At 52.9% G+C, this 57,671-nt stretch carries 50 protein-coding genes and 1 riboswitch (1 of these 51 running past the window's edge); of the genes, 32 read left to right on the top strand and 18 right to left on the bottom strand.

The genetic code is table 11. The features are described 5' to 3' along the window. The 3 genes from thiP to sgrR form a co-directional block, all read right to left on the bottom strand. Positions 1-396: the 5' portion of a thiamine/thiamine pyrophosphate ABC transporter permease ThiP gene (gene thiP, locus TU92_RS18990; RefSeq protein WP_112168731.1), read on the bottom strand. 1,215 nt of this gene lie to the left of the window's left edge; 396 of the gene's 1,611 nt are visible here — the first part of the coding sequence; its start codon is at positions 394-396; the stop codon falls past the left edge of the window. Beyond that, positions 372-1,355 (bottom strand): thiamine ABC transporter substrate binding subunit, encoded by a 984-nt coding sequence (gene thiB, locus TU92_RS18985; protein WP_112168730.1) that lies wholly within the window; start codon positions 1,353-1,355, stop codon positions 372-374. Before thiB ends, thiP begins: the two co-directional genes overlap by 25 nt. A 43-nt stretch (positions 1,356-1,398) precedes the next feature. Continuing rightward, a riboswitch (TPP riboswitch) is annotated at positions 1,399-1,527 on the bottom strand. 40 nt (positions 1,528-1,567) lie between these two features. Continuing rightward, the gene (sgrR, locus tag TU92_RS18980) at positions 1,568-3,232 is read right to left on the bottom strand and encodes an HTH-type transcriptional regulator SgrR (RefSeq protein ID WP_112168729.1); all 1,665 of its coding nucleotides are present in this window, start codon (positions 3,230-3,232) and stop codon (positions 1,568-1,570) included. Between the two features lie 102 nt (positions 3,233-3,334). Between sgrR and sgrT the strand changes: the two genes are divergently transcribed. Then, positions 3,335-3,535, top strand: coding sequence for a glucose uptake inhibitor SgrT (gene sgrT / locus TU92_RS18975; RefSeq protein ID WP_112168728.1), 201 nt, complete (start codon positions 3,335-3,337; stop codon positions 3,533-3,535). Positions 3,536-3,713: 178 nt separating this feature from the next. Beyond that, positions 3,714-4,877 carry an MFS transporter gene (locus TU92_RS18970; RefSeq protein ID WP_112168727.1) on the top strand — a complete coding sequence of 388 codons (1,164 nt, stop codon included), beginning with the start codon at positions 3,714-3,716 and terminating at the stop codon, positions 4,875-4,877. 61 nt (positions 4,878-4,938) lie between these two features. Here the strand turns inward: TU92_RS18970 and leuD are convergent, their stop codons facing one another. From leuD to leuA, 4 genes are read right to left on the bottom strand one after another with little or no spacing between them, the layout of a single operon-like run. Next, the gene (leuD, locus tag TU92_RS18965; protein WP_112168726.1) at positions 4,939-5,541 is read right to left on the bottom strand and encodes a 3-isopropylmalate dehydratase small subunit; all 603 of its coding nucleotides are present in this window, start codon (positions 5,539-5,541) and stop codon (positions 4,939-4,941) included. Positions 5,542-5,551: 10 nt separating this feature from the next. Next, positions 5,552-6,952: a 3-isopropylmalate dehydratase large subunit gene (leuC, locus tag TU92_RS18960; protein WP_112168725.1), complete on the bottom strand. Its 1,401-nt coding sequence runs from the start codon at positions 6,950-6,952 to the stop codon at positions 5,552-5,554. A gap of 1 nt (position 6,953) precedes the next feature. After that, positions 6,954-8,045, bottom strand: a complete 1,092-nt coding sequence (gene leuB, locus TU92_RS18955) for a 3-isopropylmalate dehydrogenase (RefSeq protein WP_112168724.1) — start codon at positions 8,043-8,045, stop codon at positions 6,954-6,956. Between the two features lie 2 nt (positions 8,046-8,047). Further along, a complete protein-coding gene (leuA, locus tag TU92_RS18950; RefSeq protein ID WP_112168723.1) occupies positions 8,048-9,637 on the bottom strand; it encodes a 2-isopropylmalate synthase in 1,590 nt (529 codons plus the stop codon). Positions 9,638-10,389: 752 nt separating this feature from the next. Here leuA and leuO point away from each other — a divergent pair. The 21 genes from leuO (at position 10,390) to lpxC (ending at position 35,759) form a co-directional block, all read left to right on the top strand. Then, entirely contained in the window at positions 10,390-11,337 is a 948-nt protein-coding gene (leuO, locus tag TU92_RS18940; protein WP_112168721.1) for a transcriptional regulator LeuO, read from the top strand. A gap of 290 nt (positions 11,338-11,627) precedes the next feature. Beyond that, the gene (locus tag TU92_RS18935) at positions 11,628-13,424 is read left to right on the top strand and encodes an AMP-dependent synthetase/ligase (RefSeq protein WP_112168720.1); all 1,797 of its coding nucleotides are present in this window, start codon (positions 11,628-11,630) and stop codon (positions 13,422-13,424) included. Positions 13,425-13,833: 409 nt separating this feature from the next. After that, a complete protein-coding gene (ilvI, locus tag TU92_RS18930; RefSeq protein ID WP_112168719.1) occupies positions 13,834-15,552 on the top strand; it encodes an acetolactate synthase 3 large subunit in 1,719 nt (572 codons plus the stop codon). Between the two features lie 2 nt (positions 15,553-15,554). Further along, complete coding sequence (gene ilvN, locus TU92_RS18925; RefSeq protein ID WP_013577020.1) at positions 15,555-16,046, top strand: acetolactate synthase small subunit; 492 nt, start codon at positions 15,555-15,557, stop codon at positions 16,044-16,046. Between the two features lie 167 nt (positions 16,047-16,213). Further along, complete coding sequence (gene cra, locus TU92_RS18920) at positions 16,214-17,218, top strand: catabolite repressor/activator (RefSeq protein WP_112168718.1); 1,005 nt, start codon at positions 16,214-16,216, stop codon at positions 17,216-17,218. Positions 17,219-17,921: 703 nt separating this feature from the next. Further along, complete coding sequence (gene mraZ / locus TU92_RS18915) at positions 17,922-18,380, top strand: division/cell wall cluster transcriptional repressor MraZ (RefSeq protein ID WP_112168717.1); 459 nt, start codon at positions 17,922-17,924, stop codon at positions 18,378-18,380. Between the two features lie 2 nt (positions 18,381-18,382). Beyond that, positions 18,383-19,324 (top strand): 16S rRNA (cytosine(1402)-N(4))-methyltransferase RsmH, encoded by a 942-nt coding sequence (gene rsmH, locus TU92_RS18910; protein WP_112168716.1) that lies wholly within the window; start codon positions 18,383-18,385, stop codon positions 19,322-19,324. Beyond that, complete coding sequence (gene ftsL / locus TU92_RS18905) at positions 19,321-19,641, top strand: cell division protein FtsL (protein WP_112168715.1); 321 nt, start codon at positions 19,321-19,323, stop codon at positions 19,639-19,641. The genes rsmH and ftsL overlap by 4 nt, the downstream gene beginning before the upstream one ends. Before the next feature lie 27 nt (positions 19,642-19,668). After that, positions 19,669-21,432: a peptidoglycan glycosyltransferase FtsI gene (locus TU92_RS18900; RefSeq protein ID WP_112168714.1), complete on the top strand. Its 1,764-nt coding sequence runs from the start codon at positions 19,669-19,671 to the stop codon at positions 21,430-21,432. After that, complete coding sequence (gene murE, locus TU92_RS18895) at positions 21,419-22,906, top strand: UDP-N-acetylmuramoyl-L-alanyl-D-glutamate--2,6-diaminopimelate ligase (protein WP_112168713.1); 1,488 nt, start codon at positions 21,419-21,421, stop codon at positions 22,904-22,906. The genes TU92_RS18900 and murE overlap by 14 nt, the downstream gene beginning before the upstream one ends. Next, a complete protein-coding gene (gene murF / locus TU92_RS18890; protein ID WP_112168712.1) occupies positions 22,903-24,279 on the top strand; it encodes a UDP-N-acetylmuramoyl-tripeptide--D-alanyl-D-alanine ligase in 1,377 nt (458 codons plus the stop codon). The genes murE and murF overlap by 4 nt, the downstream gene beginning before the upstream one ends. Then, positions 24,273-25,355 (top strand): phospho-N-acetylmuramoyl-pentapeptide-transferase, encoded by a 1,083-nt coding sequence (mraY, locus tag TU92_RS18885; RefSeq protein ID WP_112168711.1) that lies wholly within the window; start codon positions 24,273-24,275, stop codon positions 25,353-25,355. Before murF ends, mraY begins: the two co-directional genes overlap by 7 nt. Positions 25,356-25,357: 2 nt before the next feature. Continuing rightward, complete coding sequence (gene murD, locus TU92_RS18880) at positions 25,358-26,674, top strand: UDP-N-acetylmuramoyl-L-alanine--D-glutamate ligase (protein WP_112168710.1); 1,317 nt, start codon at positions 25,358-25,360, stop codon at positions 26,672-26,674. A gap of 5 nt (positions 26,675-26,679) precedes the next feature. Further along, positions 26,680-27,882 (top strand): cell division protein FtsW, encoded by a 1,203-nt coding sequence (gene ftsW, locus TU92_RS18875; protein ID WP_413527961.1) that lies wholly within the window; start codon positions 26,680-26,682, stop codon positions 27,880-27,882. Then, complete coding sequence (murG, locus tag TU92_RS18870; RefSeq protein WP_112168708.1) at positions 27,879-28,946, top strand: undecaprenyldiphospho-muramoylpentapeptide beta-N-acetylglucosaminyltransferase; 1,068 nt, start codon at positions 27,879-27,881, stop codon at positions 28,944-28,946. The genes ftsW and murG overlap by 4 nt, the downstream gene beginning before the upstream one ends. A 78-nt stretch (positions 28,947-29,024) precedes the next feature. Continuing rightward, the gene (gene murC / locus TU92_RS18865) at positions 29,025-30,500 is read left to right on the top strand and encodes a UDP-N-acetylmuramate--L-alanine ligase (RefSeq protein ID WP_112168738.1); all 1,476 of its coding nucleotides are present in this window, start codon (positions 29,025-29,027) and stop codon (positions 30,498-30,500) included. Continuing rightward, entirely contained in the window at positions 30,493-31,413 is a 921-nt protein-coding gene (locus TU92_RS18860) for a D-alanine--D-alanine ligase (RefSeq protein ID WP_112168707.1), read from the top strand. The genes murC and TU92_RS18860 overlap by 8 nt, the downstream gene beginning before the upstream one ends. A gap of 1 nt (position 31,414) precedes the next feature. After that, entirely contained in the window at positions 31,415-32,257 is an 843-nt protein-coding gene (gene ftsQ, locus TU92_RS18855) for a cell division protein FtsQ (protein WP_112168706.1), read from the top strand. Beyond that, positions 32,254-33,510: a cell division protein FtsA gene (gene ftsA / locus TU92_RS18850; RefSeq protein WP_009634688.1), complete on the top strand. Its 1,257-nt coding sequence runs from the start codon at positions 32,254-32,256 to the stop codon at positions 33,508-33,510. The genes ftsQ and ftsA overlap by 4 nt, the downstream gene beginning before the upstream one ends. 71 nt (positions 33,511-33,581) lie before the next feature. Continuing rightward, positions 33,582-34,736: a cell division protein FtsZ gene (gene ftsZ / locus TU92_RS18845; protein WP_013577005.1), complete on the top strand. Its 1,155-nt coding sequence runs from the start codon at positions 33,582-33,584 to the stop codon at positions 34,734-34,736. 105 nt (positions 34,737-34,841) lie between these two features. After that, complete coding sequence (lpxC, locus tag TU92_RS18840; protein ID WP_112168705.1) at positions 34,842-35,759, top strand: UDP-3-O-acyl-N-acetylglucosamine deacetylase; 918 nt, start codon at positions 34,842-34,844, stop codon at positions 35,757-35,759. Positions 35,760-35,779: 20 nt separating this feature from the next. On the opposite strand, the gene TU92_RS18835 is transcribed toward lpxC, so the two are convergent. Then, positions 35,780-36,304, bottom strand: a complete 525-nt coding sequence (locus TU92_RS18835; protein ID WP_112168704.1) for a DUF721 domain-containing protein — start codon at positions 36,302-36,304, stop codon at positions 35,780-35,782. A gap of 26 nt (positions 36,305-36,330) precedes the next feature. Between TU92_RS18835 and secM the strand changes: the two genes are divergently transcribed. From secM to mutT, 3 genes are all read left to right on the top strand, one after another. Continuing rightward, positions 36,331-36,855: a secA translation cis-regulator SecM gene (gene secM / locus TU92_RS18830; RefSeq protein ID WP_112168703.1), complete on the top strand. Its 525-nt coding sequence runs from the start codon at positions 36,331-36,333 to the stop codon at positions 36,853-36,855. 80 nt (positions 36,856-36,935) lie between these two features. Continuing rightward, positions 36,936-39,653, top strand: a complete 2,718-nt coding sequence (secA, locus tag TU92_RS18825) for a preprotein translocase subunit SecA (RefSeq protein WP_112168702.1) — start codon at positions 36,936-36,938, stop codon at positions 39,651-39,653. Positions 39,654-39,773: 120 nt separating this feature from the next. Further along, positions 39,774-40,169 (top strand): 8-oxo-dGTP diphosphatase MutT, encoded by a 396-nt coding sequence (gene mutT, locus TU92_RS18820; RefSeq protein ID WP_112168737.1) that lies wholly within the window; start codon positions 39,774-39,776, stop codon positions 40,167-40,169. 76 nt (positions 40,170-40,245) lie between these two features. Here the strand turns inward: mutT and yacG are convergent, their stop codons facing one another. The 3 genes from yacG to coaE are packed head-to-tail and all read right to left on the bottom strand — an operon-like array spanning position 40,246 to position 41,862. After that, positions 40,246-40,443: a DNA gyrase inhibitor YacG gene (gene yacG / locus TU92_RS18815; RefSeq protein WP_056776990.1), complete on the bottom strand. Its 198-nt coding sequence runs from the start codon at positions 40,441-40,443 to the stop codon at positions 40,246-40,248. Positions 40,444-40,452: 9 nt separating this feature from the next. Then, the gene (zapD, locus tag TU92_RS18810; RefSeq protein ID WP_112168701.1) at positions 40,453-41,205 is read right to left on the bottom strand and encodes a cell division protein ZapD; all 753 of its coding nucleotides are present in this window, start codon (positions 41,203-41,205) and stop codon (positions 40,453-40,455) included. A gap of 48 nt (positions 41,206-41,253) precedes the next feature. Continuing rightward, positions 41,254-41,862: a dephospho-CoA kinase gene (gene coaE / locus TU92_RS18805; protein WP_112168700.1), complete on the bottom strand. Its 609-nt coding sequence runs from the start codon at positions 41,860-41,862 to the stop codon at positions 41,254-41,256. A 243-nt stretch (positions 41,863-42,105) separates the two neighbouring features. Here coaE and TU92_RS18800 point away from each other — a divergent pair, with 243 nt between their 5' ends. Continuing rightward, positions 42,106-43,149 carry a GMP reductase gene (locus tag TU92_RS18800; RefSeq protein WP_112168699.1) on the top strand — a complete coding sequence of 348 codons (1,044 nt, stop codon included), beginning with the start codon at positions 42,106-42,108 and terminating at the stop codon, positions 43,147-43,149. Between the two features lie 104 nt (positions 43,150-43,253). Here the strand turns inward: TU92_RS18800 and hofC are convergent, their stop codons facing one another. From hofC to nadC, 4 genes are all read right to left on the bottom strand, one after another. After that, a complete protein-coding gene (gene hofC, locus TU92_RS18795) occupies positions 43,254-44,474 on the bottom strand; it encodes a protein transport protein HofC (RefSeq protein WP_112168698.1) in 1,221 nt (406 codons plus the stop codon). After that, entirely contained in the window at positions 44,471-45,967 is a 1,497-nt protein-coding gene (gspE, locus tag TU92_RS18790) for a type II secretion system protein GspE (protein ID WP_112168697.1), read from the bottom strand. The genes hofC and gspE overlap by 4 nt, the downstream gene beginning before the upstream one ends. Further along, a complete protein-coding gene (gene ppdD / locus TU92_RS18785; RefSeq protein ID WP_112168736.1) occupies positions 45,964-46,413 on the bottom strand; it encodes a prepilin peptidase-dependent pilin in 450 nt (149 codons plus the stop codon). Before ppdD ends, gspE begins: the two co-directional genes overlap by 4 nt. A gap of 296 nt (positions 46,414-46,709) precedes the next feature. Further along, positions 46,710-47,603 carry a carboxylating nicotinate-nucleotide diphosphorylase gene (nadC, locus tag TU92_RS18780; protein WP_112168696.1) on the bottom strand — a complete coding sequence of 298 codons (894 nt, stop codon included), beginning with the start codon at positions 47,601-47,603 and terminating at the stop codon, positions 46,710-46,712. A 93-nt stretch (positions 47,604-47,696) separates the two neighbouring features. On the opposite strand from nadC, the gene ampD reads away from it, so the two are divergent. Then, a complete protein-coding gene (gene ampD / locus TU92_RS18775; RefSeq protein WP_112168695.1) occupies positions 47,697-48,266 on the top strand; it encodes a 1,6-anhydro-N-acetylmuramyl-L-alanine amidase AmpD in 570 nt (189 codons plus the stop codon). Between the two features lie 60 nt (positions 48,267-48,326). Then, positions 48,327-49,181, top strand: coding sequence for a beta-lactamase regulator AmpE (ampE, locus tag TU92_RS18770; protein WP_112168694.1), 855 nt, complete (start codon positions 48,327-48,329; stop codon positions 49,179-49,181). Positions 49,182-49,286: 105 nt separating this feature from the next. Here ampE and TU92_RS18765 read toward each other — a convergent pair whose 3' ends face one another. The 3 genes from TU92_RS18765 to aroP form a co-directional block, all read right to left on the bottom strand. After that, a complete protein-coding gene (locus TU92_RS18765; protein ID WP_112168693.1) occupies positions 49,287-50,261 on the bottom strand; it encodes a glycoside hydrolase family 43 protein in 975 nt (324 codons plus the stop codon). Continuing rightward, positions 50,254-51,690 carry a glycoside-pentoside-hexuronide (GPH):cation symporter gene (locus TU92_RS18760; RefSeq protein ID WP_112168692.1) on the bottom strand — a complete coding sequence of 479 codons (1,437 nt, stop codon included), beginning with the start codon at positions 51,688-51,690 and terminating at the stop codon, positions 50,254-50,256. Before TU92_RS18760 ends, TU92_RS18765 begins: the two co-directional genes overlap by 8 nt. Before the next feature lie 222 nt (positions 51,691-51,912). Continuing rightward, a complete protein-coding gene (aroP, locus tag TU92_RS18755) occupies positions 51,913-53,283 on the bottom strand; it encodes an aromatic amino acid transporter AroP (RefSeq protein WP_112168691.1) in 1,371 nt (456 codons plus the stop codon). A gap of 428 nt (positions 53,284-53,711) precedes the next feature. Here aroP and pdhR point away from each other — a divergent pair, with 428 nt between their 5' ends. The 3 genes from pdhR to TU92_RS18740 all read left to right on the top strand — a co-directional run. Next, a complete protein-coding gene (pdhR, locus tag TU92_RS18750) occupies positions 53,712-54,482 on the top strand; it encodes a pyruvate dehydrogenase complex transcriptional repressor PdhR (protein WP_112168690.1) in 771 nt (256 codons plus the stop codon). 162 nt (positions 54,483-54,644) lie between these two features. Next, positions 54,645-57,308 (top strand): pyruvate dehydrogenase (acetyl-transferring), homodimeric type, encoded by a 2,664-nt coding sequence (aceE, locus tag TU92_RS18745; protein ID WP_112168689.1) that lies wholly within the window; start codon positions 54,645-54,647, stop codon positions 57,306-57,308. A 13-nt stretch (positions 57,309-57,321) separates the two neighbouring features. Continuing rightward, the coding region (locus TU92_RS18740; RefSeq protein WP_345789228.1) for a biotin/lipoyl-containing protein at positions 57,322-57,671 on the top strand (350 nt) is incomplete at its 3' end.

Raw genomic sequence — 57,671 nt, 5'->3', positions numbered from 1 at the left:
ATAATCCATACCGAGCCAGCCGCACAGCTGCGCCAGCCAGCCTTGTCTGCCGTAGACGCTGAGAATGCCAAACACGGCCACCAGCACCGGCAGCACCAGCGTCATGGCGCATAAACGAAGTAGTAACTGACGGCCAGGAAAACGGCGGCGGAACAGCGCCCGCGACAGCAAAATTGCGGGCAGCACCGAGCAGAGCGCCGAAAGCAGCGCCTGCCAGAAAGTAAAACGGATTACATGCCAGAGATAGGGATCCTGCCACAGCGAGGCGCCGCTCATCTGCGGCGCGTGACGCCACAGAGAGCCTAACGCCAGCGCGGCAACCAGCAGCATCGCCAGCGATGCCACCGCGCCCGGCCACAGCCAGCGCGGGATCAACGGCTGACTGCGTTCTGCCATGCCTGGATCCATTCTGTGCGGTGAGTGGCGACGTCCTGCGCGCTGTATTGCAGGGATTTCGCCGGTACCGTTAGCTGATTAAAGGCATCGGGCAGCGGCGTGGCGATCACCGGATACATCCAGTTACCGGTCGGTATTACTTTCTGGAAACCGTCGGTAGTGACGAATTTCATAAACTGTTCAGCCAGCTTCGGTTGCTTGCTGTTCGCCAGCTGGCCCGCCACTTCCACCTGCATGTAATGACCTTCGGTGAAATTGGCCGCCGCGTAGTTATCCTTCTTCTCTTCGATGATGTGATACGCCGGAGAGGTGGTGTAACTCAGCACCAGATCGCTTTCGCCTTTGAGGAACAAACCGTAGGCCTCGCTCCAGCCTTTGGTGACGGTGACGGTTTTCTTCGCCAGCTTCTGCCATTCTTGTGGCGCTTTATCGCCATAGACTTTTTGCATCCACAGCATCAGACCCAGACCCGGCGTGCTGGTGCGCGGATCTTCGTAGATCACTTTCCAGTTCTGATCGCTGTTGATCAGTTCATCGAGACTTTTCGGCGGATTCTTCAGTTTGTTTTTGTCGTAGACGAACGCGAAATAGCCGTAGTCGTAAGGCACGAACGTACTGTTATCCCAGCCGCCGGGGACAGTCAGTTTGGCGTCGGTTTTCGGTGCTTTGGCGAAAAGCCCGGTTTGCTCCGCAGCTTGCAACAGGTTGTTATCCAGCCCAAGCACGACGTCCGCTTTGCTGTTCTTGCCTTCCATCCGCAGACGGTTGAGCAAAGACACGCCGTCTTCCAGCGCGACGTATTTCAGTTCGCAGCCGCATTGCGCTTCAAAGGCTTTTTTGATGGCAGGGCCAGGGCCCCAGTCGGCAGAGAAAGAGTCGTAGGTGTATACGGTCAGGACAGGTTTTGCAGCAAATGCAGGTGCAGAAAGTAACAGCAGGCAGGACAATAATTTTTTCAACTTTGCGCTCCAAAAAAATAAAGGGGCAAAGGATTTTGAGTGAGCAAGGCGCAGTCTCAAATCCCTCCGCCGGTATCAACCGGATCAGGTTCGACGGGTCTAAATCTCAGCCAAACTTGCTCGCGGCGTTTACATCGCTGCTTTAACAAGTTGGGCACCCCGTTGAGAACGAATGTCATTCTAGAGATTAACGGCGCGATGCGATAGTCCGATTAACTGTCGGGGGGCGCAAACCAGGCGGATTTGAAGTCAAACCACCCAAGAGTGTTCATGCGTACGCCGCGCATGCTGCGCTGGCCCTGCAACACTAACCAGTGATGGAACAGCGGATGAATATGATGGCTGGCAACCTGTTTCTGGCTCCATTCGGCCATGGAGAATTTACCCGCATGCCATAACGCAGCGTCCTCGCTCATGTCATTGCTGAAACAGTGCGCGGCCAACGGCAGCTCGAAGAATGTCGCGAACAGAGAGAATTCCAGCGGCAGGGTGAAGTTGGCGCTGCCGAGCCACAAGTCGCTTTTCGCCTCGCCGCGATGCCAGACGGCGTAATCCACAATCTGAATAATCAGCTCGATGCCTTCCGCTGCCAGCAGCGGGCGCAGTGCGTTGCAGATCGCGTGATGCTCCGAATGCTCGCTGTAAAACGTCAGCGTAATGTGCGTCAGCCCTTGCGGTTTTATCGGGCGCGCCTGCGAATCTTTATGATGCCAGCGTGGCAACAGGCCGTAGGCTGGCGACCAGTAGCGCTGGTAAATCGGTTCTGCGGCGTTAAGTAATGCAATCGGGCTGAGCAGTTCACAGAGCCATTCGCGGATTTCATCCTGCTGACCGACCGGCGAACGCTGATCGAACAGCAAGAAATAGCAGCCTTCTTCCAGACGGCTTTCCAGCTCGCTATTACCTGATTCATCCGCCTGTAACTGGACACCGGAATGGACCAGATCTTCGGTCAGCTCCGGCAGCACCCAGATATTCACTTCATCTATCAGCGCGCGAAAACCGAAATACTCGTCAAACGCGCGGATACGCAGCTGCGTTTTCTGATTGCGCACCACGGCGTAAGGACCGGTGCCGACCGGATGCCGGGCAAAGTCCGGCAGCGACTGCCACTCCTGCGGCAGGATCATGGCGTGAACATGGCCAAACAGCCACGGCAGCCAGCGGTCGGGGGTCAGCAGATGGATATCGATCACATTGGGTGTGGGTGAGGAAACTGACGAGAGATTGCTAAATAACCGGTGAGCCTGTTGCAGGCGGGTAAATGTAGCGATGATATCCGCCATCTCGAGTTCGCGGCCATGATGGAAATGGATCGCCGGACGCAGATAAAACCGCCAATGCAGCGGTGTGATTTCCTGCCAGTGATGAGCTAAATCGGCTTCAACTTCCCCTTTTTCCTCATTTATGCGCGTCAGGCCGCTGAAGATTTGCCGGGCGATATGCGTTTCAGAACGACGCAACATGGTGCCGGGCAACAGGTTAAACAGTGGGCGGTAATACAGCACGCGCAGAATATGTTTGCCCTGACGGAAGCTGCGTCCAAGTTGCGACAGCAACATCTGACGCACTTGTGTTTTATCGCCCACCAGTTGAACCAGTTGATCGACTTTATCCTGCTCAACAAGCTCTTCGGCGCGCTGCTGCTGTAGCGCCAGGCCGGTATACAGGAATGTCAGTCTGGAACGTTTGCCGCGTCCGGCTTCGGCATCCCACGCCAGCCAGCCCAGTTCCTGCATGGCGTTGAGCAATGAACGCATGTGCCGCCGTGAACAGTTCAGGATCTCGGACAGTGCCTGCAAGGTCGTTTCGGTTTCTTCGCCATGACAGGACTGCCACAACCGGATGAACTGCTGCTGCAAACGCGGTGAGGTCATAAAAGGGGAACTCCAAGGGCGATCTTCATCAATTTATCTTTCCCCATATTACTCCGATACTGTTTCTCAACGAAAGCCTGTTGTGAATACCCGGAGGTCATCATGAAACGCACGTTGAATGCCCGTTTTTATCAGCGTTATTTCTCCGCAATCAGCAGCGCTGCCATTAAACGCAACGCGGCAAAAAATCATGCTGACTGGCTGTCCTGGGTGCCGGTCGATTATCGGATGGATATTCTGTCCGGGCTGACCCAGTGGGATATGGAGTCGCTTGACGAAGAACAATACCGTCGAAGGATTTGATAGTCAGACAACAGGCTCGACCCAATTCGATTTTCTGAGTAATGGTGTAATTTCACCAGCCAGTGGGGTAACTCACTGGTTTTTTTATATCCATTTTTCAGAACCCCTCGAAACCCTTTAAAACTTAGCTACACTGGGGGTCTTGTTTGTAAGACTTTCATTTCTCAGGGACGACGTCATGCCAAAACCTCGTATTAATGCCATTTATGTCACCTTTCTGGTGGTGTCCTTGCTGTGTGGTATTGCTGGCGCATTACAGGCACCGACGCTCAGTCTGTTTCTGACCAATGAAGTGAAAGTTCGCCCGCTGTGGGTCGGCTTCTTTTATACCGTCAACGCCATCGCCGGGATTGCGATCAGTTTCCTGCTGGCGAACCGTTCTGATAACAAAGGTGACCGCCGCAAGCTGCTGATCTTTTGCTGCCTGATGGCCATCGGTAACAGTCTGGTCTTTGCGTTCAGCCGCGACTATCTGGTGCTGATCACCGTCGGCGTATTGCTGGCGGCGATCGGGAATGCCTCAATGCCGCAGCTGTTCGCACTGGCGCGTGAACATGCCGATCGCTCATCGAGCGAAGTGGTGATGTTCAGCTCAATGATGCGTGCGATGCTCTCGCTGGCGTGGGTACTCGGCCCGCCGCTTTCCTTCATGCTGGCGCTGAATTACGGATTTACGCCGATGTACCTGAGCGCCGCCGCGGTGTTTGTCGGCAGCATCCTGATGATCGTGTTCTTCCTGCCGTCGGTGCCGCGCGTCGAGCAGCCGGTGGATGAAAAAGTGGTGCCGGTCAGCGCGTGGCGCAATAAAGATGTGCGTCTTCTGTTCTTCGCCTCCCTGCTGATGTGGACCTGCAACATCATGTACGTGATTGATATGCCGCTTTACATCACCAGCGATCTGGGGTTGCCGGAAGGGCTGGCGGGCTTGCTGATGGGGACGGCGGCAGGGCTCGAAATTCCGGCGATGTTGCTGGCGGGTTATCTGGTCAAACGTACCGGTAAGCGCAAGCTGATGCTGTATGCGGTGGCCAGCGGGGTGGTTTTCTACGCCGGACTGGTTTTGTTCCAGTTCAAAGTCGCGCTGATGATCCTCCAGCTGTTTAACGCGATTTTCATCGGTATCGTGGCGGGTATCGGGATGCTCTATTTTCAGGATCTGATGCCGGGTCGTGCGGGTTCAGCGACGACGTTGTTCACCAACAGCATTTCCAGTGGCGTTATCTGCGCGGGATTATTGCAAGGCTTTATCGTCGAAAGCTTCGGGCATTATCCGGTGTACTGGGTGGCGACGGGGCTGGCGATTATCGCATTAGGCCTGATGTATAAAGTCAAAGACGTCTGAATGATATGAAAAGAAAAACCCGCGACAGTCGCGGGTTTTTTTTATGCTTTCGGGGGTGGAATCAGTTCATAAAGGCAGGCTGATTCTTCTCGTAAGCGGAGATGTTTTCTTCGTGTTGCAGCGTCAGACCGATGCTGTCCAGACCGTTAATCATGCAGTGACGGCGGAAGCTGTCGATCACAAACGGATAGCTTTTATCACCGGCTTTGACGGTCTGCGCTTCCAGATCCACTTCAAAGGTAATGCCTTCATTATCATTCACCAGCGCGAACAGCTCATCAATTTCTGCATCGCTCAGGGTGATGGGCAGTAACTGGTTGTTGAACGAGTTACCGTAAAAAATATCGGCAAAGCTTGGCGCGATCACCGCGTGGAAACCGTAGTCGGTCAGCGCCCACGGCGCATGTTCACGGGAAGAACCGCAGCCAAAGTTTTCACGCGCCAGTAAAATGCTCGCACCTTTATAGCGCGGCTTATTCAGCACGAAATCCGGGTTAGGCACCTGACCGGCGTCGTCCAGAAAACGCCAGTCGTTAAACAGGTGCTGACCGAAACCGGTACGGGTTACTTTCTGCAAAAACTGTTTCGGAATGATGGCATCGGTATCGACGTTAGCGGCATCCAGCGGAACCACCAGACCAATGTGTTGGGTAAATTTAGCCATGGTGTTTTCCTCAGTTCAGTTCACGAATATCAGCGAAACGGCCAGTCACCGCTGCCGCCGCAGCCATTGCCGGGCTGACCAGATGTGTGCGTCCGCCACGCCCTTGACGGCCTTCGAAGTTACGGTTGCTGGTGGAGGCGCAACGCTCGCCCGGTTCCAGACGATCGTTGTTCATTGCCAGACACATGGAACAGCCCGGCAGACGCCATTCGAAACCGGCTTCGATGAAGATCTTATCCAGACCTTCTTCTTCGGCCTGTGCTTTTACCGGGCCTGAGCCGGGAACCACAATTGCCTGTACGCCGGTCGCGACTTTGCGACCTTTGGCCACGGCTGCGGCTGCACGCAAATCTTCGATACGTGAGTTGGTACAGGAACCGATAAACACTTTATCGATCGCCACGTCGGTCAATTTAATGCCCGGTTGCAAATCCATATACGCCAGCGCTTTTTCAGCGGATGCGCGTTCTACCGGATCGGCAAAAGAGGAAGGATTTGGGATCGTCTGATTCACGCCCATGACCTGACCAGGGTTGGTACCCCAGGTGACCTGCGGTGCGATATCTGCCGCGTCCAGCGTCACGACACTGTCAAATTTGGCATCCGCATCGGTTGTCAGGGTTTTCCAGTACTCGACGGCGGCGTCCCAGTTTTGATCTTTCGGCGCGAACTGGCGACCTTTCAGATAAGCAAACGTGGTTTCGTCAGGCGCGACCAGACCGGCTTTGGCGCCCATTTCAATCGCCATGTTGCACAGGGTCATACGACCTTCCATGCTCAGCGCTTCGATGGCTTTACCGCAAAACTCGACAACGTGACCTGTACCGCCGGCGCTGCCGGTTTTACCGATGATCGCCAGCACGATATCTTTGGCGGTGATACCCGCAGGTGCGTCGCCGGTCACTTCGATTTTCATGGTTTTAGCGCGACCCTGTTTCAGGGTTTGCGTCGCCAGCACGTGTTCCACTTCTGATGTGCCGATACCGAAAGCCAGTGAGCCAAACGCACCGTGCGTCGCCGTATGGGAGTCACCGCAAACGATAGTCATGCCCGGCAAGGTCATGCCCTGCTCAGGTCCGATTACGTGGACGATGCCCTGGAACGGGTGATTCAGGTCATACAGCTGCACGCCGAATTCCGCGCAGTTCTTGATCAGTTCCTGCATCTGAATGCGTGCCATCTCGCCGCTCGCATTGATGTCTTTGGTTTGCGTGGATACGTTGTGGTCCATCGTGGCGAAGGTTTTGCCCGGCTGACGTACCGGACGCCCCATCGCGCGCAGGCCGTCGAACGCCTGCGGAGAGGTCACTTCGTGCACCAGATGGCGGTCTATGTACAACAGCGGCGTTTCGTTTTGCGCTTCGTAAACGACGTGCGCGTCATACAATTTTTGATACAGCGTCTTCGCCATGTTATGCCCCTTCTTTCACAAAGCGGGCAATGATATCGCCCATTTCACTGGTGCCCAGCGCCTGCTGGCCGTTAGCCAAATCACCGGTGCGGTGGCCTGCTTCCAGCGCTTTATTCACTGCCTGCTCGATGGCGTTGGCGGCTTCATCAGCCCCCAGACTGTAACGCAGTAACAGCGCGGCAGAGAGGATCTGTGCAATCGGGTTAGCGATGTTTTTACCGGCGATATCCGGTGCGGAGCCGCCTGCTGGCTCGAACAAACCAAACGCCTGCTCGTTCATGCTGGCCGAAGGCAACATGCCCATGGAACCGGTTATCATCGCGCATTCGTCTGACAGAATGTCGCCGAACAGGTTGGAGCACAGCAGCACGTCAAACTGCGACGGATCTTTAATAAGCTGCATTGTCGCGTTGTCGATGTACATGTGGCTCAGGCTGACGTCCGGGTAATCCTTCGCGATTTCGTTAACCACTTCACGCCACATTATGGACGTTTGCAATACGTTGGCTTTATCGATGGACGTCACAATGCTGCGGCGTTTGCGTGCAGATTCAAAGGCGATGCGGGCGATACGTTCGATCTCAAAGCGGTAATACACTTCGGTATCGAAGGCTTTTTCATGCTGCCCCTGGCCTTCGCGGCCTTTCGGCTGGCCGAAGTAAATACCGCCGGTCAGTTCGCGGACGCACAGAATGTCGAACCCTTTGGCGGCGATGTCGGCACGCAGCGGGCAGAACTCCTCCAGACCCTGATACAAACGGGCAGGGCGCAGGTTGCTGAACAATTTGAAGTGCTTACGCAGCGGCAGTAATGCGCCGCGCTCTGGCTGATCGTTAGGCGGCAGGTGTTCCCATTTCGGGCCGCCCACTGAGCCAAACAGGATGGCATCGGCTTGTTCGCAACCGGCAACGGTCGCTTGCGGCAACGGGCTGCCGTGTTTGTCGATAGCCGCGCCACCGACGTCATATTCGCTGGTGCTGATTTTCAGGCCAAAACGCGCACGTACTGCATCCAGAACTTTGTATGCCTGGGCCATAACTTCCGGGCCAATTCCGTCTCCGGGTAAGACGGCAATATGATGGGTCTTGCTCATGATCACACCGTTTCCTGATTATTTTGAATGTTGTTGTGTTGCTGAACTTCGTGCTGCAAACGTTGTTTTTCGATCTCAACTTGTTTGCTGCGCCAGATATTATTCAGTACGTGAACCATCGCTTTGGCGGAGGATTCCACGATGTCTGTCGCCAGACCCACGCCGTGGAAGCGGCGGCCATTAAAGGAGACGACCACGTCGACCTGACCCAGTGCATCACGTCCCTGACCTTTGGCACTCAGCTGATATTTCACCAGCTCGATTTGATAACCCGTGATGCGGTTAATCGCCTGATAGACAGCATCAACAGGGCCATTGCCGGTAGCGGCTTCAGTGATGATCTCATCGCCACAGGCCAGATTCACCGATGCGGTGGCGGTTATCTTAGAACCGGACTGCACGCTGAAGTTGTCCAGACGGTAAAACTCTGGCTCTTCCTGTTGCTTATTAATGAACACCAGCGCTTCTAAATCGTAGTCGAAAACCTGACCTTTTTTGTCAGCCAGCTTCAGGAACGCGGCATACAGATGATCCATGTTGTAATCGGATTCTTTGTAGCCCATTTCTTCCATACGATGCTTCACGGCGGCACGGCCGGAGCGGGATGTCAGGTTCAGCTGGATCTGGTTCAGACCAATAGATTCCGGGGTCATGATTTCGTAGTTTTCGCGATTTTTCAGCACGCCATCCTGATGAATACCGGACGAGTGTGCGAAGGCGTTGGAGCCGACAATCGCTTTATTGCCAGGGATCGGCATATTGGTTATCTGGCTGACAATCTGGCTGGTGCGATAGATTTCTTTGTGATTGATATTGGTGTGGACGTTCATGTAATCCGAACGGGTCCGGATCGCCATGATGACTTCTTCCAGTGCCGTATTCCCGGCACGTTCGCCTATACCGTTCAGCGTGCCTTCTACCTGACGCGCACCGGCCTGAATCGCCGCGATAGAGTTACCGACCGCCATGCCCAGATCGTCGTGGCAGTGTACGGAAATAATCGCTTTATCGATGTTTGGTACGCGCTCATACAAATTAGTAATGATCCCGCCGAACTGGACCGGCGTGGTGTAACCGACAGTATCAGGAATGTTGATGGTGGTCGCACCGGCTTTGATCGCGGCTTCGACAACGCGGCACAGATTATCCAGCGGTGTACGACCCGCATCTTCGCAGGAGAATTCGACGTCATCCGTATAGTTACGGGCGCGTTTCACCGAATGAACCGCCATCTCCAGAACCTGATCAAATGAACGCTTCAATTTGGATTCAATGTGCAGAGTCGAGGTGGCCAGGAAAACGTGGATACGGAAGGCTTCGGCAACACGTAATGCTTCGGCGGCTGCGTCAATGTCACCATCCACGCAGCGTGCCAGACCGCAAACGCGGCTGTTTTTAATCTGGCGCGCGATAGTTTGTACAGACTCGAAATCACCGGGAGAAGATACCGGGAAGCCGACTTCCATCACGTCAACGCCCATCCTTTCCAGCGCCATTGCAATTTGAATCTTCTCTTTAACACTCAGGCTGGCTTGTAACGCCTGTTCACCGTCACGCAGCGTGGTATCGAAAATAATGACTTGCTCGCTCATGGGTTTTTCCTTGTCTGCTCTATTTTTCGCGCCCTGCGGGAGATAAAAAAAAACCCGCGCATCGGCGCGGGTTTATTGTCTGTGGAAGTTGAATCAGTTCTGATTTTCGCCCACTGGCATACCGCGCAAATTTTTTGCGTTGAGTAGTAGGCCAAGGAGACGGGTAATCATGAACATGTATTTTCAGCTTCTCTTAATAGGGTAGTTAAACGGATATCGTTCAAACAGTGCTTAAAGTGATACGGGAATGTGTGTGCTATGTCAACCTTCAGAGTGTGGAAATAGCGGTAATTTTCACAAATGAAAAACAATCTCATTTAGCATAAAACACTACCTGTAAGAGGGTGTTTGGAGGAAAGGATTCCTCAGTCATTACGATGATTTTTTTGGGTCAAAACCGTAAAAAACTGGACTATAAAATATGCTGATTGAAAAATAACCTTTCTGATTCAGTTGATTAGAGATGATTTACTTCTGCTTAACTTATTATTCAATTTTTGCATGTTGTTTCGGTAATTATTTTATTGTCTTATATCATCAGTTTTTTGAAGAGAAATGAAATTTATATTTTACTTTCTGATTATTAGAAGCAGCACCTAGGTCCTTTTCGAATAATAATAATATGAAATGGCACGCGTTTTTTGTCGGCTATTATTTATTAGTCTGATATGACTGTGCCGTGTTTTGTTTAAATAAATCAATTAAAGATAATCATTATTCTTCAAGCCTGATGATCTTTAATGGGGATAACCATGTCTGATATCATTACCGAAAGCTCTGCAAAACCTGCCGAGTTTGAAACGCATCTGCGTAATGTCGATCTTAATTTATTGACTGTCTTCGATGCCGTCATGCAATTACAAAATATTACTCGTGCAGCTAATATGCTGGGCATGTCTCAGCCTGCCGTAAGTAATGCCGTGGCCCGTTTGAAAGTCATGTTCAATGATGATTTATTTGTTCGCTTCGGTCGGGGCATCCAACCGACAATGCGTGCCCGTCAGCTGTTCGGCCCTGTCCGTCAGGCACTTCAGTTGGTCATGAATGAATTGCCCGGTGCAGGTTTCGATCCCAGTATCAGCATGCGCCAGTTTAACGTCGCAATTTGTAGCCCGCTGGATAAGCGCCTGACCTCTCAGGTTCTTCACGCCGTCGATACCCTGGCCAGCAGCGTCAGTATTAAATTACAGACTATCGTTAATGATAATATTGAACATCAGCTGCGTTACCAAAATATCGAATTTATGATCAGCTACCGTAAATTTGAACGGCCTGATTTCTGTAACGAACCGTTATTTAATGATGAACTGGTGTTGGTTGCAGCACAAAATCACCCGCGTATTAGTCCTTATATGTCCGACGAGAAATACCTGCGCGAAAAACATGCTGTCATGATGATTGACCGCTTCTATTCCTTCAGTGCGCCTTATTATGATGACCCTGAGCTGCAATCTTTAATCGCCTATCAGGGAACAGATCTCTACAGCGTCATGGAAGTCGTGTCGAAAACCGATATGGTGGCGCTGGTTCCCCGCTGGTTAGCGCAGGCCAATACCGGGATCCTAAATTTATCTGTCATTCCATTACCGTGGATGAAAAATCAGCTGACCTGTTATCTGTCATGGCATGAATCATCCAGTAAAGACCGCGGCAATATGTGGATGAAATCTTTATTAAGCCAGTGCGTATTGACGCTCTGATCCCTAAACGAACATCATTTTTACTTTGGTGCGCGCTGAAGTAAATATGGCTGGTTATGATTTATTTTGAAGTTTTTTATCCTGCGTGCTTTTTCGCCTCGTTAAAGCTGCGCAGGTTTTTTTTTCCCGCTATTTACTCATTTTGAGCCGGTGTTTCGCCTCCTCCTGACTCTCTATAATTTCATTTCGCCGCGCAATATTTGTCGGTAGACTGCGTTAAATCTTTGTAACAGAGCAATACAGTTAGCCGCCTCCTGGCGAGCTGCGCTGAACGCCGGTATAGACGCTCAATGAATCCAACCTTAAATGACTACCATCTGATCGCCCGTTTTCGCCAACAGGTCGCACTTCGTGCTGACCAAACCGCCTTTCGTGAATGGTCACCCGCTGTTGAAACCTCACTGACTTGGCGTCAGTTAGGGGCGAAAGTCGATGCTTTATCGACTCTCCTTTTACGCGAGCGGGTCGAGGTTCAGGAGCGGATTGCCATCTGCGGGAACAATTCCATCGCCTGGGCAATAGCGGATTTGGCAATCTTACAACTGCGCGCGGTAACCGTGCCGATCTATGCCACCAATACCCCCGCGCAATCAGCGTATGTGCTTAACGATGCGGACATCCGCATTTTATTCGTGGTCGGCCAAAAGCAGTACGACGCAGCGATTGCGTTGCGCGAGCTCTGCCCGCAGCTAAAACACATCCTGGTGCTGGATGGTGACGTCGATTTACAGGGCGTGCAGATAGCCCTGCATGTGTCTGATATCACCGTATCGGACTCTGCGTTAGACGCCGAACGCGAAGCACGCATCAGCGCCAGCGATCTCAACGATTTGTTCACACTGATTTATACCTCCGGTACCACAGGGGAAGCCAAAGGTGTGATGCTCGACTATCGCAGCATGGCGACGCAGCTAAAGCAGCACGAAAAACGTCTGACGATTTCTGACCAGGATATCTCCCTGTGTTTCTTGCCGCTGGCGCATGTGTTCGAACGGGCGTGGAGCTTCTTTGTGATGCATTGCGGTGCGCAGAACGTCTTTCTGCGCGATACCGATTTAGTGCGGGATGCGTTACAGGCGGTGAAACCTACCGTCATGTGCGCCGTGCCGCGTTTCTATGAAAAAGTGTTCAGTGCAATCCACGATAAAGTCGCCCGCGCGGGAACAGTGAAAAAGTGGCTGTTCCACTGGGCAGTTTCGCAGGGTAAAGAGAAATTTCTGATCGAGCGCCGTGGCGAACGTTATCCCTTCTGGCTCTCACCGGCATATTTTCTGGCGGATAAGCTGGTGCTCAAAAAGCTGCGCGGCTTGCTCGGCGGCAACTTACGTTTTCTGCCAGCCGCCGGCGCGAGCCTTGATGATAATGTGATCCTGTTTTTCGAATCCCTCGGTTTGCATATCAAATACGGTTATGGTCTGACCGAAACCTGCGCCACCGTCACCTGCTGGGAAGAGAAAGATTTCCGCTTTGGCTCAGTTGGCACGGCGTTGCCGGAAATCGATGTGCGCATCGGTGACGAAAATGAAATTCAGGTACGCGGACCCACGCTGCTGCGCGGTTACTTCAATAAACCCGAAGAAACAGCGGCCAGTTTCACTGCGGATGGCTGGTTCAAAACCGGCGATGCGGGGAAGATGGATGCACAAGGCAACGTGTTTATCACCGAACGACTGAAAGATCTGATGAAAACGTCAGGCGGTAAATACATCGCGCCACAGCGGATCGAAGGCACGCTGGTCCAGGATCGCTACATTGAACAGGCCGCGGTGATAGCCGATGAGCGTCACTTTGTTTCTGCGCTGATCGTGCCGGATTTCGATGTGCTTAACATGTACGCGCAGGCGCATCATATCGATTATTTCAACCGGAGCGGTCTGGTCAAAAACGAACAGATTCTGTCACTGTTTGCTCACCAGTTACGCGAAATTCAGCACGATCTGGCAGGCTTTGAGCAGGTGAAAAAATTTGTCCTGCTGATCAAACCCTTCACCATGGAATCTGGCGAACTGACGCCGACGCTCAAGCTGCGTCGTAAGGTTATTTTCAGCCGTTATAAAAAGGAAATCGACGAGCTTTACGGCGAATAACGCCGCGTCTTTCTCTTTTTCTCAACACCGGCGAATGCCTGTTCGCCGGTTTGCTGATCATTTTTATGTCAGCATCAGACATAATTTAATCCTGTAATTTTTCCCGCCTTCCTGATATTTCTGACTGGTTGCCGTACGCAGGCAGTGTTTTGTAGCGGACGGGCGATTGATGGCAGCGCGTCGCAATAAACGAAATCTGTCATCCCTATTTTGGCGTTTGCCTGACCCAAATTCTCACGCTAAGGTACTGAGTTGAGTTAGCAACGCCAATAAGAGCAGCAGGGTTTTCATCCGCTCTGCGTAAAGGCCTAAAATTCAGTGATTTAACTTTAGATTGCTGCTTGATAGAACAGCTTGCTGAAATAAAAAGTCATCCTATAGAAGAAATAAAAAGCCTGGAGGCAAAACCATGGAGATGTTGTCAGGAGCCGAGATGGTCGTTCGATCGTTAATCGATCAGGGCGTGAAGCAGTTATTCGGTTATCCCGGCGGAGCGGTGTTGGATATCTATGATGCCCTGCACACGGTCGGCGGGATTGATCATGTGCTGGTGAGACATGAGCAGGCCGCTGTTCATATGGCTGACGGTTATGCGCGCGCCACGGGCGAAGTGGGCGTGGTGCTGGTGACGTCCGGTCCCGGTGCAACCAATGCTATCACCGGTATTGCGACAGCTTATATGGATTCCATTCCGCTGGTGGTGCTATCCGGCCAGGTACACAGTTCACTGATCGGTTATGACGCGTTCCAGGAATGCGACATGGTGGGGATCTCCCGTCCGGTGGTGAAGCACAGTTTTCTGGTAAAACGCGCGGAAGATATTCCTACCGTGCTGAAAAAAGCGTTCTATCTGGCGTCCACGGGCCGTCCGGGTCCGGTGGTGGTTGATTTGCCTAAAGACGTGGTGAATCCACAAATCAAATTGCCGTACGCTTACCCTGAGCAGGTAACGATGCGGTCGTATAACCCGACGGTGCAGGGTCATCGTGGCCAGATCAAACGCGCATTGCAGACGTTGCTGGCCGCCAAAAAACCGGTGCTGTACGTTGGCGGTGGCGCTATTAACTCTGAGTGCCACGCAGAAATTCTGGAACTGGCAGAAAAACTGAATCTGCCGGTGACCACCTCCCTGATGGGATTGGGCGCATTTCCGGGCACCCATCGTCAGAGTCTCGGTATGCTCGGCATGCATGGCACCTACGAAGCCAATATGGTGATGCACAATGCCGATCTGATTTTCGGCGTGGGCGTGCGTTTCGACGACCGTACGACCAACAATCTGGCGAAGTACTGTCCGAATGCCACGGTAATGCATATCGATATCGACCCGACGTCTATCTCAAAAACTGTCAGTGCAGACATTCCGATTGTGGGTGATGCGAAGCAGACGCTGGTTCAGATGCTGGAACTGCTGGCGCAGAGCGATGACAAACAGGAATTCGATGCGTTGCGCGACTGGTGGACAAGTATTGAAAACTGGCGTGCGCGTCAATGCCTGAGCTACGACAAAAACAGTGGCAAGATCAAACCGCAGGCCGTTATCGAAACGCTGCATCGCCTGACCCACGGCGACGCCTATGTGACGTCGGACGTAGGTCAGCATCAGATGTTTGCCGCGCTCTATTATCAGTTTGATAAGCCACGTCGCTGGATAAATTCCGGTGGTCTCGGAACGATGGGCTTCGGCCTGCCTGCCGCGCTGGGTGTGAAACTTGGTCTGCCGGACGAAACGGTCATTTGTGTCACCGGCGACGGCAGCATCCAGATGAACATTCAGGAGTTGTCGACCGCGCTGCAATACGGTTTGCCAGTCATTGTGGTCAACCTGAATAACGGTTATCTCGGTATGGTGAAACAGTGGCAGGACATGATTTACTCCGGTCGCCATTCGCAATCCTACATGGAATCGCTGCCTGACTTCGTCAAACTGGCGGAAGCCTATGGTCACGTTGGCATTGCCATTCGCACGCCGGATGAGCTGGAAAGCAAACTGATTCAGGCACTGGAACAGAAAAACCGTCTGGTATTTGTGGATATCAGCATTGATGAAACAGAACACGTTTACCCGATGCACATCCGTGGCGGTGCGATGGACGAAATGTGGTTAAGCAAAACGGAGAGGACCTGATCATGCGCCGGATTTTATCAGTATTACTGGAAAACGAATCGGGCGCGTTGTCCCGTGTAGTCGGCCTGTTCTCTCAGCGTGGCTACAACATTGAAAGCCTCACCGTTGCGCCGACCGATGATCCAACATTGTCGCGAATGACGATCCAGACCGTAGGCGATGCCAAGGTGCTTGAGCAGATCGAAAAGCAGCTGCATAAGCTTGTCGACGTGCTGCGTGTCACCGAACTGGTGCAGGGTGCTCACGTTGAGCGTGAAATCATGCTGGTCAAGGTCCAGGCCTCCGGTTATGGCCGCGAAGAGGTGAAACGTTCAACTGAAATCTTCCGCGGCCAGATTGTGGATGTGACGGCGACGCTTTACACCGTTCAGCTTGCCGGCACCAGCGACAAGCTCGACGCCTTCTTAGCCAGCATTCGTGATGTGGCTGAAATCGTCGAAGTGGCTCGCTCCGGCGTGGTCGGTGTTTCGCGCGGCGACAAGATCATGCGCTAAAGCGTAAAAAATCAGCACGATGTAAAGTTTATCTGCTCTAGGAAAGCTCAACTTTTTGGTTGGGCTTTCTTTTTTGTGGCTCAGGTGAAGCGATTCGGTAAAACACCTTGCCCGGCAGGGGCTTCTGGGGTTAGATAAAGCATTATCTTTCTTAAGGGGTTATCTCAGTGAAGCTGGATGAGATCGCGAGGTTAGCGGGCGTTTCGCGTACGACGGCCAGTTATGTGATTAACGGCAAAGCGAAGCAGTATCGTGTCAGCGATAAGACAGTCGAGAAAGTCATGGCTGTCGTGAAGGAACATAACTATCACCCGAATGCGGTGGCTGCGGGTTTACGCGCTGGCCGGACCCGTTCTATTGGTCTGGTGATCCCCGATCTGGAAAATACCAGTTATACCAAGATTGCCAATTTTCTCGAACGTCAGGCACGCCAGCGTGGCTATCAGCTGCTGATTGCCTGTTCAGAAGATCAGCCTGACAACGAAATGCGCTGTGTCGAGCATCTGCTGCAACGTCAGGTTGATGCGATCATCATTTCCACATCTTTACCGCCGGAACATCCTTTTTATCAGCGTTGGGCCAATGATGATTTCCCTATCATTGCGCTGGATCGCGCGCTCGACCCTGAGCATTTCATCAGCGTTGTCGGTGCCGATCAGGAAGATGCGTTGATGCTGGCACAGGAATTACGGACGTTCCCTGCTGAATCGGTATTGTATCTCGGTGCATTGCCGGAATTATCGGTCAGCTTCCTGCGCGAGCAGGGCTTCCGTGAGGCCTGGGCTGAAGATTCACGTCAGCCGCAGTATCTTTATGCCAATGCGTATGACCGCGAATCCGCGGCGGTAGTGTTTGCCCAGTGGCTGAAACACAATCCCATGCCGCAGGCGCTTTTCACCACCTCGTTCCAGTTGTTGCAGGGCGTCATGGACGTCACGCTGAAAACGGAAGGGCGTTTGCCTGTCGATCTGGTGATTGCCACCTTCGGGGATAACGAACTTCTCGACTTCCTTGAGTGTCCGGTTCTGGCGGTCGCACAGCGTCATCGTGACGTTGCCGAACGCGTGCTGGAGCTGGTACTGGCGTGCCTGGATGAACCGAAAAAACCAAAAGCAGGCCTGACCCGTATTCGCCGCAACCTCTTCCGTCGTGGCAGGTTGAGCCGCAAGTAATCCTGACGGGTATTCAATTGAATGCCCGTGATTCCCACGCACAAACACGCTTTTCTTTCCTCTTTTGCCTAATTGCTCATTCTGCTCACAAACACGAAAAAAATCACCATGCGGTGAAAGTGGTTATTTTCGGAGCATTCCCAGAGCGCTGAATTATTAAGAAATGTTTTCGCCTTTCAGTTGCCGATATAAATCTGTTTATTGATATCTAAAATACGTTAATGCTGCCTGCAAAAGTGCTGTAGAATTCCCCGCTTAATTTCTCCGGGTCTGCGGCTGTTTCGCGACTCGTGGTTTTTAAACACCCTGAAAGGCTTGTGCCATGCGGGCTGGCTCGCAAAATGATGATGATTTAGCCGTGATAGCCAAAAAAAAATCGGAAATGATTTTTCTTATGGCAAAAAGAACAAGAAACGAGAGTCAGATAACAGAAGAATATAAATAGTTAAATAATATTCAGTTTGGTTTTTTTTTAAACGAAATTATTAACCCTCCGAAATTTCTTCAACTAATCATGACGTTATTTTCTATTTCACCTCTAAAATACCTCACCGCGTTACGTTGGGCTTTCGGGTCTTCGCGTAAATATTGCCAAACCGCCTCCGCTCTGGCTTGACAAGGTTTTAAAACCATCCGTAAACTCTTTTAAGTGGGAATTTGTGGAGGAAAGTGGTGATTAGGGTCATAGAGGGGTAGATCGGTCATGTTTCGTGGCGCGACGATGGTTAACCTCGACAGCAAAGGGCGACTTGCCGTACCCACCCGTTACCGGGATTTGCTGAGCGAAGAATCGCAAGGTCAAATGGTGTGTACCATAGACCTCCATCACCCCTGCCTCCTCCTTTACACCCTTCCCGAGTGGGAAATTATCGAACGTAAATTGTCCCGTCTGTCGAGTATGAACCCCGTTGAGCGCCGTATTCAGCGCCTGTTACTGGGACATGCAAGTGAATGTCAGATGGATAACGCCGGGCGTCTGTTGATTGCCACTACGCTGCGTCAGCACGCCGGGCTCGCAAAAGAAGTGATGCTGGTTGGGCAGTTCAACAAGTTTGAACTGTGGGATGAACAGACCTGGTATCAACAAGTTAAGGAAGACATAGACGCTGAACAATCGTCTCAGGAACCACTCTCTGACCGATTACAGGACTTGTCATTATAAGCATGGTTGAAAACTACAAACACACTTCCGTCTTGCTGGATGAAGCCGTCAACGGCCTGAACATCCGCCAGGACGGCATTTACATAGACGGAACCTTTGGCCGCGGTGGCCACTCACGTCTGATTTTGTCACAGCTTGGCCCGCAAGGTCGCCTGCTGGCGATCGACCGCGATCCGCAGGCAATTAAAGCCGCAGAATCTATTGATGACGCGCGTTTTTCTATCGTTCACGGACCTTTCTCCGACCTCGCTAACTACGTTCGCGAACGCGGTCTGGAAGGTAAGATCGACGGCGTACTGCTGGATTTAGGTGTTTCCTCGCCGCAGCTTGATGATGCGGAACGTGGTTTCTCCTTTATGCGTGACGGACCTCTGGATATGCGCATGGATCCGACGCGTGGTTACTCAGCGGCCGAATGGCTGATGAAAGCGGAAGAAGAAGACATCATCTGGGTATTGAAAACGTTTGGTGAAGAGCGTTTTGCAAAACGCATTGCGCGCGCGATTGTCGAGCGTAACCGCGAATTGCCAATGACGCGTACAAAAGAACTGGCTGATTTGATTGCGAACGCCTCGCCATTTCGTGAGAAGCATAAGCATCCGGCGACACGCAGCTTCCAGGCGATTCGTATCTACATCAACAGTGAGCTGGAAGAAATCGAACGTGCGCTGGATGGCGCGCTGGAAATTCTGGCACCGGCAGGGCGTTTATCCGTGATCAGCTTCCACTCACTGGAAGACCGCATCGTGAAACGCTTTATCCGTCAGCACAGCCGTGGCGCTCAGGTGCCGGCCGGTATTCCGATGACAGAAGCGCAGATCGCGGAACTTGGCGGACGCTCATTAAAATCAGTGGGAAAAATGATGCCTTCCGATGCGGAAGTGTCAGAAAACCCGCGGGCACGCAGTTCAGTCCTGCGTTTTGCTGAGAGAACGGCATCGTGATTGGCAATGAACGCCACGGTTTAGTGGGGGTCATTGCCAGCGACATTTTGCGCAATGGCAAGATCCCGATGATTTTGCTGATTGCCGTTTTGATCAGCGCCATCTTCGTTGTCACCACTGCGCACCGTACGCGTTTACTGACGGCACAGCGGGAACAGTTAGTACTGGAAAGGGATGCGCTGGACATTGAGTGGCGCAACCTGATCCTCGAAGAGAATGCCCTTGGCGATCACAGCCGGGTAGAACGCATCGCAACGGAGAAATTGCAGATGCAACATGTTGATCCATCTCAAGAAACTATTGTGGTTCAACCTTAAAATGTGCACGGAGGATACAGGCAGCTAATGAAAGCAACACGCACCGCGAAGTTAAAGCGTCCCGAAGATCAAGCCAGCTTTATCAGCTGGCGTTTTGCGTTGTTGTGCGCCTGTATTTTACTTGCCCTGCTGGGCCTGATGTTGCGGGTGGCTTATCTTCAGGTGATAAACCCGGATAAGCTGGTGAAAGAAGGGGATTTACGTTCCCTGCGCGTTCAAACCATTCCGACATCCCGTGGGATGATCACCGACCGCTCAGGACGGCCTCTGGCGGTCAGCGTGCCTGTAAATGCGATTTGGGCCGATCCGAAAGAGATTAACGATCGCGGTGGCATCACGGTCGACACAAAGTGGAAAGCACTCGCCGATGCGCTCAACATGCCACTCGATCAGCTGTCTGCCCGCATCAACGCCAATCCCAAAGGCCGCTTCGTTTATCTCGCCCGTCAGATCAACCCTTCCGTTGGCGAATACATTCGCAAACTCAAACTGCCAGGGATTTCACTGCGTCAGGAGTCCCGTCGTTACTACCCGGCCGGACAGGTGACATCGCACGTCATTGGCGTCACTAACATCGATGGCGAAGGCATTGAAGGCGTTGAGAAAAGTTTTGACCGCTGGCTGACCGGAAAGCCGGGCGAGCGCACCATCCGTAAAGACCGCTTTGGGCGAGTCATTGAAGACATTTCCTCCGTTGACAGCCAGGCAGCGCACAATCTGGCGCTGAGCATCGACGAACGTTTGCAGGCACTGGTGTATCGCGAACTCAATAACGCCGTGGCCTTTAACAAAGCCGAATCAGGCACTGCGGTGTTGGTCGATGTACAAACCGGCGAAGTGCTGGCGATGGCCAACAGCCCGTCTTACAACCCAAATAACATGCCGAACACGCCGAAAGACGTGATGCGTAACCGCGCCATCACCGACATCTTCGAGCCGGGTTCCACCGTCAAACCAATGGTGGTGATGACGGCGCTGAAAAATGGCGTCGTGCGCGAGAACAGTGTGCTGAACACCGTGCCGTATCGAATCAACGGTCATGAGATTAAAGATGTGGCCCGTTACGCGGAGCTGTCCGTGACGGGTATCTTGCAGAAGTCGAGTAACGTCGGTGTTTCACGACTGGCGTTGTCGATGCCGTCCGCAGAGCTGGTAGACACTTACTCGCGATTCGGATTGGGAAAACCGACCAATTTGGGACTGGTTGGAGAAAGCAGTGGCTTATACCCTAAAAAACAACGGTGGTCTGACATAGAGAGGGCCACCTTCTCTTTCGGCTACGGGCTAATGGTGACACCTCTCCAGCTAGCGCGAGTCTACGCAACGATTGGCAGCATGGGCATTTATCGTCCGCTGTCGATAACAAAAGTTGATCCGCCTGTCTCCGGCGAACGCATCTTCCCTGAACCGATTGTCCGCACCGTCGTGCATATGATGGAAAGCGTCGCACTGCCCGGCGGTGGTGGCGTGAAAGCGGCGATCAAGGGTTATCGCATTGCGATTAAAACCGGTACCGCGAAGAAAGTCGGTCCCGATGGTAAGTACGTGAACAAATACATTGCCTACACCGCAGGCGTTGCACCGGCAAGCAATCCGAGATTTGCGCTGGTGGTGGTTATCAACGATCCGCAGGCAGGGAAGTATTACGGTGGGGCCGTTTCCGCACCTGTGTTTGGCGCGATCATGGGCGGCGTATTGCGCACCATGAACATCGAACCGGATGCGCTGACTGCCGATGAAAATGCAGACATAGTGAATAATCAAAAAGAGGCTTCAGGTGGCAGATCGTAATTTGCGCGACCTATTAGCGCCCTGGGTGAGTGATGCCCCGGCAGTAGCGCTAAAAGACATGATTTTAGACAGCCGCGTGGCGGCTGCCGGAGATCTGTTCGTCGCGATTTCAGGCCATACCAGCGACGGGCGTCGTTTTATTCCCCAGGCAATTGCCCAGGGCGTCGCTGCCGTTGTGGCCGAAGCAAAGGGTGAACAAGAACACGGAACGGTTAGCCAGATGCATGGCGTGCCGGTGATTTACCTCGAGAATCTCAATGTGTTGCTGTCCGAACTGGCAGGGCATTTTTACCATCAGCCGGGTCAGGCCTTACGTCTGATCGGTGTCACCGGCACCAACGGCAAAACTACTACCACGCAGCTGCTGGCGCAGTGGAGTCAGTTGCTCGGTGAAACCAGCGCCGTGATGGGTACCGTCGGCAATGGTTTGCTCGATAAAGTGGTACCGGCGGAAAATACCACCGGTTCTGCAGTACAGGTTCAGCATATTCTGGCGGATTTAGTACAGCAGGGCGCCACTTTCGCTGCGATGGAAGTTTCTTCCCACGGTCTGGTTCAGCACCGCGTTGCCGCGCTGCCATTTGCCGCCGCAGCCTTCACCAACCTGAGCCGCGATCACCTGGATTATCACGGTGACATGCAGAGCTACGAAGACGCCAAATGGCAGCTCTTCTCCTCGCATCAGGTCGGCCAAAAAATTATCAATGCTGACGACGAAGTCGGGTTGCGTTGGCTGGCGAAAACCCCGGATGCTATCGCCGTCACGATGGAAGACAAGATCCCGGCAGGCTGGAAAGGCCGCTGGCTGGCGGCGCGCAGCGTGAATTATCATGACAACGGCGCGACCGTAAATATCGATTCAAGCTGGGGAGAAGGCCTGCTGGAAAGCCGCCTGATGGGCGCATTCAACGTCAGCAATTTGCTGGTGGCGTTGGCGACCCTGCTTTCACAAGATTATCCGCTGGCTCAGTTGCTGGCGGTAAGTTCACAACTGCAACCGGTGTGCGGCCGCATGGAAGTATTCAATGCGCCGGGCAAACCGACCGCTGTAGTGGATTATGCTCATACGCCTGACGCGTTGGAAAAAGCGCTGGCGGCGGCACGTCTGCACTGTCGTGGCACGCTGTGGTGCGTGTTTGGTTGCGGCGGTGATCGCGACAAAGGCAAACGTCCTCTGATGGGCGGCATTGCGGAACAGTACGCCGATCGCGTGATCGTGACAGATGACAACCCTCGCAGCGAAGAGCCCCGCGCTATTGTCGCGGATATCCTTGCCGGGCTGCTGGATGCTGGCCGTGCGCAGGAAATTCATGGCCGCGCAGAGGCAGTGACCAGCGCCATTATGCAAGCCACTGAAGATGACGTTGTGCTGATCGCCGGTAAAGGCCACGAGGATTACCAGCTGGTGGGCAATCAGCGTCTCGACTATTCCGACCGCGTAACGGTTGCCCGTTTGCTGGGGGTGATCGCATGATCCGCGTTTCCCTGCAAACGTTGAGTGCGGCGCTCAATGCCGAACTTATCGGCAACGATACTCAAATCGACAGTGTCACTACAGATACCCGTCAGATTACACCGGGCTGTTTGTTCATCGCCCTGAAAGGCGAAAAATTTGATGCTCACGACTTTGCGGCCGATGCCGTTAAAGCCGGTTCAGGGGCTTTACTGGTAAGTAAGCGCTTACAGGTGGACGTGCCGCAGTTAGTGGTGGCGGATACCCGAATTGCGCTCGGCCAGCTCGGCGGCTGGGTGCGTCAGCAGGTTCCTGCCCGCGTGGTCGGCCTGACCGGTTCCTCAGGTAAAACGTCCGTGAAAGAGATGACCGCAGCGATTTTACGCGAGTGCGGCAATGTGCTCTACACCGCAGGCAACTTCAATAACGATATCGGCGTACCGCTGACGTTGCTGCGCCTGACCGCAGAACATGATTTTGCCGTCATCGAAATGGGCGCTAACCATCCGGGCGAAATCGCTTATACCACCGCACTGGCCAGGCCTGAAACGGCGCTGGTCAATAACCTGTCAGCCGCTCACCTTGAAGGTTTTGGTTCACTGGCCGGCGTTGCGCAGGCCAAGGGTGAAATTTTTGAAGGTCTGCCTGAAAACGGCACGGCGATTATTAATGCTGATAGCAACGACTGGCCGAACTGGCAGCGCAAGCTCGGCGGCAAAACCGTTTGGCGATTCTCTTCGACAAAAGATTCGGCGCAACAGAATGATGGCAGCGATTTCTTCGCAACAGACGTCAAAATCAGTCCGCTGAACACCGTCTTTACCCTGCATTCTCCTCAAGGCAGCATAGATGTTTCGCTGCCTGTGCCGGGCCGTCACAATATTGCTAACGCGATGGCTGCGGCCGCGCTGGCGCTGTCGGTCGGCGCTTCACTCGAAAATGTTCGCGCCGGTCTGACGACTCTGCAATCGGTCAAAGGCCGCTTGTTCCCGATCGCACTTTGCGACGGTAAAACGCTGCTCGATGACAGCTACAACGCCAACGTTGGTTCGATGACCGCCGCCGCGCAAGTGCTGGCAGAAATGCCGGGCTATCGCGTAATGGCCGTTGGCGACATGGCGGAACTGGGCGCACAAAGCGAAGCGTGTCACCGCGAGGTGGGCGAAGCGATTCGTGCAGCCGGGATCGACAAAGTTTTCAGTATTGGCCACGACAGCCGCATCATTAGTGATGTCAGCGGGTGTGGTGAGCATTTAGCGGATAAGGCAGCCCTGACGGCGCGCCTGACGAGCTTACTGTCTGAACATGCGGTAATTACCGTTTTAATTAAAGGTTCACGTAGTGCCGCAATGGAGCAGGTAGTACGCGCGTTACAGGAGAATGCAACATGTTAGTTTGGCTGGCAGAACACTTGGTCAAATATTATTCCGGATTCAACGTCTTTTCCTATCTGACGTTTCGCGCCATTGTCAGCCTGCTGACTGCATTGTTCCTGTCATTGTGGATTGGTCCGCGGATGATTGCCCGTCTGCAAAAAATGTCATTCGGTCAGGTTGTGCGTAACGACGGCCCGGAATCACATTTTAGTAAACGCGGCACGCCAACCATGGGCGGGCTGATGATCCTGGCCTCCATTACCATTTCGGTGCTGATGTGGGCGTATCCCTCGAACCCGTATGTCTGGTGCGTGCTGTTCGTGCTGATCGGCTACGGCATCGTCGGTTTCATTGATGATTACCGCAAAGTGGTGCGTAAAGACACCAAAGGGTTAATCGCCCGCTGGAAATACTTCTGGCAGTCCGTGATTGCACTGGCCGCCGCTTTCACTATGTACGCCATCGGTAAAGACACCCCGGCGACAGAGCTGGTGGTGCCGTTCTTCAAAGACGTCATGCCGCAGCTGGGCCTGCTGTACATACTGCTGAGCTACTTCGTGATTGTGGGTACCAGTAACGCCGTCAATCTGACCGATGGTCTGGACGGGCTGGCGATTATGCCCACTGTGTTCGTCGCCGGTGGCTTTGCGCTGGTGGCCTGGGCGACAGGTAACATGAATTTCGCCAGCTACCTGCACATTCCTTATCTGCGCCACGCGGGGGAACTGGTGATCGTATGTACCGCGATTGTCGGTGCCGGTCTCGGATTCCTGTGGTTTAACACCTATCCGGCTCAGGTCTTCATGGGTGACGTCGGTTCTCTGGCCTTGGGCGGCGCACTGGGTACCATCGCCGTCCTGCTGCGTCAGGAGTTCTTACTGGTGATTATGGGCGGTGTATTCGTGGTCGAAACACTGTCGGTGATCCTGCAAGTCGGGTCCTTTAAGTTACGTGGGCAGCGCATCTTCCGTATGGCGCCAATCCATCATCACTACGAACTTAAAGGCTGGCCGGAACCGCGCGTCATTGTGCGCTTCTGGATTATTTCGCTGATGCTGGTGCTGATCGGCCTTGCAACGCTGAAGGTACGTTAACTATGGCTGACTATCAGGGTAAAAAAGTCGTCATCATCGGGCTGGGGCTGACCGGCCTCTCTTGTGTTGATTTCTTTGTGGCACGGGGCGTGACGCCGCGTGTTATGGATACCCGCGTTAGCCCGTCAGGACTGGACAAGCTTGCGGATAATATTGAGCGTCATCTTGGTTCACTCAATGAAGAGTGGTTGCTGGATGCGGATCTGATCGTTGCCAGTCCGGGCATCGCACTGGCAACGCCTGCGCTGAGCGCCGCTGCTGAAGCCGGTGTGGAAATTGTCGGCGATATCGAGCTGTTTTGCCGTGAAACCCAGACACCGATTGTGGCGATCACCGGTTCAAACGGCAAAAGCACAGTAACCATGCTGGTCGGTGAAATGGCGAAAGCCGCCGGATGGCGTGTCGGCGTAGGCGGCAATATCGGTCTGCCCGTACTGAACATGTTGGATCACGAATACGATCTCTTCGTGCTCGAACTCTCCAGCTTCCAGCTGGAAACGACAGAAAGTCTGCAAGCCGCTGCGGCCACCATTCTGAACGTGACTGAGGACCACATGGATCGCTATCCGTTTGGTCTGCAACAGTACCGTGCGGCCAAATTAAAAGTGTATGAGAACGCCGCGCTTTGCGTGGTGAATGCTGATGATGCACTGACCATGCCGGTACGCGGGGCTGATAAGCGTTGTGTGAGCTTTGGGGTGGATGTGGGGGATTATCACCTGACCCGCCAGCAGGATGATATCTGGCTGCGCGTGCGCGGTGAGAAAGTCCTGAATACCAATGAGATGCCGCTGACCGGCCGTCACAACTATACCAATGCGCTGGCGGCTTTGGCGCTGGCGGATGCCGTCGGTGTTCCTCATGCTTCCAGCCTGAAAGCGCTGACCACCTTTACCGGCCTGGCACATCGTTTTCAGATAGCCTGGCAACACAACGGTGTGCGCTGGATTAACGATTCCAAGGCAACCAACGTTGGCAGCACTGAAGCGGCACTCAATGGTCTGCACGTCGAGGGCACGCTGCACCTGTTACTGGGCGGCGACGGCAAATCTGCTGATTTCTCCCCGCTGACGCGTTATTTGCAGGGCGAGAAACTCCGCGTTTACTGCTTTGGCCGTGACGGGGCTGAACTGGCAGAGCTGCGCCCGGAAGTATCTTCTCTGTTTGAAACAATGGAGCAGGCGATGCGAGAAATCAGTTCACATCTGGCTTCCGGCGACATGGTGCTCCTGTCTCCCGCCTGTGCGAGTCTCGATCAGTTCCGCAGTTTTGAACACCGTGGTGATGTCTTCACTGCGCTGGCGAAGGAGCTTGGCTGATGCGGATCCGTATGCCGGGGCTGGGTCTCGTCAGAAAATTTAACGACTGGGTGATGGGTGCCAGAGAAAACGACACCGTCACGCTGGTGCTGTATGACCGCACGCTGCTGTGGCTGACCTTTGGTCTGGCGATTGTGGGTTTTGTGATGGTGACGTCAGCCTCGATGCCGATTGGTCAGCGTCTGGCGGATGACCCGTTCCTGTTCGCCAAGCGTGATGCGATTTATCTCGCGCTGGCTTTTGGAATGTCGCTGGTGACACTGCGTGTGCCGATGGCGGTGTGGCAGAAATACAGCAACGTACTGCTGTTGCTCTCGGTGGTGATGCTGCTGGTGGTGTTGGTGGTCGGCAGCTCGGTCAACGGGGCATCGCGCTGGATTTCCTTCGGCCCGCTGCGTATTCAGCCCGCCGAGTTTTCCAAACTGTCGCTGTTTTGCTACCTCGCCAGCTATCTGGTGCGCAAGGTGGATGAAGTCCGCAGTAACTTCTGGGGCTTCTGTAAGCCGATGGGCGTGATGGTCGTGCTGGCGGTGTTACTGCTGGCGCAGCCTGACCTCGGTACGGTGGTTGTACTGTTTATTACCACGCTGGCGATGCTGTTTCTGGCGGGGGCGAAAATGTGGCAGTTCCTGGCCATCATCGGCTCCGGTGCGTTTGCGGTTGTACTGCTGATTATCGCCGAACCGTACCGTATGCGCCGTGTGACTTCCTTCTGGAATCCGTGGGCCGATCCGTTCGGCAGCGGCTACCAGTTAACCCAGTCACTGATGGCGTTTGGCCGCGGTGAGTTCTGGGGGCAGGGATTAGGTAACTCTGTGCAAAAGCTCGAGTATTTACCGGAAGCGCATACCGATTTTATCTTCTCGATTTTAGGCGAGGAACTGGGGTATTTCGGTGTGGTTTTAGCCCTGTTGATGGTATTCTTCGTCGCTTTTCGTGCGATGTCCATTGGACGTCGTGCATTAGAGCTCGATCAGCGATTTTCCGGCTTTTTGGCCTGCTCAATTGGCGTGTGGTTTAGCTTCCAGGCGCTGGTTAACGTTGGGGCCGCAGCGGGGATGTTGCCGACCAAAGGTTTGACCTTGCCGCTCATCAGTTACGGTGGTTCGAGCCTGATCATTATGTCGACGGCAATCGTGTTATTGCTGCGAGTGGATTTCGAAACGCGGCTGGCAAAAGCCCAGGCGTTTGTAAGGAGTGCCCGATGAGTGGCAATACCCGGCGTTTAATGGTGATGGCAGGCGGTACCGGTGGGCACGTTTTCCCCGGACTGGCCGTGGCACATCATCTGATGGATCAAGGCTGGGAAGTTCGCTGGCTGGGTACCGCAGATCGTATGGAAGCCGACCTGGTTCCTAAAAACGGCATTGAGATTGATTTCATTAAAATCTCAGGATTACGTGGGAAAGGTCTGAAAGCGCAACTCACTGCCCCGATTCGCATATATCATGCGTGGCGCCAGGCAAAAGCCATCATGAAGCGTTTCCAGCCTGATGTGGTGTTAGGCATGGGCGGGTACGTTTCCGGCCCCGGCGGCTTAGCAGCGTGGTCACTGGGCATTCCGGTGGTTTTGCATGAGCAAAATGGTATTGCCGGCATGACCAACCGGGGTTTGTCGCACATTGCCAAAAAAGTGTTGCAGGCGTTTCCCGGCGCATTCCCGAATGCTGACGTGGTGGGTAACCCGGTGCGTACCGATGTACTGGCGCTCGAATTGCCGGAAACTCGTCTCGCCGGGCGCGAAGGCCCTATCCGGGTTCTGGTCATTGGCGGGAGTCAGGGCGCGCGGGTGCTGAACCAGAGCATGCCGGACGTGGCGGCGCTGATGGGCGATAAAATCACGCTGTGGCATCAGGTGGGTAAAGGTGCACTGGAGTCCGTCAATCAGGCTTATGAAAAAGTCGGCCAGAAGCAGCATAAAGTGACCGAGTTTATTGATGATATGGCGCAGGCGTATGCCTGGGCGGATGTGGTGGTCTGTCGTTCCGGGGCGTTAACGGTCAGCGAAATCGCTGCCGCAGGTTTACCGGCGATATTCGTCCCTTTCCAGCATAAAGACCGCCAGCAGTACTGGAATGCGTTGCCGCTGGAAAAAGCCGGTGCCGCGAAGATTATCGAGCAGAAAGATTTTAGCGCTGCCGCAGTGGCTGATTTGATGGCCGTATGGGACAGAACCCATCTTATGGAAATGGCGCGTGCTGCACGCGCAGCTGCCATTCCAGATGCGACAGAGCGTGTGGCCGCCGAAGTGGTTGCCGCCAGTAAAAAATGAAATTGAACGGGCCGTGCAATGCAGGGTCCCAGCCGTAAGAAACGGATTAATCAGTAACCTGAAATAGTGAATAAAAACGTGAATACACAACAATTGGCGAAACTGCGTACCTTCGTGCCCGAGATGCATCGTGTCAGGCACATTCACTTTGTTGGCATCGGTGGTGCCGGCATGGGTGGTATCGCCGAAGTGTTGGCAAATGAAGGCTATCAGATCAGCGGTTCTGACCTGGCACCTAATGCGGTGACGCAGCAACTGACGGCGCTGGGCGCGAAGATTTATTTCAATCACCGCCCTGAGAACGTGCTGGATGCCAGCGTCGTGGTCGTTTCCACGGCCATCTCTTCCGATAATCCGGAAATCGTTGCGGCACGCGAAGCGCGAATACCTGTGATTCGCCGCGCTGAAATGCTCGCCGAGCTGATGCGTTTTCGTCACGGCATCGCTGTGGCAGGTACGCACGGTAAAACCACGACCACGGCCATGGTCACCAGTATTTATGCCGAGGCCGGACTGGATCCGACCTTTGTGAACGGTGGATTGGTGAAAGCTGCAGGCACGCACGCACGTCTGGGCTCAAGTCGCTTCCTGATTGCTGAGGCAGACGAAAGCGACGCGTCCTTCCTGCATCTGCAACCGATGGTGGCCATTGTCACCAATATCGAAGCAGACCACATGGACACGTATCAGGGTGATTTTGAAAACCTGAAACAAACGTTTGTGAATTTCCTGCATAACCTGCCGTTCTACGGACGCGCAGTGATGTGCATCGATGATCCGGTGATCAGGGAACTGATCCCTCGCGTTGGTCGTCATATCACTACCTACGGCTTCAGCGAAGACGCAGACGTGATGATTGAGAGCTACCGTCAGGAAGGCGCGCAAGGGCACTTCACTCTGCGTCGTCACGACCTGCCGCAAATAACTGTCACGCTGAACGCACCGGGCCGTCATAACGCCCTGAATGCAGCGGCAGCAGTTGCGGTTGCGACCGACGAAGGCATCTGCGACGACGCGATTTTGCGGGCGCTGGAAGGCTTCCAGGGCACCGGACGCCGTTTCGATTTCCTCGGTGAATTCCCACTGGAGAATGTGAACGGCAAATCCGGCAGCGCCATGCTGGTTGATGACTACGGTCACCATCCGACAGAAGTGGACGCCACTGTAAAAGCGGCACGCGCAGGCTGGGCGAATAAACGTCTGGTGATGATTTTCCAGCCGCACCGTTACACGCGTACCCGCGATTTATACGATGATTTCGCCAACGTGTTGTCACAGGTCGATGTGCTGATCATGCTCGATGTTTACCCGGCTGGCGAAACGCCGATTCCGGGCGCAGACAGCCGCTCGCTGTGCCGCACCATTCGCGCACGTGGCAAGCTGGATCCCATTTTGGTTTCTGATATTGACGCTGTGCCTGAAAGTCTGGCGCAGATCCTCGAAGGGGACGATTTAGTCCTGGTTCAGGGCGCCGGTACCATCGGCAAAGTGGCCCGCAAATTGGCTGATCAAAAGTTGCAGCCAGTGAAGAAAGGTGAAGAACATCATGTCTGAGAAAGTAGCAGTTTTATTTGGTGGTACTTCCGCAGAACGCGATGTGTCATTACAGTCTGGCGCTGCCGTGCTGGCAGGCTTACGTGAGTCTGGCGTGGATGCTCACGGCATTGATACTAAAACAGTTAACGTCGCGCTGCTTAAAGAGCAGGGCTTCAGCAAAGTCTTTATCGCGCTGCACGGTCGCGGTGGTGAAGACGGCACGATGCAGGGCATGCTCGAGCAAATCGGCCTGCCGTATACCGGCAGCGGCGTGATGGCTTCCGCCCTGACCATGGACAAATTCCGCACCAAACTGGTGTGGCAGGCGCTGGGTTTACCCGTTGCCCCGTTCGTGGCGTTGCATCGTTCACAAACTGAAGAAGCAGGGCAGGGCGCTCTGGCAGCGAAAATCGCGGCATTGGGTTTACCGGTGATCGTCAAGCCAAGTCGCGAAGGCTCCAGCGTTGGCATGAGCAAAGTGACAACCGAACAGGAGTTGTTACCGGCCCTGCAGGAAGGCTTCCGTCATGATGATAACGTCCTGGTGGAAAAATGGCTGAGCGGCCCGGAATACACCGTCGCTATCGTGGGTGAACAGGTGATGCCTTCGATCCGTATTCAGCCTGCCGGAACATTTTATGACTATCAGGCAAAATATCTGTCTGATGAAACACAGTATTTCTGCCCAAGTGGTTTAAGTCAGACGCAGGAAGAAGAGTTGTCCGCTCTGGCATTACAGGCTTATCAGGCGCTCGATTGCAGCGGTTGGGGACGCGTTGATGTCATGCAGGATGGCGACGGCAGCTTTAATCTGCTGGAAGCCAATACGTCGCCGGGCATGACCAGCCACAGTCTGGTACCGATGGCGGCGAAAAATGCCGGGCTGAGCTTCCCGCAATTGGTTTTCCGTATTCTGGAACTGGCTGACTGATATGTCTCAAGCCGCCCTGAATACCCGAGAGCGAGAGACGGCCGAGAGCAATAACGGCGGCCGTCGCAGTAACGGCGGCCAGTTGGCAGGGATCGTGTTTCTGCTGCTGGTCGCAGGCACCATCTTATGGAGTGCATGGGCCGTTGTTATCTGGATGCAGGATGCAAACCGGCTGCCTTTATCGCAGCTGGTGGTGACCGGCGAGCGCCATTACACCACTAACGACGATATTCGTCAGGCGATCCTGTCCTTAGGGGCGCCGGGCACGTTCATGACGCAGGATGTGAATATCATCCAGCAACAGATTGAACGTTTGCCGTGGATTAAGCAGGCCAGCGTACGCAAGCAATGGCCGAATGAACTGAAGATACATCTGGTGGAGTATGTGCCGGTTGCACACTGGAATGATTTGCATATGGTCGATGCCGACGGCAAGTCATTCAGCATACCCGCCGAGCGCGTAGTGAATCAGAAAATGCCGTTGCTCTATGGTCCGGAAGGCAGCGAACAGGATGTTTTGCAAGGCTATCAAACGATGAGTCAGGCGCTGGCCGCCGGCAAGTTCACGTTGAAAGCCGTGGCAATGAGTGCTCGTCACTCGTGGCAGTTAACTCTGGATAATGATGTTCGGCTGGAGTTGGGGAGAGATGACCGGATGGGGCGTTTACAACGTTTTATCGAGCTTTATCCGAGATTCCAGCAACAGGCCGACGCCGATAAAAAACGCATCACTTATGTCGATTTACGTTATGACAGCGGTGCGTCAGTCGGCTGGGCGCCGGAGTTTATTGACCAGCAAAACAGTAATCAGCAACAGAATCAGGCACAGGCTAAACAACAATGATCAAGTCGACGGACAGAAAACTGGTAGTTGGGCTGGAAATCGGTACTGCAAAAGTCGCCGCATTGGTGGGTGAAGTCCTGCCCGATGGCATGGTCAACATTATCGGCGTGGGCAGTTGCCCATCCCGTGGCATGGATAAGGGTGGCGTTAACGATCTGGAATCGGTGGTGAAATGCGTTCAGCGCGCCATCGATCAGGCCGAACTGATGGCTGATTGTCAGATTTCCTCTGTTTACCTCGCTTTATCTGGTAAACATATCAGTTGTCAGAATGAAATAGGGATGGTTCCTATTTCAGAAGAGGAAGTGACGCAGGAAGATGTAGAGAACGTTGTGCACACTGCCAAGTCGGTGCGTGTGCGTGATGAGCATCGTGTGCTTCACGTTATTCCTCAGGAATATGCCATCGATTATCAGGAAGGCATTAAAAATCCGGTGGGGTTATCCGGCGTGCGTATGCAGGCCAAAGTTCACCTGATTACCTGCCATAACGATATGGCGAAGAACATTGTTAAAGCGGTTGAACGATGCGGTCTGAAAGTTGACCAACTGATTTTCGCCGGTCTCGCGGCCAGTTATGCCGTTCTGACTGAAGATGAACGCGAATTAGGTGTCTGTGTCGTCGATATTGGTGGCGGAACCATGGATATCGCTGTTTATACCGGTGGCGCACTGCGTCATACTAAGGTTATCCCTTATGCAGGGAATGTGGTCACCAGCGATATCGCTTATGCGTTTGGTACACCACCGACCGATGCCGAAGCCATCAAGGTTCGTCACGGTTGTGCATTAGGGTCGATTGTCGGCAAAGACGAAAATGTCGAAGTGCCGAGCGTGGGCGGACGTCCGCCGCGCAGTCTGCAACGGCAGACACTGGCTGAAGTCATCGAGCCTCGTTATACAGAATTGCTAAATCTTGTGAATGACGAAATTTTGCAATTGCAGGAGCAGTTACGTCAGCAGGGCGTAAAACATCATCTGGCCGCAGGTATCGTTTTGACAGGCGGCGCAGCACAAATTGATGGTCTGGCAGCTTGTGCGCAACGGGTATTCCATACTCAGGTGCGTATCGGGCAACCTCTGAACATCACCGGGCTGACAGATTATGCGCAGGAACCTTACTACTCAACTGCTGTAGGGCTGCTGCACTATGGTAAAGAGTCTCACCTGAGCGGTGAGGCCGAAGTGGAAAAACGCGCCTCAGTGGGCAACTGGTTCAAACGAATCAATAGCTGGCTGAGAAAAGAGTTTTAATGTTTTAACAACGGGATCATGCTTCCAAGTATTTCGATCCCGACGCGACAGGCACAAAACGGAGAGAAACTATGTTTGAACCTATGGAACTGACCAACGATGCGGTGATTAAAGTCATCGGCGTCGGCGGTGGTGGCGGTAACGCTGTCGAACACATGGTGCGCGAGCGCATCGAAGGTGTTGAATTCTTTGCCGTTAACACCGACGCTCAGGCGTTGCGTAAAACGGCAGTAGGCCAGACTATTCAGATCGGTAGCGGTATTACCAAAGGTCTGGGTGCTGGTGCGAATCCGGAAGTGGGTCGCAATTCTGCAGAAGAAGACCGTGAAGCCCTGCGTGCTGCGCTAGAAGGTGCTGACATGGTCTTTATCGCAGCGGGCATGGGTGGCGGTACCGGTACCGGTGCAGCGCCAGTGGTTGCTGAAGTCGCTAAAGATTTAGGTATTCTGACCGTCGCTGTCGTGACTAAGCCATTCAACTTTGAAGGCAAAAAACGCATGGCATTCGCGGAGCAGGGTATCGCTGAGCTGTCCAAACATGTGGACTCCCTGATCACTATCCCGAACGACAAATTGTTGAAAGTTCTGGGTCGCGGTATTTCTCTGCTGGACGCCTTCGGTGCGGCCAACGACGTGCTGAAAGGCGCGGTGCAGGGTATTGCAGAGCTGATCACCCGTCCGGGTCTGATGAACGTCGACTTCGCCGATGTGCGCACCGTGATGTCCGAAATGGGTTATGCCATGATGGGATCCGGCGTGGCTTGTGGTGAAGACCGTGCTGAAGAAGCGGCTGAAATGGCGATCTCCAGCCCGTTGCTGGAAGATATCGACCTGTCAGGTGCTCGCGGCGTTCTGGTCAACATCACTGCCGGCTTTGACCTGCGTCTGGATGAATTCGAAACCGTGGGTAACACTATCCGTGCTTTCGCTTCTGACAACGCAACCGTGGTTATCGGTACTTCCCTTGACCCGGAAATGAACGACGAATTGCGCGTAACGGTAGTGGCAACCGGTATCGGCATGGACAAACGTCCTGAGATCACTTTGGTGACCAATAAGCCAGCCAGCCAGCCTGTTATGGATCATCGCTACCAGCAGCACGGGATGTCTCCGTTGCCGCAGGAAACGAAGCCAGCTGCCAAAGTGGTTAACGATCAGAGCGCGCAATCCAATAAAGAGCCCGACTATCTGGACATCCCGGCCTTCCTGCGTAAGCAGGCAGACTAGTCCGAATTGTAGGATCTCCGCTCTTTGTGCTAAACTGTCCCGCCAACCTTAATGTACTATGAAAAGGTTGGTAGGATAGATGGATAACATTGCGAGATAAAAACGATGATCAAACAACGTACATTAAAACGTATCGTTCAGGCGACGGGCGTCGGTTTACATACCGGCAAGAAAGTCACCCTGACTCTGCGTCCTGCACCGGCCAATACCGGGGTCATCTATCGTCGCACTGACTTGAATCCACCGGTCGATTTCCCGGCAGATGCCAAATCCGTGCGTGATACCATGCTCTGTACTTGCCTGGTCAATGAGCATGACGTACGTATTTCTACGGTAGAGCACCTTAATGCGGCTCTTGCAGGCTTGGGCATCGATAACATCGTTATCGAAGTCGATGCGCCTGAAGTGCCAATTATGGATGGTAGTGCTGCACCTTTCGTCTATCTCTTGATGGATGCAGGGATTGAAGAGCTGAACTGCGCGAAGAAATTCTTGCGCATTAAACAGACTGTGCGTGTTGAAGACGGTGACAAGTGGGCCGAGTTTAAACCTTTCAATGGTTTCTCTCTGGACTTCACCATTGACTTTAAACACCCGGCGATTGATTCCAGCTCTCAGCGCTACAAAATGAATTTCTCTGCAGAAGCATTTGTTCGCCAAATCAGCCGCGCGCGCACATTTGGTTTTATGCGTGATATCGAGTACTTGCAGTCACGTGGTTTGTGCCTGGGTGGCAGCTTTGATTGTGCGATTGTTGTGGATGATTACCGCGTACTTAACGAAGATGGCCTGCGTTTTGAAGATGAGTTCGTTCGTCACAAAATGTTGGATGCTATCGGCGATCTGTTCATGTGTGGACATAACATCATTGGTGCGTTTACCGCATACAAGTCTGGCCACGCATTGAACAATAAGTTACTGCAAGCGGTATTGGCGCAGCAGGAAGCCTGGGAACTCGTTACCTTCCAGGATGAAGCTGAAGTGCCATTGGCTTTTAAAGCCCCTTCTACAGTATTGGCATAATCGGTACAGATATTACTGTTTTACTTATTACGACTGGTTGTTCTGGCACTCTCTCCGGCCAGGTCAGCCAGTCGTTCTAATGCCTTCCTCAGTTTTTCCGGGCTACGGCTCGCCAGTCCTCTCAATTCATCTGCACTCTGTGAACTCAAATGCCTGACTGGCATCGACTCTGCTGCAATCGCCTTATTTTTCTCAGCAATCTGCGAAGCATTTTCCATTTTAGCCATCAACGAAGGATTAATCCTGATGTCGATTGATGACAATGATGGTAGAATTTGCGCTCGAAGTGCAGAGAGTAATGCCGGTTGTTCATAGCGTAATCGCATCATCCAGCTGGCATTAGCGATTTCCAGCACTAAAACTCCCTGTCGATAATTACCGACGCGACACCATGGTTGCATAGGCGACGGTAACAGACCCTTCACTGCGCGGTTGAGTTTTAATAACGCCGCAGCGCGCTGTTGAACATTCCGCAGCGGGCTTTGTTCCGTTGAAGAGGCGTCATCGAACAGGATATCTAATAATTGTGGGCGACTATCGCGCATGATGGGCTCCGGCGGATTATAAACGTGTGATTGGTATTCTAAATCGTTGGCGACAATTTGGCAGAAAGTATTTTTGGCCGCATCTCCTGTTGGGGATGGTCGCGGCGAGCCTTGGCGTGTCGACGAATCTCTCACAAACGGAACTGGCCTCGGTTCCCAATACGTCTTCAAGTCTTAACCGTCTAAACATCGGTAATGCCGGGCTGAGCAATCTCGCCTTACTTCAGGCACATCGTCGCCCGTCTTTCGGTGTCGATTATTGGCAGCAGCATGCGCTACGTACGGTAATTCGTCACCTTTCTTTTGCTCTGGCACCGCAGGTGGTTTACACCGCTTCGCCGGAAGTGATTGCTGAAGAAGCCGAGCCGCTGCACGTTCAGCAACTGGCTTTGCTGGTGACCCTGAATGCCTTACTGACCCATGAATCTAAACCTCCGGTGATCATTCGTCGGACGCAGCAGCCTTTGCTGACTACCTCCTCTTCGCATCAAACCGGCCTGTGGCTGGCACAGGTACAGGGCATTCGTGCCGGCCCGGTCACCCTGATTTAACACACTCTCATTTAAGCACTTTATCTATAAATCAATAAATTAGGGCCGATTTTAACGGCCACAAAGAGATATCAAGCATCATGTTAATCAAATTATTGACCAAAGTTTTTGGTAGCCGTAACGATCGTACATTGCGCCGTATGCGCAAAGTGGTTGAGCTCATCAACCGCATGGAACCTGAAGTTCAGAAGCTGACAGATGATCAGCTAAGAGCCAAAACCGATGAATTCCGCGCGCGCCTGGCGAAAGGCGAAGTGCTGGAAACGTTGATCCCTGAAGCCTTTGCTGTAGTACGTGAATCCAGTAAACGTGTGTTCGGTATGCGTCACTTCGACGTGCAGCTGCTCGGTGGTATGGTGCTCAATGAGCGTTGTATCGCAGAAATGCGTACTGGTGAAGGTAAAACCCTGACGGCAACGTTGCCGGCTTACCTGAACGCGCTGAGTGGCAAAGGCGTTCACGTCGTGACCGTCAATGACTACTTAGCACAGCGTGACGCCGAAAATAACCGTCCACTGTTTGAATTCCTGGGCCTTAGCATCGGGATCAACTTACCGGGTATGCCTTCCCCTGCTAAGCGCGCAGCTTACGCAGCTGACATCACCTATGGTACGAACAACGAATACGGCTTTGACTACCTGCGTGACAACATGGCGTTCAGCCCTGAAGAACGCGTACAGCGTAAACTTCACTACGCGCTGGTGGATGAGGTCGACTCCATCCTGATCGATGAAGCCCGTACTCCGCTGATCATCTCCGGCCCGGCTGAAGACAGCTCAGAAATGTACACCCGCGTAGACAAACTGATCCCTAAACTGATCCGTCAGGAAAAAGAGGATTCGGATTCCTTCCAGGGCGAAGGTCACTTCTCCGTGGATGAGAAAGCGCGTCAGGTTCACCTGACGGAACGCGGTCTGGTCCTGATTGAAGAAATGCTGGTAGAAGCGGACATCATGCAAGAGGGCGAATCCCTGTATTCCCCGACTAATATCATGCTGATGCACCACGTAACCGCAGCGCTGCGTGCGCACGTGCTGTTCACCCGCGACGTCGATTACATCGTGAAAGATGGTGAAGTGATCATCGTCGATGAGCACACTGGCCGTACGATGCAGGGCCGCCGCTGGTCTGATGGTTTGCATCAGGCAGTGGAAGCGAAAGAAGGCGTGGATATTCAAAACGAAAATCAGACGCTGGCTTCTATTACTTTCCAGAACTACTTCCGTCTGTACGAAAAACTGGCCGGTATGACCGGTACCGCAGACACCGAAGCATTCGAATTTAGCTCTATTTATAAGCTTGATACCATTGTTGTGCCAACTAACCGCCCTATGGTGCGTAAAGATATGGCTGACCTGGTTTACATGACTGAAATGGAAAAGATTGGCGCAATCATTGAAGACATTCGTAATTGTACTGCCAATGGCCAGCCGGTTCTGGTGGGTACTATTTCCATTGAGAAATCAGAAGTTGTCTCTAACGAGCTGACTAAAGCGGGTATTGCGCACAGCGTACTGAACGCCAAATTCCACGCCAAAGAAGCTGAGATCGTTTCTCAGGCCGGTCAGCCGAGCGCGGTGACTATCGCAACGAACATGGCCGGTCGTGGTACCGATATCGTGTTGGGCGGCAGCTGGCAGGTTGAAGTTGAAGATTTGGGCGAAGAAGCCACTGACGAGAAAATCGCAGAAATCAAAGCTGCCTGGCAGATTCGTCATGATGCCGTTCTGGCTTCCGGTGGTTTACACATCATTGGTACTGAGCGTCATGAATCACGCCGTATCGATAACCAGTTGCGCGGTCGTGCCGGACGTCAGGGTGATGCCGGTTCTTCACGCTTCTACCTGTCAATGGAAGATGCTCTGATGCGTATCTTCGCCTCCGATCGCGTTTCCGGCATGATGCGCAAACTGGGTATGAAACCGGGCGAAGCCATTGAGCACCCTTGGGTGACCAAAGCGATTGCCAATGCACAGCGTAAGGTTGAAAGCCGTAACTTCGATATCCGTAAGCAGTTGCTGGAATACGATGATGTGGCAAGCGATCAGCGTCGTGCGATCTACAGCCAGCGTAACGAACTGCTGGATGTGTCTGACGTGAGCGAAACCATCGCCAGCATTCGTGAAGACGTGTTCAAAACTATGATCGACAGCTACATTCCACCTCAGTCTCTGGAAGAAATGTGGGATGTTGAAGGTCTGGAACAACGTCTGAAAACCGATTTCGAACTGGAAATGCCGATTGCAGAGTGGCTGGATAAAGAGCCTGAACTGCATGAAGAAACTCTGCGCGAACGTATTATGGAACTTGCGAAAGAATCATACGCCCGTAAAGAAGAAGTGGTTGGCGCTGAAATGATGCGTAACTTCGAGAAAGGCGTGATGCTTCAAACCCTCGATTCCTTGTGGAAAGAGCATCTGGCGGCGATGGATTATCTGCGTCAGGGTATCCACTTACGTGGTTACGCGCAGAAAGATCCTAAGCAGGAATATAAACGCGAGTCCTTTGCCATGTTTGCTGCAATGCTTGAATCACTGAAATACGAAGTGGTCAGCGTGTTGAGCAAAGTTCAGGTACGTATGCCTGAGGAAGTGGAAGCGATGGAGTTGCAGCGTCGTGAAGAAGCCGAGCGTCTGGCGCGTCAGCAACAACTGAGCCATCAGGATCAGCTGGAAGTTGAAGTGGAAGAGGCCGCACGCCTTGCTTCTTCGGGGGAGCGTAAAGTTGGGCGTAACGATCTCTGCCCATGCGGTTCCGGCAAAAAATACAAACAATGCCATGGCCGCCTGCAAAAGTAAGATATCAGGCTAAGTCATCGTGTTAATCTTAAAGGCGGCTAATCACCGCCTTTATTTTTTGTCTTAAAAGTACGGTTCAGTACAGGAATTTCAGTCAGGGGAAAGGTGAATACTGTGACGATTAAGCAACTGAATATCTCAGTCGGCATCATCCGTAATACACAGAAAGAAATTTTTATTACTCAGCGTGATGCTTCATCACACATGGCAGGTTTTTGGGAGTTCCCCGGCGGCAAGATCGAATCGGGTGAAACGCCTGAACAGGCTGTGATCCGCGAATTGCAGGAAGAAGTCGGGATCGAGGCAATATCTCTGGTATTGCTCGATACTCTTGAGCACCGCTTTCCTGACCGTATCATTACGCTGCACTTCTTCATGGTTGAAGACTGGAAGGGCGAGCCGTATGGGAAAGAAGGCCAGCCGAAACGCTGGATTGCCCAGTCGCAGCTAAATGAAGCAGAGTTCCCGCCGGCCAATGAAGCGATCGTTCGGGCACTGAAAAACAATCAGTTCTGATCTACGTTAAATTCCACGTACAAAAAAGGGGCCGAAGCCCCTTTCTGTTTATCCCTTCTCGTACCTGCTTTGCGCGTTAAATCTCTTCTTCGCTCCACTCATCCAGATCGTTGATATCCCCTTTGCTGGGAATACGTTTCTCTTCATCGGCCCATTCGCCGAGGTCGATCAACTGACAGCGTTTGCAGCAAAAAGGCCGGTAGGGGCTTTGCTCGCCCCATACCACCGTTTTGCCACAAGTAGGGCAATTCACTTCAATAATTTCGGGATCCATTTGCAACTCCTAGCAGCAGGCAAGATCAAAATTCAGTCGCGCGGGAACCACGCCATGTTCGCTGTCGAGGGGCAAAAAGCGAATGGCATAACGGGTTTTGTGCCCGGACACTTGCGGGTAGAGCAGATTTTCCATCGACAGGCGTAATCGTAACAGATCCGCGCCTTCAGCATTGTCCTGGAAAAAGCCATTAAGGCTGATTTGATTGCGGAAAACACCGGACTGGCGGATCAAATCTAGCACCATCGTGAGCGAATTGTTCAGAGGCGCCAGCGTTTCTAGCCAGTTTTTTACTTCGCCATCCCGCTGTGACTGTGCCAGATGCAGCCAGATATGCAGCGTCGGCAAGTCAAAGCTGCAACAGCCACCCGGAATGCTGAGACGCTGACGTACCAGCGCGATCATGCGATCTTCTTTCAGCGCCTGACCAATACGCGGTGCTTTCATCAGCACACCTGCACACTGCTTCAGCTCGGTGCGTAACCCTTCAATGCGCGTTAAATCGACGCCGGGGACATCCTGCCACTGGGACAATTTTTGTTGCTGACGCTCAAGTTCTTTCAATAAATCGGTGCGGACTTCGCCGCGTTCTAACACATCCAGTAAGTCGGATGCCGTGCGAAAGAACAGCAGGGCGGAAGAAATAGCAGTGACCTGTGCATTGGCATGCAGCTGCTGTAACAGAAATTCAATGCGCAACCAGGTACGCATTTTTTCATTTAAAGGATGTTCAAAAAGAACCGTGGCTGCGGCTTCACTCATGCTGGGCAATATCCTGTCTGTTTTCTCCCTGATAATTCAACGCATTATTCACGGAGATACTGATGCCGCCAATGTTAAATAGCGGCTATGTAATTGGGCAACACGCGGTTCAATCGTTTCGGGACCGCCGCTGTTATCAATGATGTCATCCGCGCAGGCCAGCCGTTTTTCACGGCTTACCTGCGAGGCAATAATATTTTCAGCCTGCTCACGGCTGACACCGTCGCGCTGTATCGTGCGCGAAAGCTGAGTTTGCGGATCAACGTCGACCACCAGTACGCGATGGGCCCGTGCCTGCAATCCATTTTCAATTAATAACGGCACGACCCAGAGCACGTAAGGCGTTTGCGCCTGCGCGATAAGGCGCTGCGTTCGGGCATGAATAACCGGATGCAGCAATTTGTTAACCCATTCTTTCTCAACGGGATTGCTGAATATACATTCTCTCAAAACGGCGCGGTTAAGCGAGCCGTCAGCGAGAAGAATACTGTTACCAAAATGGCTGCTCAACTCATCCAGCGCCGGTTCGCCGGGGGCAACCACCTGACGGGCAATAACATCAGCATCGACAATGCTTACGCCGTGGCGTGCAAAGCTCTCAGCAACGGTACTTTTCCCGCTCCCTATGCCTCCGGTCAATGCAACGATATACGCCATGCTGATGCTCTGATAAATTTAGTTGGGTAAATGATAAAGAGATTATGAGTAAGTGCAAGCCGCTCTCGTGTTGGTTTAGGACTTCGAAAATTATTCAGCTGTGCAATCAAAAGTCTGTGATGTCAGTTGGAAAAGCCATCTTGCCGTTGTCATTTTCCTGTGTATGATAAAACCACTGGAAAGGGTGTCTAATTTTTCGCTTTACGCCCTAGCGACCCGTCGCCAAACCAGGACAAACCCGTCATGCGCATTGAAGAAGATTTGAAGTTAGGCTTTAAAGACGTACTTATCCGCCCTAAACGTTCCACCCTCAAAAGCCGTTCCGAAGTAGAACTGGAGCGCACCTTCACATTCAAACACTCCGCGATCAGCTGGTCAGGCACGCCAATTATTGCCGCCAATATGGATACCGTAGGGACATTCCGCATGGCGACGGTGCTGGCATCCTTCGGCATGCTGACGGCAGTTCATAAGCATTATACTGTTGAACAATGGCAGGCTTTCATCGCTTCTGTGGATGAATCCGTCCTGCGCAATGTGATGGTTTCCACCGGGACGTCTGAAGCAGATTTCGTCAAAACACTGCAAATTCTCGCAATGTCACCATTGCTGAAATTTGTGTGTCTTGATGTTGCTAACGGCTATTCGGAGCACTTTGTCGATTTCCTGCGACGCGTACGCGAAGCCTGCCCGGATAAAGTCATCTGTGCCGGTAACGTGGTCACCGGTGAAATGGTCGAAGAGCTGATCCTCTCGGGTGCAGACATTGTCAAAGTCGGCATTGGACCGGGTTCAGTCTGTACTACCCGCGTTAAAACCGGTGTCGGTTATCCGCAGCTTTCCGCTGTGATCGAATGCGCTGATGCCGCACATGGTCTGGGCGGACAGATTGTCAGCGACGGTGGCTGTGCCGTGCCGGGCGATGTGGCTAAAGCTTTCGGCGGCGGTGCCGACTTCGTGATGCTCGGCGGAATGCTGGCAGCGCATGAAGAGTGTGAAGGTACTGTCGTTGAAGAGAACGGTGAAAAATTTATGCTGTTTTACGGTATGAGTTCCGAATCTGCGATGAAACGTCACGTCGGCGGCGTAGCTGAATATCGCGCAGCGGAAGGCAAAACCGTGAAGTTGCCTTTGCGAGGCCCGGTTGAAAATACTGTTCGCGATATCCTTGGCGGTCTGCGTTCTGCATGCACTTATGTGGGTGCCGATCGTCTGAAAGAGCTGACCAAGCGCACTACCTTTATCCGCGTGGCAGAGCAGGAAAACCGTCTTTTCGGCGGTAAGTAATCGCTTAAAGATACGAGCCTCAATTACGGCTTTAAGGCGTCTATAACGGCGAAACAGGTTTTCGCCGTTTTCATTTCCTCCAAACGTCCCGTCGATAGTGCGCCTCATCCCATCACCGATCCCAACTGGAAAATAGGCAGATACATGGCGATCACTAAGCCACCAACAATCACGCCCATCACGGCCATCAGAACCGGTTCAATCGTTTGGGACAACGTGTCCGCCAGCGAATTCGCCTTCTCATTATGCAGATGCGCCAGCTTCAGCAGCAACTCATCCAGCGACCCAGACTCCTCCCCGATTTTTATCAGTTGCTGACACAGCGAAGGAAACAGCGGCGACTGCACAAAGGCCTTATGCAGCGGTATACCTTGCATAATTTGCTCACGGATCTGGCTGAGCGCACTCTGAAAATGCAAATTAGACAGGGAGGATGCCGCCGCCTCCAGCCCGGAAATCAGCGTCATTCCTGCCTGTTGTGTCATCGCCAGCGTCTGAAATATCTGGCTGAGGCAACTGTCGGTAACCAGCCGTGAGGTTAACGGCAACCTTAGGAGCAGCATTTGCTCCCTATGCTTCCAGCGCTTTTGCGGATGTAGTTTGCGCAAATAGGCAAAGCAGCCAACTGATATAACACCCGTCAGCCACGGACCGGTACTGATCAGGACATCCGATGTACTGACCAGCATGCGCGTGAACCACGGCAGCTCGGCATCAAAGGAGGCATAGATTTTGGCAAACTCCGGCAGAACCAGGGTTAGCATCAGTAAGGTCACCACCGTAGCTATTACACTGACGATCAGCGGATAGCGCAGGGCTTTTTTCACTTTATCTCTCAGTTTGGCCTGCTGTTCCTGCTGTGCGGCCAGCTGTAAACAGCAGCGATCCATCTGACCGGTGAGTTCACCGATGGCAATAATCTGCCGGTAGATATCCGGGAACACATCAGGATAGGCATTCAGCATTGCGGATAAAGGCCTACCTTCACGAACTCCTTTAGCGATATTTTGCAAAACGCATTGCCACGCCATTTTCGGATGCTCATTTGCCAGCAACATCAGGCTATTGACCAGCGGCAGTCCGGCCTGTAGCAGCGTGGCAAGTTGCCTAACCATCGCAACGCGTTCTGAATTTTTCCAGTAGCCCCGGTTCAGACGTTGCTTCATTTGAATCTTCAGTGGTTGCAAACTGGCTGCGAAAAGCTGCTGATAAATGCCATCTTTACTGGCCTCGATGCTGCTGCCTTGCTGAATGTTTCCCTGAATATCGATGGCCTGCCAGTGATACAGGCACCATCTTTGGGAAAGCGCAGGCATTTCACTCATGCATCGGTTTCCTCGCCGGTGACGCGATAGAGTTCTTCCAGCGAAGTGATCCCTTGCTCAACCAGCAGCATTCCGGCTTCCTGCAGTGTGATTTGCCCCTGCTCGCGGGCAATTTTGCTCAGTTCATTCACTGTGGCTTCTGCAACCAGTGCCTGCTGCAAGCGTGGTGTAATGCTCAGTGTTTCATAAATGCCTGTCCGTCCGTAATAGCCGGAAAAGCACTGATGACAGCCGGTAGCCAGCCAGAGTGGGATCTGGGCACCTCGCCCGTTTTCACCTTTACCGACAAACCCCATGTGCGCCTTACGGCAGTGCGGACAGAGTTTTCGCACCAGTCGCTGAGCAATTACCAGCCGCAGGCTGGCGGCAATGTGAAAGCCTTCAATGCCCATCTGACGCAGCCGGGTCAGCGTTTCACAGGTGGAATTGGTGTGTAACGTTGAAAGCACCAGATGCCCGGTTTGTGCGGCTTTTACGGCGATTTCTGCCGTTTCCTTATCACGTATCTCGCCGACCATAATCACATCCGGATCCTGGCGCAGCAATGCGCGCAGCACACTGGCAAAGCTGAGATCAGTTTTACTATTGATCTGCGTCTGGTTGATGCCACTGACCGGAATTTCGATCGGATCCTCCACGCTGCAAATATTGCGTGAGATGGCATTCAGATGCCGTAACCCACTGTAAAGCGTGACGGTTTTACCGCTGCCGGTCGGGCCGGTGACCAGAATCAGCCCCTGCGGGTGTTTCAGCGCGGCTTTGAAATACTCGAGATCGCGCAGTGTCAGCCCCAGTTGCGACATAGCCAGATCCTGCTGGGTCATATGCAGGATCCGCAGCACGATTTTTTCACCATGCAACGTTGGCAGGGAGGAGACGCGCATTGAGTAACGCTGGTTTTGAAGCATCACTGACAGCTGTCCGTCCTGTGGTAAGCGGCGTTCTGCAACGTTCAGCTGCCCCATGATTTTCAGCCGCGCACAAACACCCGCCGCCATTGAAAACTCAGGGCCGGGAATCTCCTGCAAAACGCCGTCAATTCGTACGCGGACACGGAAGCTGTGCTCGTAAGGCTCGAAGTGAACATCCGAAGCCCGACGGGTGATTGCCTGTCTGAGAATCTGATTGAGGACATTAATTACCGGCGCATCACTCTGGTCGTTAAGCTCATTTTCCTCTGAACTACCCGAAGCCGGACGCGACTCACCTTTTGCAGGTTCTTCTTTAGGATCAGTGCTGCTTTTCTCCATTACCTGTTCGAGTCTTGCCTGTGGCCAGCGTTCAAGCTGAACTTTCAGCCCGCTTGCAAAGCGCAGAACGTTGCTCAGCGTATCGGTATCTGGTTCAGCCTCATGACAGGCCACCCGCAAAGTCTGTTCGTCTCGATATAAAATCACCGCTTTGTAACGCTGGCAAAGTGCTTCCAGTGAAGCTTCACTATGCTGTTTCAGGTTTTCTACCGGTGAAACTCGATTTAATGGCATGTCACTCATTTCGGCGCTCCTGTGGTGTCAAAACGGAAGACGCTTTCGCAAGCTTCAACCATCGAAGTGTTACCTGAATTGGTGCAGGTACGGTTCCAGATAATGCCGCCGGCCTGATTGTCGAGAGTAGGGGTCATTACAACGCTGAGACCGTTAAGTGCCTGCTGACCTGTCAGTGTGATGATCCCCGCACTGACTTGTGTCTGGCTGACATAGCGGCTTGTGGCGGTCGCAGGGATCCCCTGACTGCCCGCATTGCAGCTAGCCAGGGCACCTGCATCAATCACGCACAGCTCCACACCGGTTTTATACGGCACCATGGTTTGCAGCATGTCGGTCAGGGCCGCTTTTTGAATGTAACTTTGATAAGCGGGAATGCCGATGGCGCTGAGGATCGCAATAATTGCGATCACCACCATCAGCTCTATGAGGGTAAATCCTTGTTGCCGTTGCATGGCTTTCTCCGTCTGGTGTAACTGCATGGATGTTGCTCAGGCAGCAAACTAAACGAAGAAAAAAAAGGACTCCAGCATCATCGGTGGCTTCTCCGCGACGTCTTCCAGGATAAATGTGCAAGCTCAGAAGGCAGGCAAAACTTTTGCGTGATGTCTCGCAATTATGCTCAGGAGGTCAAAAAGGGAGTTGGCAGAGTTCGATGAGAATGAGAGGGTAATGCGGCAAGTTCGAGAGAGTCCGAAGAAGTCGTATTGCCCCCTGCAAGGATTTCAGAGGGCAATAGCTGAAAGGCTAATTAGTTGAAACGCATAGAGAGATCCATCGCCCGGACATGCTTAGTCAGCGCGCCGACAGAAATATAATCCACGCCGGTTTCAGCGAATTCACGCAGCGTTTTTTCAGTGACATTGCCAGAGACTTCCAGCAATGCGCGGCCCGCGGTGAGGGCTACACCTTCGCGCATCATCGGCACGGTGAAGTTATCCAGCATGATGATGTCCGCACCCGCATCCAGTGCTTGCTGAAGTTCGTCTAGCGATTCAACTTCGACTTCAACCGGGACGTCCGCGTGGATCCACAACGCACGTTCAACTGCCGCTTTAATCGAGCCGCAGGCAATAATGTGGTTTTCTTTAATGAGGAAAGCATCAGCAAGGCCGAGACGGTGATTGCTGCCGCCACCGCACAGTACGGCATATTTCAATGCTGTGCGCAGGCCAGGCAGGGTTTTTCGGGTATCCAGCAGCTGCGTTTTGGTGCCTGCGAGGCGTTTCACATAGTGATTCACTTCAGTGGCCACGCCAGATAAGGTCTGGACAAAATTCAGTGCCGTGCGTTCGCCGGTCAGCAGCATGCGCGCAGAGCCTGAAAGCTCACATAATTTCTGGTTTTCAGAAACTGAATCGCCATCTTTGACATACCATTTGACGGTGATTTTGTCTCCCGCCAGTTGGGTAAAGACTTCATCCAGCCAGCGCTGACCACAAAAAATTCCGGCTTCACGAGTAATGACAGTTGCGCTGGCATCTTTATCCTGCGGCAACAGTTGGGCGGTTAAGTCATTGTCGGCATTGGCTTCGCCGCCGAGGTCTTCACCCAGCGCCTGAGTCACAAGTAAGGGAATATCGCTCTCGATACGTTCGAGTAACTGTGCGCGGCGACTTTCAGGGCTGTAGCTGCGGGTAGACATACAAATACTCCGAAATGGCGGAAAGAAGGACAAAAAAACATGCTACCCTGTTGCTGTGATAAGTACCACCCAGGCACATCATTGAGGTCATTGATGCACTTAGAACATGGCTGGATTGCCGAGGCCCGGCAGGTTGTTTCTCCCCATTCCGATCTCCGTCCTGACGACGAAATCCCCTCACTACTGGTGATCCATAACATCAGTTTGCCGCCCGGAAAATTCGGTGGTCCGTATATTGATCAGTTATTTACCGGCACGCTGAATCCGCAGGACGATCCTTATTTTGAAGGGATCCACCAGCTGCGCGTCGCCGCGCATTGCCTGATCCGGCGTGACGGCGAAATCGTCCAATACGTGCCTTTCGATAAACGCGCTTGGCACGCAGGTGTTTCCAGCTGGCAGGGGCGTGAGCGCTGTAATGATTTTTCCATCGGTATTGAGATGGAAGGGACTGACTTTGAGCCTTTCACAAAAGCACAATATCGCAGCCTGGCGGCAGTTACTGAGTTGTTAATTAAGCACTATCCGATTAGTCTTGATGCCATTACCGGACACAGTGACATTGCGCCGGGACGTAAAACGGATCCCGGCCCTGAGTTTGACTGGGCATTTTATCGCAAGCTGTTAACACCTTCCGCAGGGCACAATGCTTCTGCTGACTAGTGAATGAACGCGGGTTCAGGTTTTTTTAGCGTGTGATGTGTTGAGAGAGAGTGACAATCGATGACGTTATTTACTTTATTGCTGGTGCTGGCTTGGGAGCGCTTGTTCAAACTGGGTGAACACTGGCAGTTGGATCATCGGTTCGAGGTGATTTTCAGCCGCGGACGACAGACTTCTCTGGCGAAAACGCTGGCGATCGCCGTGGTCTGGATGGCGGTGATTTGGGTGATCCTGCGTACGGTTCAGGGCTTGTTTTTTGGCGTGCCTTCGCTGATTTTGTGGGTGATTATCTGTCTGTTGTGCATCGGTGCAGGCGTTAAACGTAAACATTATCGTGCCTATCTGAAATCAGCCCGTCAGGGCGATGCCGATGCCACGAAAGAGATGGCAGAAGAGCTGGCGCTGATCCACGGTTTGCCAACAGATTGCACCGAAGAAGCCCGTCTGCGTGAGCTGCAAAATGCGCTGTTGTGGATTAACTTCCGTTATTACCTTGGGCCGCTGTTCTGGTTCGTGGTGCTTGGCCCCTACGGACCGGTTGCGCTGGGCGGGTACGCTGTGCTGCGTGGCTATCAGACCTGGCTCGCGCGCCATACTACGCCGCTCAAACGCGCGCAGTCCGGCGTAGACAGTTTGCTGCACATTCTTGACTGGATCCCGGTGCGTCTGGCTGGTGTGGCGTATGCGCTGCTCGGGCACGGCGAAAAAGCATTACCGGCATGGTTTGCCTCGCTCGGAGACATTCATTCTTCGCAATATCACGTGCTGACCCGTCTGGCGCAGTTCTCGCTGGCGCGTGATCCACATATGGATCCGGTGCAGACGCCGCGCGCCGCCGTTGGGCTGGCGCGTAAAGTCACCATGATTATTCTGGTCGTGGTGGCGCTGCTGACGATTTATGGCGCGCTGATTTAACGCCGCAGTTTCGCTGCCCAGCGTCATCTCTGAACAAATTAAAAGCCCGGCGCATTCACATGGCCGGGCTTTTAATCGCTTTCTCTTAACTGTTTCTCTAAAGCGTTATGGCAGTTTTTGCAAGGTCAGCGGACGGTTGTCGGCGGCAGGTTCGCCGAAGTCCGGTAGCCCGTTGTCGTCCCAGCGAATGTTTTTAATCCGGGTATGACGGTTCGGGTCATACAAAGGATCGCCTTCAATCTCGGTGTAATTTCGCGCGTGGTAAACCAATACATCGTCACCCTGTTCGTTGCGGGTAAAGCTGTTGTGACCGGGGCCGAACTGTTTGTTCGTTGCGTGAGTGGTAAATACCGGATGCGGCGATTTATGCCACGAAGACGCATCCAGCAGGTTGCTGTGCACATCAGCTGTGAGCAATCCGATACAGTAATTCTCATCGGTGGCGCTGGCGGAATAGGTGATGAAAATCTTATCGCCATGAGTGATCACCGCGGGTCCTTCGTTCACCCAAAAGCCGATAATTTCCCAGTCCAGTTCGGGTTTACTGAGCATCACCGGCGGCGATTTCAGCGTCCACGGATTTTCCATTTCGGCAATATACAGGTTGGAGTTGCCGCGGATCGCCGGGTCTTTCTGAGCCCACAGATAATAGCTTTTTCCCTGATGCCCGAAATGCGTGGCATCAAGTGAGAAACTGTCGATCGGCGTTTGGATCCGCCCCTTTTCGATCCATTTCCCCTTAAGCGGGTCGGCATCCTCACACACCAGCGCATACATGCGGTGCTGAAACAGTCCGTCCTTAATCTCCTGTGACGGCGCGGCAGCGTAGTAAATCACCCATTTCCCGTCGATGAAATGCAGTTCAGGTGCCCAGATAAGTGCGCTCATCGGGCCGCTGTCGGGTTTGCGCCAGACGATTTTTGCCGGTGCATCAGCAAGGCCGGTCAGCGTTTTTGAGCGGCGAATTTCCAGCCGGTCATATTCCGGCACCGAGGCGATAAAATAATAATGCCCATCGCTGTGCAGCCAGATATGCGGATCGGCACGTTGTTCGATGAGCGGGTTTGGGTAATTACTCATGTTTCAGCTCCTTGCTGTGAAGCGGGAGGGAGCCCGCATCAGGTGCATTTTTCGTGTCGTGGTATTCATTCAGCTCGCGGTAATTGCGGCGGCGGATTTCCAGATCTGACTGGATGGTGCGCATCATTTCGCGGTCAACTTTTAGTAAACGAACAACGCCTGCGGTGATGAGATAGCCAACGCCGGGGATCACTGTGAATAACAATACTATCCCGTTGATGGCGTGATCACTCTGTCGCGCCGCGCCAGCGTCGTAGCCATAGCCTGAAAGCAGGAAGCCTACCATCGCCCCGGCCACAGCCAGGCCGCATTTGAGGAAGAACAGGTTACCGGAGAAGCTGATGCCGGTGATGCGTTTGCCGGTTTTCCATTCGCCGTAGTCATCCACATCTGCCATCAGCGACCAGTGCAGCGGAGAAGGCAACTGGTGCATGATATTCAGGACAAAGTAGGCGACCAGAATCAGCGTCGTGGCGTGCGGATCGAGGAAATAGAAGCCGCAGGAGAAAATGGTCAGGATGATGTTGGCCCAGAAGAACACTTTCAGTTTGCAGAACTTGTCGGTCAGCGGTTTCGCCAGCGCGCTGCCGATCATCATGCCGACCACGCCGAGGCTGATAAACATGCTGGCAAACGAGGTGGATTTCTCCATCACCCAGGTGACGTAATACATCGTTGCAGCCATGCGGATAAAGCCCGGACACACGTTGCAGAAGGTCAGCAGCAGAATGCGAACCCACTGGTCGTTTTTCCAGATGTCTTTCAGGTCAGATTTCAGCGCATGTTTAGACGGCACCGCAGGCTGGATACGTTCTTTCACGAAGCTGAAACAGAACAGGAACATGAACAGCGCGATGATCGCCATCACGCCCATCGACATCTGGTAGCCCTTGGCTTTGTCCGCACCGCCAAACCAGTCGGCCATTGGCAGAAGCGTCGAAGACAAGATCAGCGTCGCGATCCCCACCATAAAGAAGCGATAAGACTGGCAGGCCACGCGCTCGTGCGGATCGGCGGTGATGACGCCGCCCAGCGAGCAGTAAGGGATGTTAATTGCGGTATAGGTGAGTGACATCAGGAAGTAAGTCACAAAGGCATAGATAACCTTGCTGTTATAGGTCCATTCCGGTGTCGTGAACATCAGTACGCTGAACAGGACGTAGGGCACCGATATCCATAACAAGTAGGGACGAAAACGCCCCCAGCGGGTCGTGGTGCGGTCGGCAATCGCGCCCATGATCGGGTCAGTGACGGCGTCGATCACACGCACCGACAGCAGTAATACACCGACCAGCGCCGGGGCAAGGCCGAAAACGTCGGTATAAAAGTAATTAAGAAACAGCATGATGGCGCCGCCAATCATGTTGCATCCCGCGTCCCCCATGCCGTACGCCACTTTCTCTTTGAATGACAGCGCGCCTTCCTTCATGGATGTTCTCTCCGGCTATTGGTTAAAAGAGTGATGTTAAAAAACTGTTTGTTAGCCAAGAGTATTGGCGCGGGAGGGGCAGAGGAGTCAGGAGGTAAGAGTCATGAAGATGGACGTTTTAGTCATGCTGGGCAAAGTGTGACCCAGATAACAAAGCGCCCCGGCCTGGAAATCGGACCGGGGCGCTTAAGATTTTAAGCCTTTAACAACGCTGACTTAATTTCAGGCTTTCACGGATTTTCCGCTTTGCTGATTTTTGACCCAGTAACCGAGGCCCAGAATCACCAGCCAGACAGGGATCAGCCATACAGAAATGGCCATGCCCGGCGTGATCGCCATAATCACCAGGATCGCTGCCATGAACAGTAAGCAGATATAGTTACCCACCGGATACAGCAGCGCCTTGAACTTGGTTTCGATCCCTTCGCGACGCATCGCCTGGCGGAACTTGATGTGCGCAAGGCTTATCATCGCCCAGTTGATGACCAGTGCGGAAACCACCAGCGCCATCAGCAGACCGAAGGCTTCGCCCGGCATCAGATAGTTAATCAGTACGCACAGGGCCGTCGTGGCCGCAGAAACCATGATAGAAGCAACCGGCACGCCACGTTTGTCGACGTTCATCAGGGCTTTTGGTGCATTACCTTGCTGAGCCAGACCAAATAGCATACGGCTGTTGCAGTACACACAGCTGTTATAGACCGACAGTGCCGCAGTCAGGATCACCACGTTGAGGGCATTGGCGACCAGCGCATCACCCAGATCGTGGAAAATCAGGACGAACGGGCTGGTGTCCGGCCCTACGCGGGTCCACGGCATCAGAGAAAGCAAGACAGCCAGTGAGCCCACATAGAAAATCAGGATACGGTAAATAACCTGATTGGTGGCTTTAGGAATGCTTATCTCCGGGTTGTCGGCTTCTGCGGCGGTGATACCCACCAGCTCCAGACCCCCGAATGAGAACATGATGATAGCCATCATCATCACCAGCCCGGTCATACCATGAGGCAGGAAGCCACCTTGCTCCCAGAGGTTTCGCACTGTCGCCTGCGGACCGGCAGTATCGCTGAACAGCAACCAGCCACCGAACAGGATCATGGCCACTACCGCGACGACCTTGATGATCGCAAACCAGAACTCCATCTCACCAAAGACTTTAACGTTGGTCAGGTTGATAGCATTGATCAGCACGAAGAACACAGCCGCAGAAGCCCAGGTTGGGATCTCCGGATACCAGAATTGAATATATTTACCGACGGCGGTCAGCTCTGCCATCGCGACCAGCACGTACAGCACCCAGTAGTTCCAGCCAGAAGCAAAACCGGCAAATCCACCCCAGTATTTATAGGCGAAGTGGCTGAAAGAACCGGCGACTGGTTCTGCAACGACCATTTCACCGAGCTGGCGCATAATCAGGAATGCGATAAATCCGGCAATCGCGTAGCCAAGAATAATCCCCGGCCCCGCAGACTGAATAACGGAGGCGCTGCCCAGAAACAGGCCCGTTCCGACTGCCCCACCTAACGCGATCAACTGAATGTGGCGGTTTTTCAGACCGCGCTTCAGCTCATCGCCATGTTGTTGATCAACCATTTACCTGTCCTCTGTCATTGGGGCAAAACCCATAGCATTCTGCGTGTTAGAAAGAATGTAAGGCGATAATTACACTTTTTGTATTTAATTATTTACGGCTGGATTGTGCCTAAAAATCAGCATCATCTACCGTTCGGGCAAGAATAGTGTTATGCGAAAAAGTTTGCACCTGATTTATGCATCATCTGCATAACAAATAACCGAATTAACGGTAAATTTGCTCAGGATCGTAAAAATGTGATCTAAAGCGTGGAAAAAAAGGAGAATGCTAAAAAGTTGTTAAATTGTGCGAGGTCGACGCATTTACTGGGTAGCCATATGGACACAAGGTGAATACTTTGTTACTTTACGGCCACGTTTTTTAAATTGGTATTACCAATTGACTCCGGCAACTTACAGAGTCGCTACTCGCAGAGAACAGCACTGATATGGCTTACAGCAAAATCCGCCAGCCTAAGTTATCCGATGTGATCGAGCAGCAACTTGAGTTCCTGATCCTCGAAGGCACTTTGAGACCCGGAGAAAAGCTTCCGCCAGAACGTGAACTGGCCAAACAGTTTGATGTTTCACGACCTTCTCTCAGAGAGGCGATCCAAAGCCTGGAAGGGAAGGGACTGCTCCTGCGTCGTCAGGGTGGTGGCACTTTCGTGCAAAGTAATTTGTGGCAAAGCGTGAGCGATCCGCTGGCCGAGTTACTGGCTGACCATCCTGAATCACAATTCGATCTCCTTGAAACACGCCATGCCCTTGAAGGGATTGCTGCCTATTATGCTGCGCTCAGAGGCACAGAGGAAGATTTAGCACGTATTCGTGATTGTCACGTGGGCATTCAGACCGCACAAGACAGCGGGGATCTGGACGCAGAAGCCGATGCGGTTATGCAGTATCAGGTCGCTGTAACAGAAGCAGCCCATAATGTGGTGCTGCTGCATCTGGTTCGCTGTATGGGACCGATGCTTGAGAAGAACGTACGACAGAACTTTGAATTGCTCTACTCACGCCGGGAAATGCTGGCAACGGTAAGCAACCACCGCGCCAGTATCTTCGAGGCGATTGTTGCACGTGAACCAGAAATGGCGCGCGCTGCATCTCACCGTCACCTGGCGTTCATTGAAGAAGTTTTGCTGGATCTCAGCAGGGAACACACCCGGCGGGATCGGTCATTACGACGGCTCCAGCAACGGAAAGATGAAAGTTAACCTTCGGGATTAATTTTTAGAGCCTTCACTTGAGGGCTCACGGCAACTACATGACGGGCCTGTCTTCGTGCGTTTTGTTGAAAACGAAGAGCTTTGTGAAAGAGCGCAGGAAGACAGGCTCCAGATAAACCAACGTATTAGATACAGATAAGGAAAAGCACCATGTCAGAACGTGTAAATAATGACGTGGATCCGATCGAAACTCGCGACTGGCTACAAGCGATCGAATCGGTCATCCGTGAAGAGGGTGTTGAGCGTGCGCAGTTCCTGATTGATCAGGTTCTGAGTGAAGCACGTAAAGGCGGCGTGAGCGTCGCAGCTGGCGCGGCCAGCCGTAATTATGTCAACACCATCGCTGTTGAAGACGAACCTGAGTATCCGGGTAACCTGGAGCTGGAACGCAACATTCGTACCGCAATCCGCTGGAATGCGATCATGACCGTTCTGCGTGCGTCGAAGAAAGATCTGGATCTGGGTGGCCATATGTCATCCTTCCAGTCTTCCGCAGCGGTTTACGAAGTTTGCTTCAACCACTTCTTCCGTGCTCGCAACGAGAAAGACGGCGGCGATCTGGTGTATTTCCAGGGCCATATCTCTCCGGGCGTGTACGCGCGTGCTTTCCTTGAAGGCCGCCTGACCGAAGACCAGATGAACAATTTCCGTCAGGAAGTTCACGGTAAAGGTCTGTCATCTTATCCGCACCCTAAACTGATGCCTGAATTCTGGCAGTTCCCGACCGTATCAATGGGTCTGGGTCCAATCGGTGCTATCTATCAGGCTAAGTTCCTGAAATACCTTGATCACCGCGGTCTGAAAGACACCAAAGAACAGCGCGTTTATGCGTTCCTGGGTGACGGTGAAATGGACGAACCAGAATCCAAAGGTGCGATCACCATCGCGACCCGTGAAAAACTGGACAACCTGTGCTTCATCATCAACTGTAACTTACAGCGCCTTGATGGCCCGGTAACCGGCAACGGTAAAATCATCAACGAACTGGAAGGCATCTTTGCAGGCGCCGGCTGGAACGTGATCAAAGTGATTTGGGGCAACCGTTGGGATGAACTGCTGCGTAAAGATACCAGCGGTAAACTGATCCAGCTGATGAACGAAACCGTGGACGGCGACTACCAGACCTTCAAGTCCCGTGACGGTAAATACGTTCGTGAACACTTCTTCGGCCGTTATCCTGAAACCGCTGCGCTGGTCAAAGATATGACCGACGATGAGATCTGGGCACTAAACCGTGGTGGTCATGATCCGAAGAAAGTCTTCGCTGCACTGAACAAAGCACAGAACACCAAAGGTCAGCCGACCGTTATCCTTGCACATACCATCAAAGGTTATGGCATGGGCGAAGCGGCCGAAGGCAAGAACATTGCTCACCAGGTGAAGAAAATGAACATGGATGGCGTGCGCTATATCCGTGATCGTTTCAGCGTGCCAGTGACCGATGAAAATCTGGAAAAACTGCCGTACATCACTCTGGAAAAAGACTCAGCAGAATACAAATACCTGCATGAGCGTCGTGCTGCTCTGAAAGGCTACCTGCCGACTCGTCTGCCAAACTTCACTCAGAAGCTGGAAATGCCGAAACTGGAAGACTTCTCACAACTGCTGGAAGAGCAGAAGAAAGAGATCTCTACCACAATCGCCTTCGTCCGTGCTCTGAACGTGATGCTGAAGAACGATTCCATCAAAGACCGTCTGGTACCGATCATCGCCGATGAAGCGCGTACCTTTGGTATGGAAGGTCTGTTCCGTCAGATTGGTATTTACAGCCCGAACGGCCAGCAGTACACCCCGCAGGACCGTGAGCAGGTTGCTTACTATAAAGAAGACGAGAAAGGTCAGATCCTGCAGGAAGGCATCAACGAACTGGGCGCCGCGTCTTCATGGCTGGCCGCAGCGACGTCTTACAGCACCAACGATCTGCCAATGATCCCGTTCTACATCTACTACTCCATGTTCGGTTTCCAGCGTATCGGCGACCTGTGCTGGGCAGCGGGTGACCAACAGGCACGTGGCTTCCTGGTCGGTGGTACTTCAGGTCGTACAACATTGAACGGCGAAGGTTTGCAGCACGAAGATGGTCACAGCCACATTCAGTCTCTGACTATCCCGAACTGTATTTCTTACGATCCGGCGTATGCCTACGAAGTGGCAGTCATCATGCATGACGGTCTCGTGCGTATGTACGGTGAAGCACAAGAAAACATCTATTACTACATCACTACGCTGAACGAAAACTACCACATGCCAGCCATGCCAGAAGGCGCGGAAGAAGGCATCCGTAAAGGTATCTACAAGTTAGAAACCGTGGAAGGTAGCAAAGGTAAAGTGCAGCTGATGAGCTCCGGTTCTATCCTGCGTCACGTCCGTGAAGCGGCTCAGATCCTGGCGAAAGACTACGGCGTCGGTTCTGACGTGTACAGCGTGACCTCCTTCACCGAACTGGCCCGTGACGGTCAGGACTGTGAACGCTGGAACATGCTGCACCCGACTGAAACCCCACGCGTACCTTACGTGGCTCAGGTAATGAACGATGCACCGGTTGTTGCTTCAACCGACTACATGAAGCTGTTCGCAGAGCAGATCCGTAACTTCGTTCCTGCCAGCGATTTCCGCGTACTGGGCACCGACGGCTTCGGTCGTTCTGACAGCCGCGAAAACCTGCGTCACCACTTCGAAATTGATGCGTCTTACGTTGTGGTTGCTGCGCTGGGCGAACTGGCCAAACGTGGCGAGATCGATGTGAAAGTAGTGGCTGAAGCCATTACCAAGTTCGGCATCGATGCTGACAAAGTTAACCCGCGTCTGGCATAAGAGGTAAAGACAGATGGCTATTGAAATTAACGTACCGGACATCGGTGCAGATGCAGTGGAAGTCACCGAAATTATGGTGAAGGTGGGCGATAAGGTTGAAGTTGAACAATCGCTGATCACCGTTGAAGGCGATAAAGCTTCTATGGAAGTGCCTTCTCCACAGGCTGGCGTTGTGAAAGAGATCAAAGTTGCGGTCGGCGATACCGTCGAAACCGGCAAACTGATTATGATCTTTGAAGCCGCTGACGGAGCTGCTGATGCAACTCCTGCGAAACAGGAAGCGCAAGCAGAAGAGAAACCTGCTGCTGCCGCACCTGCTTCAAGCGAAAGCAAAGAAGTGAACGTGCCAGATATCGGCGGCGA

It is taken from the genome of Rahnella inusitata (assembly GCF_003263515.1).
GTDB classification, from domain to species: Bacteria; Pseudomonadota; Gammaproteobacteria; order Enterobacterales; family Enterobacteriaceae; genus Rahnella; species Rahnella inusitata.
This window is presented reverse-complemented; position numbering and strand designations above follow the sequence as displayed.

What these genes read in the sequence shown, in the direction of transcription:
- sgrR (WP_112168729.1), bottom strand. Translation starts at nt 3,232, where the DNA reads ATGACCTCACCGCGTTTGCAGCAGCAGTTCATCCGGTTGTGGCAGTCC.
- sgrT (WP_112168728.1), top strand. Translation starts at nt 3,335, where the DNA reads ATGAAACGCACGTTGAATGCCCGTTTTTATCAGCGTTATTTCTCCGCA.
- TU92_RS18970 (WP_112168727.1), top strand. Translation starts at nt 3,714, where the DNA reads ATGCCAAAACCTCGTATTAATGCCATTTATGTCACCTTTCTGGTGGTG.
- leuD (WP_112168726.1), bottom strand. Translation starts at nt 5,541, where the DNA reads ATGGCTAAATTTACCCAACACATTGGTCTGGTGGTTCCGCTGGATGCC.
- leuC (WP_112168725.1), bottom strand. Translation starts at nt 6,952, where the DNA reads ATGGCGAAGACGCTGTATCAAAAATTGTATGACGCGCACGTCGTTTAC.
- leuB (WP_112168724.1), bottom strand. Translation starts at nt 8,045, where the DNA reads ATGAGCAAGACCCATCATATTGCCGTCTTACCCGGAGACGGAATTGGC.
- leuA (WP_112168723.1), bottom strand. Translation starts at nt 9,637, where the DNA reads ATGAGCGAGCAAGTCATTATTTTCGATACCACGCTGCGTGACGGTGAA.
- leuO (WP_112168721.1), top strand. Translation starts at nt 10,390, where the DNA reads ATGTCTGATATCATTACCGAAAGCTCTGCAAAACCTGCCGAGTTTGAA.
- TU92_RS18935 (WP_112168720.1), top strand. Translation starts at nt 11,628, where the DNA reads ATGAATCCAACCTTAAATGACTACCATCTGATCGCCCGTTTTCGCCAA.
- ilvI (WP_112168719.1), top strand. Translation starts at nt 13,834, where the DNA reads ATGGAGATGTTGTCAGGAGCCGAGATGGTCGTTCGATCGTTAATCGAT.
- ilvN (WP_013577020.1), top strand. Translation starts at nt 15,555, where the DNA reads ATGCGCCGGATTTTATCAGTATTACTGGAAAACGAATCGGGCGCGTTG.
- mraZ (WP_112168717.1), top strand. Translation starts at nt 17,922, where the DNA reads ATGTTTCGTGGCGCGACGATGGTTAACCTCGACAGCAAAGGGCGACTT.
- rsmH (WP_112168716.1), top strand. Translation starts at nt 18,383, where the DNA reads ATGGTTGAAAACTACAAACACACTTCCGTCTTGCTGGATGAAGCCGTC.
- TU92_RS18900 (WP_112168714.1), top strand. Translation starts at nt 19,669, where the DNA reads ATGAAAGCAACACGCACCGCGAAGTTAAAGCGTCCCGAAGATCAAGCC.
- murF (WP_112168712.1), top strand. Translation starts at nt 22,903, where the DNA reads ATGATCCGCGTTTCCCTGCAAACGTTGAGTGCGGCGCTCAATGCCGAA.
- mraY (WP_112168711.1), top strand. Translation starts at nt 24,273, where the DNA reads ATGTTAGTTTGGCTGGCAGAACACTTGGTCAAATATTATTCCGGATTC.
- murD (WP_112168710.1), top strand. Translation starts at nt 25,358, where the DNA reads ATGGCTGACTATCAGGGTAAAAAAGTCGTCATCATCGGGCTGGGGCTG.
- murG (WP_112168708.1), top strand. Translation starts at nt 27,879, where the DNA reads ATGAGTGGCAATACCCGGCGTTTAATGGTGATGGCAGGCGGTACCGGT.
- TU92_RS18860 (WP_112168707.1), top strand. Translation starts at nt 30,493, where the DNA reads ATGTCTGAGAAAGTAGCAGTTTTATTTGGTGGTACTTCCGCAGAACGC.
- ftsQ (WP_112168706.1), top strand. Translation starts at nt 31,415, where the DNA reads ATGTCTCAAGCCGCCCTGAATACCCGAGAGCGAGAGACGGCCGAGAGC.
- ftsA (WP_009634688.1), top strand. Translation starts at nt 32,254, where the DNA reads ATGATCAAGTCGACGGACAGAAAACTGGTAGTTGGGCTGGAAATCGGT.
- ftsZ (WP_013577005.1), top strand. Translation starts at nt 33,582, where the DNA reads ATGTTTGAACCTATGGAACTGACCAACGATGCGGTGATTAAAGTCATC.
- lpxC (WP_112168705.1), top strand. Translation starts at nt 34,842, where the DNA reads ATGATCAAACAACGTACATTAAAACGTATCGTTCAGGCGACGGGCGTC.
- TU92_RS18835 (WP_112168704.1), bottom strand. Translation starts at nt 36,304, where the DNA reads ATGCGCGATAGTCGCCCACAATTATTAGATATCCTGTTCGATGACGCC.
- secA (WP_112168702.1), top strand. Translation starts at nt 36,936, where the DNA reads ATGTTAATCAAATTATTGACCAAAGTTTTTGGTAGCCGTAACGATCGT.
- yacG (WP_056776990.1), bottom strand. Translation starts at nt 40,443, where the DNA reads ATGGATCCCGAAATTATTGAAGTGAATTGCCCTACTTGTGGCAAAACG.
- zapD (WP_112168701.1), bottom strand. Translation starts at nt 41,205, where the DNA reads ATGAGTGAAGCCGCAGCCACGGTTCTTTTTGAACATCCTTTAAATGAA.
- coaE (WP_112168700.1), bottom strand. Translation starts at nt 41,862, where the DNA reads ATGGCGTATATCGTTGCATTGACCGGAGGCATAGGGAGCGGGAAAAGT.
- TU92_RS18800 (WP_112168699.1), top strand. Translation starts at nt 42,106, where the DNA reads ATGCGCATTGAAGAAGATTTGAAGTTAGGCTTTAAAGACGTACTTATC.
- hofC (WP_112168698.1), bottom strand. Translation starts at nt 44,474, where the DNA reads ATGAGTGAAATGCCTGCGCTTTCCCAAAGATGGTGCCTGTATCACTGG.
- gspE (WP_112168697.1), bottom strand. Translation starts at nt 45,967, where the DNA reads ATGAGTGACATGCCATTAAATCGAGTTTCACCGGTAGAAAACCTGAAA.
- ppdD (WP_112168736.1), bottom strand. Translation starts at nt 46,413, where the DNA reads ATGCAACGGCAACAAGGATTTACCCTCATAGAGCTGATGGTGGTGATC.
- nadC (WP_112168696.1), bottom strand. Translation starts at nt 47,603, where the DNA reads ATGTCTACCCGCAGCTACAGCCCTGAAAGTCGCCGCGCACAGTTACTC.
- ampD (WP_112168695.1), top strand. Translation starts at nt 47,697, where the DNA reads ATGCACTTAGAACATGGCTGGATTGCCGAGGCCCGGCAGGTTGTTTCT.
- ampE (WP_112168694.1), top strand. Translation starts at nt 48,327, where the DNA reads ATGACGTTATTTACTTTATTGCTGGTGCTGGCTTGGGAGCGCTTGTTC.
- TU92_RS18765 (WP_112168693.1), bottom strand. Translation starts at nt 50,261, where the DNA reads ATGAGTAATTACCCAAACCCGCTCATCGAACAACGTGCCGATCCGCAT.
- TU92_RS18760 (WP_112168692.1), bottom strand. Translation starts at nt 51,690, where the DNA reads ATGAAGGAAGGCGCGCTGTCATTCAAAGAGAAAGTGGCGTACGGCATG.
- aroP (WP_112168691.1), bottom strand. Translation starts at nt 53,283, where the DNA reads ATGGTTGATCAACAACATGGCGATGAGCTGAAGCGCGGTCTGAAAAAC.
- pdhR (WP_112168690.1), top strand. Translation starts at nt 53,712, where the DNA reads ATGGCTTACAGCAAAATCCGCCAGCCTAAGTTATCCGATGTGATCGAG.
- aceE (WP_112168689.1), top strand. Translation starts at nt 54,645, where the DNA reads ATGTCAGAACGTGTAAATAATGACGTGGATCCGATCGAAACTCGCGAC.